Below are 51,870 nucleotides of genomic sequence, written 5' to 3'. Positions count from 1 at the left end.
CATGAATGAACAAACACTAACTTGCCGACAATTATTCAATTTAACACCAAAAACACTAGAGAAACGAATTACTGAATACTATTACCAAACTCAAAATAGCAGCCTAACGATCAAATACATCTTAACGTTACGCGTGCGTTTTCAACTCGGTGCGGAGGAGTTTGCCTTCATTCTGAAGGATCTTGTCCGTGAGATTTTTATGAATACCAAAGCCACTCGCACTATGAAGCGTTTCTTTTATTACTTTCAAGATTACTTCATGGCACCCGAATGGCGCTCATTAGCTGCAAGAGTATTTCCTGTCCGTAACTTTGGCGAAAAGGCCATCTCACTTGTCCGTTCTCTTATTGCAAAAGTTCGTCCCGCAGAAACTAACGAACCTTGATAAAAAAACTACCTACGCAGAAAAAAAAGAATGAAAGGAATGCAGAACAATGACCCATGATTTAGTCACGACCTTTACCAATGGTCTAGGCAAAGAACACGACTGGACCTATAAAAATGTGAATGCCGATTTGCCTGTTGAACAGATCAAAGAAGCGTGCGAACTACTGACTCAATTGGATATTTTTGAAAAAAATGGCGTAAAACTATTTGATACTGTCGTCACAGCAAAGTTCGTCACCACGTACGAAACCGATATTTTTGATGTGGCCAATGACTCGACCACTCCAAGTAAAGAACTGAAGGAGAAAAAAGTATCAATTAATAAACAAGAAAAAACAGCAGCTAAACAGACTTATAAAGAGGTGACAACGGCAGACTCTTTAATGAAGTCCAAGAAAAAGGAACCTGCGACTGCCGATTCAATAAAGCTGGAAACTCCGATTAACTCTGAAAAACCAGCACTAACAGCTTCTACTAGATCAACAAGAAGCTATGACTATTTGTACAATTCCTCAAGAAATGCGCTTGAAGAAGCATTGAAAGGACCCGCAGAAGCAAGAAGTAATCACCCTTCATTAATACTAAAAAATCAAACAAGTGGATTAAAGCACACAATCGATGATAATGACCCTTCTGTCAGTGTCCCTACACCTTCTGCAACAGAACAACCTGAGGAAACAGAACAACTAACCACACGAAAAAGGTTTCTTTCCTGGCTTCGGCGAAGGAAAAATCGAAACAAGGATGACCCAGATAGCCAGCCGCATAAGCTAGAATAGCTTAGTCAACTTCTGCCCTTTCACAATTGAATACTTTTTGCGTAAGTATTACCCGCTCATGTCTGTCGCCAGCCTCCACTTTTGAGAGGAGGTGATGCACCTTGAGCGAGCTGATTCGATATGTCCTCGCTCCGCTCTTTATGGGGCTGATCATCGCCCTCGTCAACCATTGGTTGAGTGGGCGCGCTCCATGACGACTGAAATTAAATACACCTGCGATTAAAATTCGCAGGTGTTGAAATCATTCCTATTTACAGTATCTTCTCAATCGATTTTTCTGGGATGAACCACATCAATAAAATCAAAACATTGACGATTAACACCGCAATAGGGGCAATCAATTTTCCTAGGATCAGTGCTACGATCGCTAAGCCAATTGATAAATAGGATTTAGGATAATGTCTAAATAATTGCCCAACCTGAGAATCTTTACCGTTTGCCCGCACCAGTGTTCGAACCAATAGATAATAGGCGAAATCGGTTCCTAATGTCACTAAGCCATATAATGCCTGCGGCGGCCAAGAAAAAGGGTAATCCCCAACCCAAGCAGTGACATATGGAAAGAGTGTCATCATTAATATTAGAAAATTATTAGCCCACAATACCCAGCCGTCTACTTTTCGTACTAGTTGAAAAAGATGATGATGGTTGTTCCAATAAATCGCTAAGCTGACAAAACTGATCAGATAAACAATAAATTTATGCTCCATATTTAAAAATGCCGTCCAGGTTGGAGCACCTGGTTCGTGTAACTCTAATACCAATAGAGTCATAATAATAGCGATCACCGCATCTGTAAAAGCTTCAATTCGTGACTTTGACATTTTTTCTTAACTCCATTCGTTGCTTACTAAAAAGTAGCTGTCTCGACTCTTATTAAACAAAAAAAGGCATAATTTGCCAATAAATACGTCTTAAGTTGGACGTAAGCGTGAAAATATTTTGCTAAACTATGTTTAAGTTAAAACAAATGGAAAGAAGGAATCTAAAATGATGAAAGAATATCCTATGGTTGTACGAATTTTAGCTGTTGTCGGCTTTTTCTTAGTTGCTAGTTTGATTTTAAGTATTGTTGGTCCAATCTTATCTGGTTTGATCGGCTTATTCTTTAGAATCGCGATTCCATTAGCAATTGCTTACTTCTTGGTCAACTGGTTGACCAAACGTCGCGGACGCACCTATTAAAAAAATCGTCGAAAGCTTTGCTTTCGGCGATTTTTCTTTATCCCAACGCAACATCGAGAATCATCATGATAATAAATCCTGACATTGCCCCAAATACCCCAAAATGATGTTTACTATCTGTCGTTGCTTGAGCCTCTGGAATCAATTCTTCTACCACTACATAGATCATAGCTCCAGCAGCAAAAGATAAGGCATACGGCAATAAGGGTTGTACACTCGTTACTAAGATCGCTCCTGCGACAGCAGCGATCGGCTCTACAAGTCCTGAAGCCTGTCCGTATAGAAAAGATTTCGTTCGGCTCAAGCCTTCCTGTCGCAATGGAATCGAAACAGCAGCACCCTCTGGAAAGTTTTGGATTCCGATCCCCAACGTGACGGAAATTGCTGCTAAAACTGCTGCTGTTGGATTCGCTGCTTCATTTGCCGCACCAAAAGCAACACCAACCGCCAAGCCTTCCGGAATATTATGCAGGGTAATCGAAAATACCAGCAAAATCGTCCGCTTCAAGTGGCTGGGCAGTCCTTCTTTTTCTTTGTTCGGTCCAAAGTGCATGTGAGGAATCGTTTTATCTGCTATATAAAGAAATAATCCACCTAAACCAAAACCGAGACTGACTACTAACCAAGGAATTGAACCGTTCTCTTCTGCAGCTGCAATCGCCGGATCCAATAATGACCAAAAGCTCGCCGCAATCATTACACCAGAGGCGAAACCTAACATTAGGTTCAATACATTACGATTGATATTTTTAAAAAAGAAAACCAATGCAGCACCTAAAGCAGTCATTCCCCAGGTGAACAATGTTCCCACCAACGCTTGCTGCCAAGCTGCTAAATCAAGTAGCCATCCAATCATAAGAGCCTCCTACTTTCTATTTTAAATATGTTTCTTTCTAAAAAAATTTGCTAGTACACCTTAAAATGATTGAAATTACTTTAAGGAACCCGCAAATTTGAACTGGTATCCTGAAAACGTTTATTTGCTATAACTTTATCATGTTTTAGGCATGCCTGTAAACTTCTTTTGGAGACACTTTCTTTGCTGGTTTTTTTAAGACGCGTTATACTTTTTAGGTAGGAAACTTACAAAAAGAAAGTGAGTGGAGAAGATGACAAAAATTAATGCAGGAGTTGCAATGGTCAACGTCTTAGAAGCTTGGGGAATCGATCATATTTATGGTATTCCCGGCGGTTCATTCAACTCAACAATGGATGCCTTATATCATGAACGCGAAGCTGTTAAATATATCCAAGTGCGCCACGAAGAGGCAGGCGCCTTGGCTGCTGCCGCAGATGCCAAACTGACTGGTAAGATTGGTGCTGTTTTTGGTTCAGCTGGTCCTGGTGCGAGTCATTTAATTAACGGGCTCTATGATGCTCAAATGGATCATGTGCCTGTTTTAGCTTTGTTGGGGCAAGTGGCTTCTACTGCAATGAACTATAATTCTTTTCAAGAGTTAAATGAAAATCCAATGTTTGCAGACGTCAGTGTGTATAACCGGACGGTAATGACACCTGAAAGTTTGCCTCATGTAATCGATGAAGCGATTAAAGCGGCTTATCAACAAAAAGGAGTAGCCGTTGTTACCATCCCTGTTGATTTGGGTTTTGCAGAAATTGAAGAAGCAGAGATCGCCACTGCGAAAAACCATAAAACTGGCGTAGTACTTCCAGATGAAGCTGATCTGAAGGCCGCATTGCCTCTAATTGAAGCAGCGAAACAACCGGTCCTTTATATTGGGCAAGGTGTCCGTGGCGGATTCGATGCTATTAAAGCCTTTGCTGAACATTTTTCAATGCCTGTCGCAGCTGCTGTCTTAGCTAAAGGAATTGTCCCTGATCTCTATGAAAACTTCTTAGGCTTCGCTGCTCGTGTGGCAACTAAGCCTGCGAATGAAGCATTGGCTGATGCTGATTTGATTGTGTTTGTCGGCAGCGACTTCCCATTTGGCCGATATTTCTTCAATCCAGAAGCAAAGTTCATCCAAGTCGATATTGATGCAGCAAAATTTGGTCGTCGCCACCATGTCGATCACTCTATTTTAGGGGATGGCGCAACAGCTCTTCGCCGCTGGGTCGAACTTGGAAAAGAACGACCTGCAGACGCATGGCTTGAAGCCAATCAGGAAAATATTCGTAATTGGCATGCTTGGCGTAAAAGCTTCTATAATGATGATTCAACGCCATTACGTGCAGAACCTGTCTTCAAAGAAATCAATCGGATCGCGGAACAAGATGCTGTTTACGTTGCCGATGTCGGGAATGTTACGCTGAACGCTATTCGTCATCTAGAAATGAATGGCGACCAGCAATTTACAACCTCTGGCTGGTTTGCAACAATGGGCAATGGTGTCCCTGGCGGTATTGCAGCACAATTGACTTATCCAGATAAACAAGTCTTTACATTCAGCGGAGACGGCGGTTTTGCCATGCAGATGCAAGATATCATTACTCAGGTAAAATACCATTTGCCAATTATCAACGTCGTCTTTTCAAATGATGCTTTTGGTTTTATTGAGGCTGAACAAGAAGATACAGAGCAACAAAAATTTGGTGTCTTTCTAGAGGGCGCAGACTTCGGTAAAGTTGGTGAGGCATTAGGTGCTGATGGCTTCACGATTACTGAATATAGTCAATTAGAGCCTGCCTTCACAGCAGCGAAAGCCAGCAAACGTCCAGTCGTAATCGACGTCAAAATCAAAGATGAACGACCTCTGCCCGTCGAAGCTCTAGAATTAGAACCAGAAAAATTTTCAACAGAGCAAATCAATGCCTTCAAAGAAAAATATAACGTTCACGATATGCCTACTTTACGTGAAATATTGAAATAAGGCAGCGGTTCTTATTAAAAGTGAAAGTGGTGGTGCCAAAGATATCTGGCATCACCACTTTTTTTACATTCTCCGAATTGTCTGTTTGGCTTCCACTTCTAATTGCTTTGTCAGCTCTTCTGCCGACAGTTCGCGATTTACCAAAGCCTGTAGAAGCATGGGTAAATTCACTCCTGTCACTAAAGACTGTCGCGAATCATTCATTACACAATAGCTGGCATAGCGAAATGGCGTACCACCAAACATATCCACCAGCCAGACTAGTTCATCAGCTTTCGTTAATAAGTCTTTGGCATATTTTTCAATTTTTTCCTGCAGACCTGTAGCTCCTGGCTGGATATTTAATGTTTCTACACAGCTTTGTTCACCCAGGATGGACTCCGCTGTTTTTAACAGACTGTCCGCTAAATGGTCGTGGGTCGCGATAATGATCCCGATCATACTGACACATCCCTTCAATTTCTCAGTCTATCTTATTTTTAATCCCAAGTAAATTCTTATAGGTTGACTTGAAACTTCAGATGTTCCCCGATATAATGCAGAGAGGCCTTACGCCAATACTGATAAAGCGAGGAAAATCATTGATTACAGTAAGTGACGTTAGTTTACAGTTCCCTGACCGTAAACTATTTGATGATGTAAATATTAAATTCACTCCCGGCAATTGTTACGGGTTGATTGGTGCGAATGGTGCCGGTAAATCAACCTTTCTAAAGATTTTAGCAGGCGATATCCAGCCTTCTACCGGCTCAGTTACTTTAGGCCCAAACGAACGAATGGCTGTGTTGAAGCAAAACCATTTTGACTTTGAAGAGTACACTGTTCTTGAGACAGTCATCATGGGACACGAACGATTATACCAAGTCATGCAAGAAAAAGACGCTGTTTATATGAAGGAAGATTTTTCTGACGAAGATGGTATTCGTGCAGCAGAGCTAGAAGGTGAATTTGCCGAACTCGATGGTTGGGAAGCTGAACCAGAAGCAGCGGTTCTATTGCAAGGGTTAAATATTCCCGAAGAACTTCATCAGCAAAAAATGAGTGAATTGACGGCTGGACAAAAAATCAAGGTCCTTTTAGCTCAATCGCTTTTTGGCAAACCAGATGTACTATTGCTAGATGAGCCAACGAATGGATTAGATATCCAATCGATCGACTGGTTAGAAGAATTCTTGATCAACTTTGATAATACCGTAATCGTCGTATCCCATGACCGCCACTTCTTAAACAAAGTGTGTACACACATGGCTGATTTAGACTTCGGAAAAATCAAATTATATGTCGGCAACTATGACTTCTGGTTAGAATCAAGTCAGTTAGCAACGAAATTGCAATCGCAGCAAAATGCTAAAAAAGAAGAACAAATCAAAGAATTACAAGATTTTATCGCTCGCTTCAGCGCCAATGCATCGAAATCAAAACAAGCGACTTCTCGTAAAAAAATGTTGGATAAGATTACATTAGATGATATCCAGCCTTCTTCACGTCGTTATCCATTCGTGCAGTTCAAACCAGAGCGAGAAATCGGTAATGATTTGCTGCAAGTCGATAACGTTAGTGTAACAATCGACGGCAAGAAAATTTTAGATAACATCTCTTTCACCTTGAATCGTGACGACAAAGTCGCTTTCATCGCTGAAAATGACTTAGTTACTACTACCCTATTTAAAGTGATTATGGGCGATCTTGAGCCCGATACAGGAACCGTTCGCTGGGGTGTAACGACAAGCCAAGCTTACTTGCCAAAAGATACGACGAAAGAATTCGACAGTGAACTGCCAATCCTTGATTGGCTACGTCAATATGCCAGTAAAGAAGAAGATGACAATACTTTCTTACGCAGTTTCTTAGGTCGTATGCTGTTTTCTGGCGACGAAGTAATGAAGCCAGTCAATGTTCTATCCGGTGGTGAAAAAGTTCGTTGTATGTTATCGAAATTAATGCTGTCAAAATCAAACGTCTTAGTCCTAGATGACCCAACCAATCACTTGGACTTAGAATCGATTTCAGCACTAAATGATGGTTTGATCGCCTATAAAGGTTCGCTTTTATTTGCTTCTCATGACCATCAGTTCATTCAAACAATTGCTAATCGAATCATTGCTATTTCTGAAAATGGCGTGGTTGACCGTGCAGAAACAACCTATGATGAATTTTTGGAAAACCCAGAAGTTCAAAAACAATTAAGCAAATTGTATTAAAAAAAAGCATTCGCGAGAAAAAATCGCGAATGCTTTTTCTATTAAATAAATTGTACGAGCTCCATCAAGATCGGAACGACAATCACAAATAATACAGTACTAGTTGTTACTAGATTCGTAGCATATTTAACGTCTCCGTGCGCTTCATTTGCTAAAATTGGCAAAACAGCCAACATTGGTGTCGCAGATTGTACGATCAAGGTTTGTTTCAATAATGGCGCAAGATTTGCTCCAAAAGCGTTTGATCCAAGAGCGATTAAAGCAATCAAAACAGCTGGCGCTAAGATAAAACGTCCTAGTAAAGCTACGACAGTATCACGATCAAAGCGGATGCTCTTTAACCCGGCATCATATAAGACGATCCCGATATAAAGTAAGGATAACGGTGTAACGATACTGCCGACGTAGCCAAGCGTTGCATTGATAAAGCTTGGTACTGGGATACCTACTAACAAGAAGATAATCGCTACGATAAAACCTAATAAAGGTGGTGGCAATAATTTCTTCCAATTCAGTTTGGCTTTGCTTTCACCTTTGACTTTGGTTGGATCATCATTCGATATCAGGAACACCCCAAAAGCCCAAGTAGAAACGGTATTCGTCACATAATAGACCAAGAAATAAGGCAATGATTTTTCACCGAACAAGGCGATATTTAAGGGCAGTCCGATAAAGATCGTGTTGGCATTAACGATCGCATTCATGAATATCCCACGGCGTCCTGGACGAATCTTCAAGATTTTAACTAGAGCATAGGCCAATATATAGGAGATAATCACTGCTCCAACCGGGTAAATCAAACTACCCGATAGCTGGAACAGGCTTTCCTTTGTCAAGTTCTTTAATACGGATACAAAGATGGAGGCTGGCAGCGCCACACGTGTAATCAATGATGAAATGCTTTTACCAAAGCTTTCATCAAACCAACCTTGACCTTTCAAGATATAACCTAAAGCAATCATAATAATGATGCTTAAAACACTTTGAATCGATTGAAAGAAAATCATCTTTTTTCCCTCCCCTTTTACTCAATTATTCATTATCAAGCGATTGATACTCTGGATACCATTTCATCTCTTCAACAGCTTGTTTGATGTCGTTAATTTCTTCTTTATTTAATTTTTGATCCACGACACTTTTTACAACTACTTCAGCAATTGTTTGAGAGAATTCCGTCAATTTTGATACAGGCGGCAGTACAGCTGCACCTGGTTTGCTTGTATCAACAATTCCGCCTAGTGCATGGCTTGCTCGTGATAGCATTTCACCATTAACACGGGTTGCAGTTGAAGCAATGATTCCGAGTCCTAAGCCAGGATACATTAAAGCATTGTTGGCTTGACCAATCTGGTAGGTAATACCGTTGTATTTTACATCTGCCGCAGGAATTCCCGTACCGATTAGAGCTTTCCCATCCGTCCATTTAATTAAATCTTCTGCGGTTGCTTCAGCCAATTTTGTTGGATTAGACAAGGGGAAGATAATTGGACGTTCTGTATTAGCCGCTATTTCTCGTACGATTTCTTCAGTAAAGGCTCCTGGTTGAGTTGACGTACCGATAATAATCGTAGGATGAATCGCTTTAACCGCCGCTGCTAAATCTGTCAATTCAGCAGCATTTGAAAACTCCTTGCGCTGACGGACAAATTCTTTTTGACCAGGCGTTAAGCCCTCTGTATCTTCAAACAACACTCCTTGTTTGTCTACCAAGTAGAAATGCTTTCTGGCTTCTTCTTCAGACAGTCCTTGACGCTTCATTTCATCCAGCAATTGGTTGGCAATACCAACACCAGCAGTGCCGGCACCAAAGGTCATCACTGTTTGTTTCGTCAAGTCTTCTTGTGAGATATTCAAAGCACCTAAGACACCTGCTAAAACAACAATTCCTGTTCCTTGAATGTCATCATTGAAGGTCGTGATTTTATCTTGATATTTCTCTAAGATAGTTGCAGCATTCGAACGTCCGAAGTCTTCCCAGTGCAGCAAAACCTCAGGAAACAATTCTTCAACAGCTTCAACAAATAGATCAATCACTTCGTAATATTTATCGCCATAGATCCGTTCATGCTTATTGCCCAAATACAATGGATCATCTAACAACTCTTGGTTATTCGTCCCAGCATCGATCGAAACAGGTAAAACTTGAGCTGGATTGATACCGGCTGCAGCAGTGTAAACCATCAATTTACCAATCGCTATATCTACTCCATTGACACCCCAGTCACCGATTCCTAGGATCCCTTCCGCATCTGTTACAACGATTAATCGAATATCACGGCCAGCTGCAGCATTTTTCAAACTTTCTTTGATGCTTTCTGGTTCATCGACTGAAATGAATGCGGCATTTTGTGATTCAACAAATAACTCATTATATTGTTCGATGGAATCTGCTACAGTTGGATCATAGACGATCGGCATAAATTCTACGACGTGTTGTCCCATTAATTTGTAAAACAGAGTACGATTCGTATTAAAGATTTCCATCAAAAACAGACGTTTTTCTAAGTTCGTTGCTTTACTTTGGTATTGACCATAGGTTTGTTCTGCCTGCTCTTCCAAAGTTTGCACTCTGGCTGGCAGCAAACCCGTCAAACTGTATTTCTTACGTTCTTCCTTTGTAAATGCAGTTCCTTTATTTAAAAATGGATTATTTAAAATTTCGATTCCTTTCATGTCGTTCTCCTCCTTATTGATTACAGTTAGGACAATACACGCTTGCACAGACTATAGTCAAAACAAAAGCTTAGAATAAATTTTATTTATATGATAATCTAATTTCACAAGAGGAGACGATTATGAACTTTAAAGACTTAGAATATTTCCAACGCTTAGTACGAGAAAAAAGTTTTACGAAGGTAGCAAACGCTTTTCATGTCAGTCAACCCACGATTACTTATGCCGTAAAACGGCTGGAAGATGAATTGGGGACAGAACTCGTATATCGTGATCAATCACATAAACAATTGGTCATCACACAATCTGGTTTGATCCTTTCACGTCACATCTCAAATATTTTGAAAGAGGTGACGATCGCTGTTACGGAAATCGACCGATTAAAAGAAGAAACCTTAGATTTTGGATTGCCCCCTATTATTGGAAATTTCTATTTTCCAAAACTTTCTTCTTATCTCTTTAAAAATAATTTGATGCGCCATATTCACTTAGTTGATGGTGGATCAAGAGATCTCTATGGTCTTTTACGTCGAGGAAAAATAGATCTTGCCTTGCTTGGTTCAACACAACCGATCCGCGATGATGATTTGACTAGTGAAATTCTAATCGAAAAAAACTTCATGATTGTTGTTAGTCAAAAGCATCCTCTGGCCAATCGCAAAGAGATCTCTTTTTCTGAATTAAAAGAAGAGCCGTTTGTTTTATTGAATGAACACTACGTTCATCCCACTGCTTTTAAAAAAATGGCGCAACAAGCTCATTTCGAACCACAAATCATTTATCAAAATAGTAATCTAAATATTTTGAAAGGCATGATACGTGAACAAATTGGCATTGGTTTTTTAGCAGAACTTGCGATCTCGCCTGAAGATAATTTGGTTATGATTCCTATCACCGATCAACCTCAGCCCACGTTCATTATTTCACTTGTTCAACGCGAGCAAGTGTTAGATTCAACGATTCGCGGTCAATTAATCGAGTTGATTCGGGGATTTAGCCAGCAAAAAGAGCACTAAAAAAACGAGGATAACAATAGTTATCCTCGTTTACTTATTAACTTCGTTTTTCACCGCGAGTGAAGACCGCAATACAACCCAAGCCAGTATGGCTAGCGATTGTTGTTCCTAATGGAAAAATTCGGATCTCTTTTGGTTGAATACTTTCTTCTAAATGACGCTTCACTTCTTCAGCACCTTCTTGATCAGCGCTAGTTGTGATAAAAATCGTTTGATTTTCAGGATCTGCTGTCGCTTCACTGATTTTATCAGCGACTAGCTGCAACGCTTTTTTACGTCCACGAACTTTTTCAACATTTTGCAGCTTGCCTTCAACATCGACAGTGATAATTGGTTTGATGTTCATCAAACCTCCAATTGCTGCACTCGTCTTAGAAATACGTCCACCACGTTGCAAATGATTCAAATCATCAACCGTTACCCAATGATGATACGTCAACTTATTTTCTTCCAGCCAATGATATAAATCCGTCAAAGACATCCCTGCCTGCTGTTTTTGAGCTGCTTCATAAACCATCAGCCCTTCACCGCCGCTGGCAGCTAGAGAATCCACCACATAGACTTCTGCCTCAGGTAAATCTTCTTTTAAAATTTCAACTGCCTGCATAGCACTTTGATAAGAGCCGCTCATTCCAGATGAGAAGCAGATATACAAAATCGGAATGTTTTTTTCTGCATAACCGCGGAAAAATTCAACATAACGACCAACATTGACCTGTGATGTCGTTGGCATCGCTCCATCTTTGATTTGTTGATAAAAATCAGCGATCTTAAAGCTGCGCCCCAAGTCATCAGCAAATTCTGCCCCATCGATCGTGACGTACATCGAAATAAAATCAACATTATTTTCATCTAATAATTCATAAGGCACATCGCAACATGAATCTGTCAGAATCTGATACATTTTTAAAATCCTCCAAACCCCCACTTAATAGTAAATCTATTTTACTAGATAATTGGTTGCTTGTCTCATAATATGTTAGATTTGAGCCCAAACACTCTCCATGATATTCGTTTGTGTCCGATCTGGGCCAACAGAAAATGTTGAGATTCGTACACCTACAAGTTCAGAAACACGACGAACATAATTCCGCGCATTTTCCGGCAAATCAGCTAAATCGCGGCAACCCGTGATGTCTTCGCTCCAGCCAGGTAATTCTTCATAAACCGGCTTGCAGCGATTCAATTCTTTCAAGCTTGCAGGATAATGATAAATCAATTCTCCATCCAATTCATATGCAGTACAAATTTTGACTGTATCTAATCCGCTCAATACATCGATTGAATTCAAAGAAAGATTGGTAATGCCTGAGACACGTTTTGAATGACGCATCACAACAGAGTCAAACCAGCCAACACGACGTGGACGACCCGTTGTAGTTCCATATTCGCGACCAACTTTGCGAATTTGATCTCCAACTTCATCAAATAATTCCGTTGGGAAAGGCCCGTCACCGACACGTGAAGTATAAGCTTTACATACCCCTACTACTTTATCAATTTTTGCTGGCCCAACACCACTACCGATAGTTACACCGCCAGCAACTGGATTCGATGACGTAACAAAAGGATACGTTCCCTGATCGATGTCCAGCATCACTCCTTGAGCACCTTCAAACAACACACGCTTGCCCTGATCAAGTGCATCATTTAAGATAACCGAAGTATCTGTCACGTACTGTTTAATCTGTTGGCCGTATTCGTAATACTCTTCAAAAATGTCATCAAAGTCCATTGCTTCGTCATCAAACATTTTCACAAATTGACGATTTTTTTCTTCCAAATTGATCTTTAAACGTTCTTCAAATATTTCTTTATCTAGCAAATCAGCTACGCGGATACCCACGCGAGCTGCTTTATCCATGTAAGCAGGTCCGATCCCTTTTATGGTTGTTCCAATTTTATTTTCACCTTTAGCATCTTCTTGCAATTGATCCAATTTAATATGATAAGGCAAAATTACATGGGCACGATCAGAAATTCGCAAGTTATCTGTTGTAATTCCGCGTTCATGTAAATAAGCCAATTCTGTAACTAATGATTTGGGATTTACTACTACACCGTTTCCAATGACACTCGTTTTTTCTTTGTAAAAAATCCCAGATGGAATCAAGTGTAATTTATATGTTTCATTGTCAAATTTGATTGTATGACCTGCATTATCTCCACCTTGGTAACGAGCAATGACTTCTGCATTTTCACTCAAAAAATCCGTGATCTTTCCTTTACCTTCATCGCCCCACTGCGTCCCTACAACTACTACAGATGACATCTGAACACCTCATTTATTTTTATTTAATCCTGAATCATTGTATCAAGAATAACGCTATACTTCAATGAAAATTCGAATATTAAAATATATAGATTATAAAAACAGAGTAAATCACGAACATTATTTTTAAAATGAGCGCTATTTGCAAAAAAAAAACGCAAGTCTTAAACTTGCGTCAAAATTCTTCTCTTGGTGATAAGGAAGAGAATTTATTGTATTGCTTAATAAAGAGCAGCTCAACAGTCCCTCGGGCTCCACTCCGGTTCTTTTCAATGATAACTTCGATCACATTCCGATTTGCTGCGGATTCTTCCTCTTCCTCACCTTCGCGGTCGTAATAATCGTCACGATACAAGAAAGCTACAATGTCCGCATCTTGCTCGATTGATCCAGACTCACGAATATCACTCAATACTGGCCGCTTATCCTGTCGTTGTTCTACACCACGTGAAAGCTGAGACAAAGCAATGATTGGTACCTTCAACTCTTTAGCCAGCTTCTTTAATTGTCGTGAAATTTCAGATACTTCTTGTTGTCGGTTTTCTCGACCAGTTCCTTCAATCAATTGTAAATAGTCGATTAATATCAAACCAAGATTTCCTTTTTCCTTTGCCAGCTTGTGGCATTTTGCCCGAATTTCAGAAACTTTGATACCTGGTGTATCATCAATAAATATATTTGCTCGAGACAAACTGCCCATTGCAACAATCAAGTTCTGCCATTCTTCCTCAGATAACTGACCTGTTCTCAAGTGACTCGCTTCGATTGAGCCCTCCGCACAAAGCATCCGGTTAACCAATGATTCTGCACCCATCTCCAAACTGAAGATAGCTACGGATTTGTCTGTCTTCGTTCCCACATTTTGGGCAATATTTAAAGCAAAGGCTGTCTTACCGACTGCAGGCCGTGCAGCTAAGATAATCAATTCCTCTGCCTGCAGACCAGCCGTCATTTTATCCAGAGCAGCATAACCTGTTGGCAATCCGGTAATCTCTTCATCATTTCGTGCCAATTGATCAATATTTTCAATCGCAGTATTTAGAACCTCACTGATGGTCAAAAAACCGCTCTTATTGCGACGTTCCGACACTTCCATAATATTCCGTTCAGCAGTGTCTAGAATCGTTTGTACGTCGTCTCCTTGCTCAAAACCTTGGGTCACGATGTTGGTGGCTGTCTGAATCAGGTTCCGCAACAAAGATTTCTCTTCTACGATTTTAGCATAATAGCCTACATTTGCTGCCGTCGGAACGCTTAAAGCAAGCTCAGATAAGTAACTTAATCCACCTGCATCTTCCAGCTGATTCTGTTGTTCCAATAATTCCTTGACCGTCACCACGTCGATCGCTTCGTTGCGATCATTTAATTGAATCATACCTCGGAAAATCAACTGATGCCCGCGGCGATAAAAGTCCTCTGGAACTATGTACTCCATGGCCGTGATCAAAGCATCCGTCTCCAAAAAAATAGAGCCTAAAGTTGCTTGTTCGGCTTCAATGCTTTGTGGTGGCACACGATCTTGTAACATTTCGCTCATGTCTTTTTACGCTCCTCTTTGTCCATCTATTTTACAAAATCTGCCCGTTAAATACAACAAAGAGTATGAGGAATTCTTTTAATTTCAAGAACTCTCATACTCTCTTGTAAATTGTTCGTTTAAATAAACTATTCTTCAATCACATGTACTTTTATGATTCCTTCAACTTCAGTATGGAGTTTAACTGGAACCTTTGTATAACCTAATGTGCGAATTGGATTTTCTAGTTCGATTTTTCGCTTATCGATCTTTAAATCGTATTGTTTTTTCAATCCTTCAGCAATTTGTTTCGATGGGATCGAACCAAACAAACGGCCATCTTCGCCGCCCTTCGCTTTGATCTCTACTACAGTTTCTTCTTTTGCTAAAAAATCCGCCAATTTTTTTGCTTCAGCCAAGACTTCAGCTGCTTTTTTATCTTGTGCTTTCTTTTGACCACTTAATTCAGAAATGCTGCTTTTTGTAGCTTCCTTCGCTAAGTTATTTTTTAATAAGTAATTTTGTGCATAACCTGTTGGGACTTCCTTGATATCTCCCTTTTTTCCTTTACCTTTAACATCTTGTAAAAAAATTACTTTCATTCTTCTGTCCCCTCCGTTAACTGTTTATTAATAGCATCGAGTAACTGTTTCTTTGCCTCTGTAATCGTACTATTCTTTATTTGAGTAGCAGCATTAGTAAAATGACCGCCGCCTCCCAAAACTTCCATTACAGTTTGGACGTTAATCGTCCCGGAACTACGTGCGCTGATAGCTATTACTCCATCAGTTCGTTTGATAATTACAAAAGCTGCATTGATGTCCACCATTGATAACAATGTGTCAGCTGTCTTAGCCGCCGTCACACTATCATACTCTTGATCATCCGTTCCAGTAGCAACAACGATATCATCTCTGACATAATCACTCTCGCCGACTAATTTACTGATTTCCAAATAAGATTGAATATCAGTACTCAATAGATATTGTACTAAAGAAGCATCGGCACCACAAGTCTTTAAATAACTAGCAACATCAAATGTTCTAGCAGTTGTCCTAACCGCAAAATTTTTCGTATCAACAGTAATTCCCGCGAGCAATAGTGTCGCTTCCATTTTGCTCATTCTTTGACGTTCGTTACTTTCAAATTGAATCAATTCAGTTACTAATTCGGATGCTGAAGATGCTGAAGATTCGATATAGGTCAATAAAGACTTCTCTGGAAACTCTTCACCTCTTCGATGATGATCAATAATTACAATATTTTCAAATTGTTCATATAATTCTTGATCCACGGATAAGGACGGTCGATGATAATCGACCATCACTAATAGATCCCCTGCTTTGCGTTGCTTTTTAGCAACATCCGGAGAAATCAAAAGATTTACTAGCTCGCCATTTTGATGAATCTCTTCTAAGCAGCGTTCCACATCAGGAATAGTCTCTTCTTCATTAATCACAATTCGAACTTTTTTATCATGGTATCGGGCTAAACAAGCAACACCAAAGGCTGAACCGATAGCATCCATATCGGGAAAACGGTGACCCATTACATATACGTTTCCAGTTTGGTTAAAAACATTTTTTAGTGCTGTAGACATTGCACGTGAACGTACCCTTGTTCGTTTAGCGGCACTCGCAGAATTGCCGCCATAAAAAACAGGCTTTTGGTCTTCCGCTGCATTTTTTACAACCACTTGATCACCACCACGAACTAACGCAATATCTAGATTATTTTGAGCCTCGTCGCCAATCACTTCTAAAGACTCATTGCCATAACTGATTCCCATACTGACAGTAATCAACATATCCTGCTTCTCAGCTGAAGCCCGTATATGTTCCAACAAATCAAAATGATTCTCTATCATTTTTTCTAAATCATCATAACGAGCAAAAATAAAAAAACGCTCCGCATTTACTCGTTTATAAAAGATATGATATGAGTCCATCCAATCAGAAATAATTGTTGTAATAAAAGAATTCAAATTAGATATTTCCTTGTCATCTCTCCGGTCAATCACGTCATCATAATTGTCGACTGAGAGAATTCCAACAACTGCTTGCTGCTGTTTTTCCTTATTTTCTAACGTATATTCTTTTGTAATATCAATTAAATAGGCAACGCGTTTCTCTTTATTTAAGTCAAAATGATAAAGTCTATTATCTATTTTATAAATATTTCTCCCTTTTTCTGCTCTTTGTAGCAACTCATTGACCATATCTTGTTGATCATCTTTTGTTAATAATTGAACACTTTCAGTTATTGCTGGATTCGTCCAAGTAAAAGTATTATTTTCATCCCAAGTAATAATTCCAACGGGCATGTCATCAGATACATAAGCTAAGGCTTCTTCAGCACGCTGAGAAGCATATTGGATTTTCTGCTGATTCGTTACCTCGATAGAATTACGTAAGACAATTAGATAAACCCATAATAAAAGATCAATTATTATAACAATTGCGGCAGTCAAGAAAGTAAATGGCAATAAGAATATTGCGGTTAATTGAATCCCTAATAAGCAGAGGAAGAAAAAGGCCCATTTTGTTCTAGGTTTCTTTTTCATCTGAAACCTCCTAATTGTTTTTGACTAACAATTTCTAAAATGTTCTGTTTGATTCTGAGAACAAATAGTCTAACAGTGCAATTTTATCACAATCTATCATAGCAAGCGACTTTCTTGAATGTTTCACGTGAAACAAAAAAGAGACTTCAAAAATTGAAGTCTCTTTAAAATAACAGATTATGCTTCTTCTGATACGAATGCTAATAACCCCATAATACGAGCGCGTTTGATAGCGATCGTTAATTTGCGTTGGTTTTTAGCACTTGTTCCAGTCACACGACGAGGTAAAATTTTACCACGTTCGCTGATGAAACGTTTTAGTAATTCGATATTTTTGTAATCGATGTACTCGATATGATTAGCAGCAATATAGTCTACCTTACGACGTTTGCGACCTCTTCTTTGTTGTGCCATTCCGTTTCCCTCCTATTCAATTGTTAGAATGGTAAATCATCATCTGAAATGTCGATTGAGGATCCACTAAATGGATCTGAATCTCTATCGAAGTCAGGCATAGTGTTCTTAGCTGACTGAGAGGATTGATTATTATTGTTGTTGTTAAAATTATTTCCTCCACCTTGGAAGTCATCATTAGAACTAGGGTTCTGTTGACGTTGTTCATTTGCAGAACGAGATTCCAGTAATTGGAAATTCTCAGCAACAACTTCAGTCACATAGACACGTTGTCCTTGCTGATTTTCATAATTTCTTGTTTGGATACGGCCAGTCACACCTAAAAGAGTTCCTTTGCGCGCATAATTAGCTAAAGTTTCTGCTGATTTTCGCCAAATCACACAATTGATAAAGTCTGCTTCGCGATTTCCGCTTTGATTCGTAAAATTACGATTCACCGCTAAAGTAAACGTTGCAACACCTGTCCCATTTGCAGTATAGCGTAAATCAGGATCCTTTGTTAAACGACCAACTAATACAACATTATTAATCAAAGTAAAGCCAGCTCCCTTCTCGTCAATTGTTTCACGTGAAACAATTATTCTTCAATCTTAACGATCATGTGACGAATGATATCGTCGTTGATTTTTGCAAGACGATCGAATTCGTTAACTGCACTAGCTGTTGTTGGCGCAGTTGCATTGACGATATGGTAGATGCCTTCACGGAATCCGTTCATTTCGTAAGCGAAACGGCGTTTTTCCCAATCTTTTGAATCGATAATTTCTGCTCCATTATCTTTCAAGATTGTATCGAAACGTTCTACTAAAGCAGTTTTTGCTTCTTCATCAATGTTCGGACGAATGATGTATGTGATTTCATACTTCGTATTTTGACTCATTGATTTTCACCTCCCTATGGACTATAAGGCTCTTAATTGTTTTAAGAGCAAGGAGAGCGATCTAAATTTTATCTAGACTACTCACAAATATTCATTATACATAATCGTCCTACAAAAATCAATTATTTCTTTACTTTAAGTTACGAAAAAAGACTGGGATTTCTCCCAGTCTTTGCTTTTTTTTATTCTTCAGTATCTTTTGGTGTTTCTGCGGACGTGTCAGTTGTATCGATTGTTTCCGTATCTTCAACTTCCTCGTCTTCTTTATCAACGATCGCCATTGTTACAACTTTCGTATTTTCTTCCATCTTCATCAGACGAACACCTAGCGTTGCACGACCTGTTTGTGAAACACCGCCAACATTGAAGCGGATGATCACACCTTTATCTGTAATTAACAGGATGTCTTCGTCACCATTAACAGTAGTTAATCCAGCTAGTGGCCCATTCTTATCTTTAACGTTAGCAGTCTTGATTCCTTTACCGCCACGTCCTTTGATTGGATATTCAGTAGCTTTTGTACGTTTGCCATAACCTTTTTCAGTAATGACTAAAACTTCTTGCTCTTCTTTTAATACATCCGAGCCGATCACGTAATCCTCATCTCGTAAACGAATACCACGAACCCCACTAGCTGTACGTCCCATATCACGAACAGCCTCTTCTTTAAACGTTACTGAATAACCGTTGTGGGTACCGATAATAATTGTTTCATCGCCTTCCGTTGACATTACATTTACCAATTCGTCTCCTTCACGTAGTCCAATCGCAATTAAACCATTCGCACGAATATTCGAAAAGGCAGTAACTGTCGTACGTTTAACAGTACCTCTCTTTGTAACAAAGAATAAGAAGTGACCATCTGCAGCTTGTCCATTCACTGAGATTACTGCTTGGATCGTTTCATTTGAATCTATTCCTAACAAGTTGATAATAGGAATTCCTTTAGCTGTCCGGCCGTATTCAGGAACTTCATATCCTTTTGCACGATAGACTCGACCACTGTTAGTAAAGAATAATAACGTATCGTGTGTCGAGCAAGAAATCAACGTCTTCACGAAATCATCATTGTGAATGCCCATTCCTTGGACCCCTCGTCCACCACGACGCTGTGCACGAAATTCAGTTGAAGCAATTCGCTTGATGTACCCATTGTTAGTTAAAGCGATAACGACATCTTCTTCTTCGATTAAATCTTCATCTTCAAGACTCAAGACTTCACCGATGAGCAATTCAGTCCGACGCGCATCTCCGAATTTCCCAGCAATTTCAGCTAGTTCGGTTCGGATGATTTCTTCCACACGCTCAGGACGCGCTAAAATGTCATCTAAGTCACTGATTGTCTTCAACAGCTCTTGGTACTCATTTTCGATTTTCTCACGTTCTAAGCCCGTTAAACGACGTAAACGCATATCTAGAATCGCTTGCGCTTGTCGATCAGATAATTCAAAGCGTTCGATCAAAGTATTTTTCGCAATTTCATCTGAAGCAGAACTGCGGATCGTTGCAATAATTTCATCTATATGATCCAATGCGATCCGTAAGCCTTCTAAAATATGTGCTCGTGCCTCGGCCTTTTTCTTATCGAAAATCGTCCGACGAGTAATAACGATCTTTTGATGTTCAATATAGTTTTCCAAAATCTGTTTCAAATTTAAGATTCGAGGAACACCATTTTCAATCGCCAACATATTAAAGCTAAACGATGTTTGCAATGAAGTCATCTTATACAGGTTATTCAAAATGACTGATGCACTTACATCGCGACGAACTTCGATAACAATCCGCATACCTTCACGAGAAGATTCATCTCGCAAATCAGTGATTCCCTCTATTCGTTTATCACGATGTAACTCAGAAATACGTTCGATCAATTTCGCTTTATTGACCATATATGGTAATTCAGTGACAATAATACGTTCTTTCCCATTCTTCTGTTCTTCGATTTCAATTTTTGCGCGTACTGTGATGGAGCCCTTACCAGTCTCATAAGCTCTACGAATACCGGATTTCCCCATGACTAAACCGCCAGTTGGGAAATCTGGTCCTGGAATACATTCCATTAATTCTTGAGTTGTTGCCTCAGGATTTTCCATTAATAATTCAATTCCAGCTGTAACTTCTCTTAAGTTATGTGGCGGAATATTAGTTGCCATCCCGACTGCGATTCCTGTTGCTCCATTAACTAATAAATTGGGAAAACGTGCTGGTAATACTACGGGTTCTTGTTCACTGTCATCATAATTTCCTTGAAAATCAACAGTATCTTTATTGATATCCCGCAACATTTCCATCGCGATCTTACTTAGACGAGCTTCTGTATAACGCATCGCCGCAGCTCCGTCTCCATCGACAGATCCAAAGTTTCCGTGACCGTCTACTAACATGTTACGATAGCTGAATGATTGAGCCATACGAACCATTGATTCGTAGATGGCGCTGTCCCCGTGAGGATGGTACTTACCCATTACATCTCCGACGATACGCGCAGATTTCTTATGCGGTTTATCTGGAGTAACGCCTAACTCATTCATTCCATATAAAATTCGACGATGTACAGGTTTCAATCCATCCCGTACATCTGGTAAAGCACGTGCCACAATAACGCTCATCGCATAATCAATGAAGGATTCTCGCATTTCACTAGTTAGATTGACGTCGTGTATATTCTCTCTTCGATCTTCCAAATTGATCCTCCTATCTCGTATTAATGTATTCATTTTTCAAAAACCGAAAAATGAGTCTGTTTCTCGCCACGTATATCATTTCTCTAAAAACGTAAACGAGTAAGAGAAACTGACATCCTCATTAGAAAGGCTTTGCGAGCTCGCTCAGCTTTTGAGCGATAAGACTAAAATTTTATTCAGTCGTTCCTCAGACTTAACAAAATTTTCGCTTATCGTCGAAAAAGCTTGCTCGTTAAGCCGGACATCGATAAATCAGCTACAAAAACTTTTTCTACTTGCAAAAACTTATACTTTCTTACTAGTTTAAATATCCAAATTCTTAACGTAATGCGCATTTTCTTCAATAAACGCGCGGCGTGGTTCCACTCGATCACCCATCAGCATCTCAAAGACTTGATCGGCTTCGATCGCATCATCAACACTGACCCGCAACATTAGACGATTTTCTGGATCCATTGTCGTTTCCCATAATTGATGATCATCCATTTCCCCTAAACCTTTGTACCGCTGTACGTTGGGTTTTGGAGTCGCGGGTAATTCTGACATTTTTTGCGCTAATTCTTCTTCCGCATTTTTACCTGGTTGAATGTAAGTAATATTCTTTCCTTGCTTAATTCCATACAATGGTGGTTGCGCAATATAAACATATCCTGCTTCCACAATTGGACGCATATAACGATAGAATAAAGTTAGCAGCAATGTTCGAATGTGTGCGCCATCTACATCGGCATCAGTCATGATAACTAATTTATGGTAACGAGCTTTTGATACATCAAAGTCTGCTCCAAAACCAGTTCCCATAGCCGTAAACAAGGAACGGATTTCTTCATTCGCTAAAATTTTATCCATCGATGCTTTTTCAACGTTCAAAATTTTTCCACGGATCGGTAAGATCGCTTGGAATTCTCGGCTACGGCCTTGCTTTGCTGAACCGCCGGCAGAATCTCCTTCGACGATGAATAATTCACATTTCTCTGGATCATTACTTGAACAATCGGCTAATTTACCAGGTAAATTACTGATTTCTAAAGCACCCTTACGTCGCGTCACTTCCCGAGCACGTTTAGCCGCTAAGCGTGCTTTAGCAGCCAGCATTCCTTTTTCAACGATACGACGACCGACAGACGGATTTTCCATCAAAAACTTTAGAAAATTTTCCGAAAACAGACGATCTGTAACTGTCCGAACTTCAGAATTTCCAAGTTTTGTTTTCGTTTGACCTTCAAACTGCGGCTCTGGATGTTTGATAGAAATTACTGCCGTCAATCCTTCCCGCACATCTTCACCGGAAAGATTTTCATCATTATCTTTCATTATTTTTTGCTTACGAGCATAATCATTAATAACGCGCGTTAAAGCTGTCTTAAACCCAAATTCATGAGTACCGCCTTCATAGGTATGGATATTATTAGCAAAACTCAATATATTGGTGTGATAACCATCTGTATACTGCATAGCTACTTCGACCGTGATATCCTGCTGTTCGCCATCTACAAAGACAGGTTCATCAAAAATAACCGCTTTGTTATGATTCAGGTGTTCCACATAACTTTTGATCCCACCTTCGTAGAAATACTCACGTAAAACGGGCTTTTCCTCTCGTTTGTCTTCAATCGAGATCTTTAGTCCACGATTCAAGAAAGCTAACTCACGAACACGGGTTGCCAATTTATCAAAATTGAAGACGGTAGATTCGGTAAAAATCTCAGGATCTGGAATAAAATGGACCGTTGTTCCGTGTTTTTCGGTCTCTCCAATCACTTTCAAATCATCCACGACAGCTCCGCGGCGATATTCTTGGAAATAGATTTTACCATTTTTAAAGACACGAACATCTAAGCTCACGGACAATGCGTTTACAACAGATGCCCCAACCCCGTGAAGCCCTCCAGATACCTTATATCCGCCACCACCGAATTTTCCTCCTGCGTGTAGGATTGTATAAACGGTTTCCACCGCAGGACGACCTGTTTTTGCTTGAATGTCGACTGGTATCCCACGACCATCATCGCTGACCGTGATGCTGTTGTCCTCTTCGATTACCACATGGATATGTGATGCAAAGCCTGCTAGAGCCTCATCAATAGAGTTGTCCACGATTTCCCATACAAGATGGTGCAAGCCCTCTGTACTGGTGGAACCGATATACATCCCTGGCCGTTTCCGGACGGCTTCTAGCCCTTCTAGCACCTGAATCTGACTGGCATCGTACTCTTGAGCACGTTCTAGTAAACTCTTTTCCTCTTCTGTCATCTACGCTTCTTTCCTTTCTATCTGTCCTTGATGGACATAAAAAATATCCGGATGAACCGTCATTTTTCCTTTAACATGATTCAATGTTGTCGTCGTCAAAAACGTCTGTACTTTGTTTTCGATTGTCTCCAATAAATGGATCTGGCGACTGTCATCGAGCTCACTCATAACGTCATCTAATAGTAAAATCGGATATTCTCCTGTTTCTTCTTTCATCAAATCAATTTCAGCTAATTTAACACTTAAAGCTGTGGTACGTTGCTGACCTTGTGACCCATAGGTTTGCACATTTTGCTGATTCACTTTAAATATCAAATCGTCTCGATGAGGGCCTAAAAATGTATTTCCTTTGAATATCTCCCGTTTACGATTTTTCTGCAGCTCACTTAGAAAAACTGTACGTATTTCTTCAGTCTCTTCGCTATCTAGCGAAATACTGGCATCATATTCAATTGTCAATTCTTCTTTCTGGTTCGTAATCTTACCATGAAGATCGTTGGACCAATATTCTAGTTTTTTGATAAATTTCAACCGATTGGCTAAAACTTTGCTGCCAAAATCTACTAGTTGCTCGGTCAAAATATCTAGGTATATCTCATCAGTCTGCTTCTTTTCAGATAATTGCTTCAAGTAAAGATTACGCTGCTTTAATGTTTGTTGATACTGGGCCAAATCGTAAAGATAGACAGGATTAATCTGACCTAATTCCATATCGATGAACCGTCGTCTGATTTGCGGGCTGCCCTTCACTAATGAAAGATCCTCTGGAGCAAATAAAATGACATTTAATTGACCTATATAACTACTCAATTTTTTTTGCTCGATATGATTGACTTTAGATTTACGACCTTTTTTAGTCAATAATAACTCTAACTCTAACTCACTTGTTCCTCGTTCGATTCGACCCCTAATCTGAGCAAAATCATCCTGCCAACCAATTAGTTCTTGTTCACTACTGGTTCGATGACTTCGGGTCAACGCCAAAACATAAATACTTTCCAAAAGATTGGTTTTCCCTTGAGCATTCTCTCCTAGAAAAATATTTAAGCGGTTAGGAAATTCCAAGACAAGCTCTCGATAATTTCTATAGTTCCTTAGCTCAAGCTTATTCAGCCGCATCTTGTTCTTCCTTATTTTTGACCATAAAAAAAGTTCCTACCTCAGGAATATCGATCATCATTCCTGGATAGAGCTTTCGGCCACGGCGATTTTCCAATTCACCATCTACAAATACTGTTTCCTCCGCTAGAAACCACTTGGCTTGTCCTCCGCTAGAAATTAAATTGATTTCTTTCAATAACTGACCAAGTGTCATGAAATCTGTTTCTAAAAAAATTTTTTGTTTCACATTCATCCCTCATTTTCATGCTAGAAACACCTCTTCATTATACCCTTTTTTTATCGATAAAACAAATGAACTCGTTGTATTTTTCGTTTTAAGAAGATCTAAGCATTTTTAATTAATTCACTCAAAAAAAAGTAAAAGGTCTTAAAATCGATTTTAAGACCTTTTACCGGAATTGAGTTTTTTACACAATCTTTTCATTTTTTTCAAAAAATCTGTGAAACTCACTAATTTTTTTAGTTTGTCCGTACTGGTGTAATCAATTGAATAAAGGAAACGTCCCCTTCGCTTGGTTCTAAAGTAAATGGACGAATTGCTGAAATAAATTGAATCTTGATACTCATATCGCCAAAAGCACGCAAAGCATCCTTCATATAATCAGGATTGAATGAAATCTCTAACGGATCACCGCTGACCTTTTCATAAACTAGCTCTTCTTCCACTTTACCAATTTCTGGTGAATTTCCATAAAGAATAACAGAGTTATCTGCAATTGCTAGACGAACAATGTTGTTGCGTCCTTCATGTGAAAGCAATGAAGCACGTTCGATTGCAGCTAAAAATGTAGGTACAGAGAAAGTAATTTCCGTGTTGAAGCTCGTTGGAATTAAACGATTGGTATCTGGATAATTCCCTTCCAGTAAGCGAGAATAGAAATACATCGTTGGCGTTTTGAATAAAACTTGATTTTCCATGATACTTATTTCAACTTCTGCTTCCTCGTCAGATAATGATCGTGAAAGCTCTACTAAACTTTTCCCTGGAATAACAATATCAAAGTCCTTATTAGCATTTTCTACAGGTACAATTCGTTGGCTCAATCGATGCGAATCAGTGGCAACAGCTAGTAGCTGGCCATTTGACATGGTCAGGTGAACCCCAGTTAAAATAGGGCGACTTTCATGTTGAGACACAGAAAAAACAGTCTCACCAATTAATTTTGTCAACATGTGGACAGGTAATTTTAATTGATTTTGTTCCTCTACAACAGGAAGATGTGGATAATTATCTGCATCCAAGCCATTAACTGTAAAATGAGCAGCACCTGATGTAATCAATACTTGATAGTTTTCTTGTACTTCCAATGTAAACGTTGTTTCTGGTAAACGACGAATAATTTCACTAAAGAAACGCGCTTGCAAAACAATTGTTCCTAATTCAGTAATCTGTAACTCTGCTTTTTCGTCATCAGCTGCTAAAAAAGTCTCAATTGAAATATCGGCATTACTTCCAGTTAAGTTCAAACCTTCGTTACTTAACTCGATCTTTACTCCTGTTAAAATCGGAATAGTTGTTTTAGTCGAAATAGCACGTTGAACAGTTTGTAATTCTTGAATGAAGCGGGCACGATTAATAGTAAATTTCATGATGGAACTCCTTTTTCATTTAATTTATTTATTTTCAAGCAATCTTATCATTAAGTATATATCCAACACGTAGTCAAAAAATTTTTTGTTCAAGAAGGCTGTCAGGTATTATTTTATTTATTTAAGATAATTAAGTAATAAAAGTAGTAGGGCCTGTTGATCATGTGGAAAACGAAAAGAAAACGTTGAAACAGCAGTTTTTCCACTTGTGGATAAGGTGTGGATAAACAAGCTTCTTTTCGTTAATGTTTCCACAAGCTATCCAAGCAGTAAATTTTTGATCTCAGCAATTTCTTGTTGGATATCACTATCGTTTTTCATTAACTGGCTGATTTTTTCATGTGCGTGAATAACAGTTGTATGATCTTTCCCACCAAATTCGGCACCAATTTTTGGTAAGGAGCTTTCTGTCATTTCACGAGCTAAATACATAGCGATTTGGCGTGGAACAACGATTGTTTTAACTCGCTTCTTCCCTTTCAAATCTTTTACTTGGATATGGTAGAATTTTGCGACTTCATATTGGATTTTGCTGATAGAAAGCTGTGCATTGCTAGTTCCTTTTAAACTTTTTAATGCATCTGCAGCGATACTGGTAGTAATATCGGCACTATTCATTGTAGCAAATGCTTGAACCCGTACCAAAGCCCCTTCGAGCTCACGAATATTAGAATCAATTTGTCCTGCAATATAACTCAATGTGTCATCTGGAATCTCAAGATTTTCTGCTTGCGCCTTTTTTCGTAAAATTGCTGTTCGAGTCTCTAAATCTGGTGGAGTTATATCGACGGATAATCCCCAAGCGAATCGAGAAACTAGGCGTTCTTGCAATTTAGGGATTTCGTTAGGAAGTCGATCACTAGTCAGTACGATTTGCTTATTATCATTATATAAGTTTTCAAAAGTATGGAAAAATTCCTCTTGAGTTGCTTCTTTATCTGCAAAAAATTGAATATCATCTACTAACAACAAGTCCACCTTACGATATTCTTGTCGAAACTCCTCCGATGTTTTGTTCTTAATCGAATTGATAAAATCATTAGCAAAAGTCTCGCTTGAAACATATTTTACTTTTGCTTTAGGATTTATCGCTAACATTTGATGTCCGATTGCGTGCATCAAATGTGTTTTCCCTAAACCAACTCCACCGTAGAAAAAAAGTGGATTATAAATAGATCCAGGTTCTTCCGCGACAACCAACGCAGCAGCGTGTGCCATTTGATTCCCCTTACCAATTACAAAAGTATCAAATGTATATTTAGGATTGAGCATTGCACGTTTGGTTGTATCTAATTTTGGCGTTTCTTCTTTTTCAACGATACTGACGGGAGGTGCTTCGTCTGGAGTAACAAAAACGGGCATTATTTCGTCTCCTGTCACTTTAAAACCGATTTCGACGATTTTCGCGGCTAGATGTTTTTCCCAATAGCGCTTATGTAAATCGCTTGTAACTTCAATTGTTAGTTGATTATTTGTTAAGGCTAAAGGTTTGGCAGTGCCTACCCAGGCATCGTAACTAGCAGGATTAAGGTCATTTTTATAGCTGTCCTTCAATTCCTGCCAGAAATTGTCCAATGAGGTCAAATAAGTCGCCTCCTATGTTAATAAAATTCAGATAGACTTACTTTATCATTTTTTTTAAAAGTTTTCCACAGCCGGAGATGAAATAGGACAAACTTTCTTGTTTTCCACAGAATGTATAAAAATACAAAAAAGAACTGACAACCATGTAAAAACATATACACAGCTTTTAGAAAAAATGTGGAAATTTCCTTTTTTCCACGGGGAAATACACAAATAAAGAAAAAGAGAAGCCTTGGTATATAAAAGCGAAAAACAGTTATACACATAACTTATCCACCATGTGGACAAGTTATCAAAAGGCAAAAGAATTGGGGAAAAAACATTTAGAAATTCTATACAAACTTTTTCCACAAAAATGTTATGCACAGATAAATCAAAATTATCCCCAGATTTTGTGGATAAAAAGTACGTCTATAATTCTTGAGTGGTAAAACATTTAGTTGTTTGGTTTCAGAAATTAGGTAAATTTAGATTGTCTTCCTAATTTCATTATTGACAAAGTAGGGGAAGAGTCGTTATAATATTCGGGTATGTCTATGTAATGTTAGCTATGGAGGTGTAATTTAATGAAAAGAACTTATCAACCAAATAAACGTAAACGTCAAAAAGTTCATGGATTTCGTAAACGCATGAGCACTAAAAACGGCCGTCGCGTATTAGCAAGCCGTCGTCGTAAAGGAAGAAAAGTACTTGCTGCTTAAGCCACTGCCGGTCAGTGGTTTTTTTTGTACCTAAAATGAGATTCTTAATGAATTTTTCTGACAAATAAGGATGATTCCTTATTTTGAAGTATGGTATTATTGTCAGGTATAGATTTAAAAGAAACGAAGGAAACTAGATGAAAAAAAAATATCGGGTAAAAAAAGAACGAGATTTTCAAAAAGTGTTTCAAGAAGGTATTTCTTTTGCTAATCGAAAGTTTGTAGTATATCGTCTAGAGCCTTCTGGTCAAGAACATTTTCGAGTAGGCTTGTCAGTCGGTAAGAAGGTTGGAAATGCAGTTGAACGGAATCAAGTAAAACGGCAAATTCGTGCGCTTTTACAAGAGTTAAAATTTGAATTACCACCAATAGACTTTATCGTTATTGCGCGACCAACTACCAAAGGCTTGTCTCATGATGAAATGCGTTCAAATCTTATACATGTTTTAAAATTAGCTAAAATATTAAGTTAGGAAGGAAACAGATTTAGGTGAAAAAATATAAAAAAATATTATTGATGACAGGTTTATTGAGCCTAGTTTTCATATTATCGGCCTGTGGAACAGGAGAAGTGAGTGCACACAGTACTGGTGTATGGGATCGTTACGTGGTTTATTACTTTGGTCAGGCCATCAAAGGACTAGCTTTTAGCAATGTCGGGATTGGAATTATTCTATTTACTATTATCATCCGAATTATTTTAATGCCGTTGATGCATTTTCAAACAAAAAGTATGCGTAAAACGCAAGAATTGCAACCGAAAATCAAAGCATTGCAAGAAAAATATAGCTCTCGTGACCAAGAGACACAACAAAAGCTGCAAGAGGAAACTAAAAAATTATATGCAGAAAATAATGTGAGCCCTTACGCAGGATGTTTGCCGCTTCTAGTTCAAATGCCTGTTATGATGGCTTTGTATCAAGCAATTTTACGAATTCCAGAGTTACGATCAGGTCATTTTTTATGGTTGAACTTAAGTCAATCCGATCCTTATTTCATTTTACCGATTCTTGCGGCAGTCTTTACTTTTGCAAGTAGTTATTTGTCAAGTATGAGTCAACTTGAGTCCAATGCTTCATTAAAAATCATGAATTTTGCAATGCCAGTTATGATTTTTGTCATGGCATTGAACTTAGCAAGCGGATTATCTTTATATTGGGTTGTTTCCAATGCTTTCCAAGTAGTTCAAACATTATTAATTAATAACCCATTTAAGATTCGTAGAGAAAGAGAAGAAGCTGCCCGACAAATTCGTGCAAGAGAACGAGCGTTGGAAAAGGCTAAGCATCCAAAGAAAAAACGTAAAAAATAAAGCGACTAGTGTTTCATTTTCATAAGATAAATACTTTACATTAATTATAATAAGGAGGTTTAGAAAATGCCTGTTTATGAAGGACCAACAATTGATGAAGCAATCTCTAAGGGTTTGCAAGCTTTAGGATTGAAGAAAGAAGTTGTTGATATTGAAATTTTGACCGATGCTAAAAGAGGTTTCTTAGGAATGGGGAAAAAGGACGCCCGTGTCTCAATTGAACCGATTAAGGCTGAAAAATCTGTAACTCCTGAGGATTCAGCAGAAAAAAAATTAGACGAACGTGCTCCTTCTAATGAGTCTGAATCTGAAGAGAAAGTACTAAAAGAGGATTTCTCGATCCGTTCAACTAGTCAGCTAAATGAATTAGATGAAGAAGAAGCGACTAAAGAATTGGCATTGTACTTAACTAACATTACTAACGACATGGGAGTACCGGCTTTAGTTAAGATTCAACATGAGACTAGTGGTCTAATTATTATGAATTTAGAAACTAGTAAGCAAGGTATGTTGATTGGTAAACACGGAAAAATATTAAATGCTTTGCAGTATTTGTCGCAGGTTTTTCTGCACCGTGTAGCAAAGGAAAAATTATCAGTAGTTGTGAATGTTGGCAATTATCGACAAAAACGTGAAGAAGTTTTAACGCGTTTGGCACAGCGAACTGCAGAGAAGGTAAAAGAAACAGGACGACCAGTCTTTTTGGAACCAATGCCAGCATTTGAACGGAAAATGATTCATTCAGCGTTGAGCAAAGACGAATACATTAAGACTCATTCTGAAGGTGAAGATCCATATCGCTATTTGGTCGTTGAACCAGCAAAAAAATATTTTTAAACTAGAATTTGAATGCTGTACCGAGCTAATGGGTACAGCTATTTCTTTATCAAAATTTGAGAAAATGACGCCATTTTAGCAGGTATGCTTGAATTGTCAAAAAAAATATGCTAATCTTACACCAGAATTTTGTAGAAAAAAGCAGTCAAAGTGCTCAATCTACTCCTTTATCAAGGGGTGGAGTAGGCACTTTTTTTATGTTCTTAATTAATGGGAGGGAATAAATTGGCAGAGATTACCTTAGAGTTTGATACGATTGCAGCTATTTCAACTCCGCCAGGTGAGGGTGCGATAAGCATTGTACGACTGAGCGGTGATCAGGCCGTAGCAATTGCGGACAAAGTATTTCATAGTGGGAAGAAAAGTTTGATGGATGTGCCTTCACATACGATTCATTACGGTCATATCATTGATCCAGCTGATCAACAAGTGGTCGACGAAGTGATGATTAGTGTGATGCGAGCACCGAAGACATTTACGCGTGAAGATATCGTCGAAATTAATTGTCATGGTGGGATTGTAGTTGTTAATCAATTATTGCAGCTCATTTTACGTTCAGGAGCGCGTTTAGCCGAACCAGGAGAATTTACTAAAAGAGCCTTTCTAAATGGTCGAGTAGACTTATCTCAAGCAGAAGCTGTAATGGATTTGATTCGAGCAAAAACGGATCGGGCAATGAGCGTCGCAATCAATCAATTAGATGGTAACTTATCCCATCTAATTCGCCAGTTGCGACAGGAAATTTTAGAAACATTGGCACAAGTAGAAGTGAATATTGACTACCCAGAATACGACGATGTAGAGGAGTTGACTACACAATTATTATTAGAAAAGGCGCAACAAGTAGGTCAGCAAATTGATGCACTGTTATTGAATGCAAAACAAGGAAAAATATTGCGTGAAGGGTTAAGTACAGCAATTATCGGTCGTCCTAATGTAGGGAAATCAAGCCTATTGAATTATCTTTTACATGAAGAAAAAGCAATTGTGACAGAGATTGCTGGGACGACACGTGATGTCATAGAAGAATATGTTAATGTTCGTGGTGTACCGTTGAAATTGATTGATACAGCAGGAATTAGAGAGACTGATGATATAGTAGAACGGATTGGCGTGGAACGCAGTCGTAAAGCGTTAAGCGAAGCAGATTTAATCTTATTGGTTTTGAATCAAAGTGAATCCTTGACCGCAGAAGATAAAGAATTATTAAAAGCAACGCAAGGTCTAAAACGAATCATATTATTGAATAAAACGGATTTACCAAACAAGCTATCACAACCAGAGCTCTTTGTGCATTTGAGCGATGATGAAGTCTTTTCCATTTCCGTTTTGGAAAAGGCTGGATTAGATCAATTAGAAGAAGTGATTGCCAAGCTTTTCTTTGGAGGTCAAACAGGCGAAAAAGATGCAACTTATGTATCAAATACTCGTCACATCGCATTGCTCGAAAAAGCTGTACAATCATTGGATGAAGTTCGCAATGGGATCTTGTCTGGTATGCCAGTGGATCTGGTTCAAATAGATATGACTCGTTGTTGGGATTATCTAGGTGAAATTGTTGGCGATAGTGTACAAGATGAATTAATTACACAATTATTTAGCCAATTTTGTTTAGGGAAATAAAGAAGGAGTTGCTACATGGAATATCAAGCAGGAAGTTATGATGTAATCGTCGTTGGGGCAGGGCATGCTGGTTCTGAGGCAGCCTTAGCAACAGCACGTATGGGTCAAAAAACTTTATTAATTACAATTAATTTAGACATGGTGGCATTTATGCCATGTAATCCGTCTATTGGAGGGCCTGCTAAAGGCGTTGTTGTGCGAGAAATTGATGCGCTTGGCGGTGAAATGGGACGAAATATTGATAAAACATATATTCAAATGCGGATGCTTAATACTGGTAAGGGACCTGCGGTAAGAGCCTTACGGGCGCAGGCAGACAAACATGCTTACGCAGAAGAAATGAAACATACGATTGAACGAGAAGAAAATTTAACGCTGAAACAAGGCGTTGTTGATCAGTTAGTTGTTGAAGAGGGGATATGTAAAGGTGTCGTGACCTCGACAGGGGCTGTTTATTCAGCTAAAGCAGTGATTATCACTGCTGGAACAGCATTACGTGGTGAGATTATTATCGGTGAACTAAAATATTCATCAGGTCCTAATAACTCACAGCCGTCAATCAAGTTAGCTGATCATTTACAAGAACTAGGATTAGAAATCCATCGTTTCAAAACTGGTACACCACCGCGAGTGAAGTCAGGTTCTATTGATTATAGTAAAACTGAAATTCAGCCTGGTGACGAAAAAGCAAATCATTTTAGCTATCAAACACCGGATAGTCAGTACTTGAAAGAACAAATTCCTTGTTGGTTAACGTATACGAATCCAAAAAGTCACGAGATTATTCAAAATAATTTACATCGGGCCCCGATGTTCACTGGTATCGTTGATGGAGTAGGGGCACGCTATTGTCCGTCGATTGAAGATAAAATCGTACGATTTGCTGACAAAGAGCGTCATCAATTGTTCCTAGAACCAGAAGGCCGACACACAGAGGAAGTCTACGTACAGGGATTATCAACATCGCTGCCAGAGGATGTACAAAATGATGTTTTGCATTCAATTGAAGGCTTGGAAAATGCTGAAATGATGCGAACAGGTTATGCGATCGAATACGATATGGTGGCTCCTCATCAATTGCGTCCTACGCTTGAAACAAAAGTCATTGAAAATCTTTATACAGCTGGACAAACGAATGGAACTAGCGGTTACGAAGAGGCGGCAGGACAAGGTTTGATGGCTGGAATCAATGCAGCGCTAAAGATTCAAGGCAAAGAACCATTCATCATGAAACGTAGTGATGGTTATATTGGTGTTATGATTGATGATTTGGTGACTAAAGGGACTAATGAACCTTATCGGTTATTGACATCAAGAGCAGAATATCGCTTGATATTACGTCATGATAATGCGGATTTACGTTTGACAGATATTGGATATAAGATTGGATTAGTAGAAGAGGAAGACTATCAAACCTATTTGATCAAAAAGGCTCATATCGCAGCGGAAATGGCTCGTTTGCAAACGATTCGTATAAAACCACATGAAGAAGTTCAAAGCTTTCTGCGGGCTAAAAATAGTGCAGAATTGAAGGATGGCGTTTTAGCAAGTGACTTTTTAAAGCGACCAGAGATATCTTATCAAGAATTGTTGCAATTCATTCCTATCAATGAAGAATTGACAGAAAAAGAAGTGGAACAAGTAGAAATTCAAATTAAGTATGAAGGCTATATAAAAAAGGCAATGGAGAAAGTAGAAAAATTAAAACGAATGGAAGAAAAACGTATTCCAAAGCGAATCGACTATGAAGCAATCAATGGTCTAGCTACAGAAGCCAAACAAAAACTACAAAAGATTCAACCAGAAACAATTGCTCAGGCTAGTCGCATTAGTGGTGTGAATCCCGCAGATATCAGTATTTTAATGGTATATATCGAACAAGGAAAGATAGCCAAGGTAGACAGTGAAACGGCTTAGTATAATAATCTTAAAAAGAGAGCAACCCTTATTGTGACATTAAAGGTTGCTCTCTTTTTTATAGAGGCTGATAATAAAATATCGATTTTATTTTATTATATTTAAAGTTTCTCAAAGAGTAATCTCAATTTCTCTGTAAAAATTGGGCTATTTGTAGAAATATTGTCCATATAAATTCATTTGCTTGTGTCAGTTTTGAAAACAACAGCGATTCTATTAGAACCCCATTTAGTTTAGTTTTAACGTTGTTAACATTTTACGTAATTCAGCAACGGGAACTTGTCCCGGCGCCGAAGCTGTTCCAGCGGAACCGAAAGTCGCTGCAGAACCAAAAACTTGACCAGAGATACGACTAACCATTCCTAGTGCTCCCATTGACATAGTAATCAAAGGAACATCGGCATAATACTCATACATTTCATGTGTTGCTTCTAATAATGTTAATACGTCTGCAGAAGATTTCGGCATTACTGCAATCTTGCAGATATCAGCACCCTTATTTTGCATGGTCCTTAGGCGAGTAATGATCTCATTTTTTTCTGGGGTTTTATCAAAATCATGATTGCACATAATAATTTTAATATTGTTTTTATGTGCTAGATCAATCACTTCTGCCACTTTATCCTCTGCCATGAATAATTCCACGTCCAATAAGTCTAAGCTTCCTTCCACTATGATGGCTTTATAAAGGTTAAAATACTCACAGTCTGAAAGTTCACAAACGCCGCCTTCTTTTTTTGTACGGAAAGTGATTAGTAATGGTTTTTCTAAAATAGCTTTTAGATTGTGCGAAAGTTCAGCAACAGATTGTGAGTCCTGAACGTGTTCAAAAAAATCTATTCGCCACTCCACTAGATCACAATCTAATGCATGGATAGCTTTTGCTTCCGACACCAACTCTTCTTTAGTTTGACCTACCATAGGCACGATAATTTTTGGCAGGCCTTCACCAATTGTAATTTGATCAACAGTTACTGTTTTCATGTTATTCCCCCTAAACTTTAAATAAAAGCTCTTTAATATAACTAACAGGCATATCTTCCCCAGTAAATAGTTTAAATGCAGCAGCACCTTGATAAAGCATCATACCGAGCCCATTAATAGCTTTTTTTGCCCCATGTTTTTTAGCAAATTTCAGCAATTTAGTTTCTCTAGGAGAATAAACGACATCAAATACAACCAAATCTGGCCGAATAAGGGTCGAGTCATTGATTAAACTGATATCTTCCAAAGGTTTCATACCAACACCGGTTGCATCAATGTAAATATTACTCTCTGAGATAGATTTTTTGAATGCCTTTTGATCAGCTAAATCTGTAACAGTTGCTTGACAAGCTGTATTTTCATTGATTTTACGGGCAGTTTCTTTGGCGTTGGAAAAGACAGTGTCGTCAATATTGAAAATTCGTAATTCTTTAGCACCGTCAAAGGCTGCTTGGATGGCGATGGCTGTGCCAGCACCGCCAGCACCTGTTAAGGTAATAATTTGGTCTTTTACTCCGATTCCCTCATCCTTTAACGCCTCCATTGCACCTATTCCATCTGTATTGTATCCAACGAGATGACCTTTGCCATCAATATTAGTAACGGTATTTACTGCACCAATCAGAGTAGCTTCGGGAGATACCTCATCTAAATAAGGAATGATTGCTTGTTTATTTGGCATCGAAACATTTGATCCACGAATACCTAAAGCGCGAATTCCTTGAATTGTATCTTTTAATTCTTCATTACCAACTTCAAATGCCAAATAAGCGTAATCAAGTCCTAGCTTAGCAAAAGCTTCGTTATGCATCGTAGGAGACATGCTGTGGCGAATAGGTGTTGCAATCAAGCTAATTAATAAGGTGTGTCCGGTAAGTCTTTCAGTCATGGTATATTCCTCTTTTCAAATTTATTTGTTCAAAGATTTTCAAACGGAGCCTTTTTATCCCTCTTTTTTTAGGAAATAAATCACAATGTTTTATCTCTATTTTAGGATGTATTTTGCTGGAAGACTAATACATTATATTGATGAAATCAATAAAGTGAATAAATAAAACGATTAGCTTAAGACTAATCGTTTTACTAATTTATTATAGCGATGAACGATGACTAGTGAAGCCATCAAACCAATAACATTCAAAAGAATGACGAACCAAAAAACATAGGTAATCCCTTGTTCACTAAGCATACCGGTAATATATGGTGTAACCATAATAGAAACAGAAGTAGCTAGTGAATAATAGCTGGTATATTTCCCTTTCTTTTTAGGAAATAATTCCAACATCAAAGCTAAACCTAGTTGCCAAATACCACCAGATGCAAAAATCCCGATACAGATAGCTGCTATAATAACAGTTGAAAAGCTCGGATAGAGTAGCATTAAAAGCAATGATATCCCTGATATTAAAAGACAAAAACTAATAAATTTAGGTATGTTGATTCCTCTTTTTACTATACCAGAAGTAAAAAATACTGAGATAAATGAACCTGTGCTATAAAGACTGACGAAAATTAAACTATTTTCATGAGAAACGATCTGCATACTTTCCGTATATTGAGGAATCCATAAAATAAAAATATTGAACAACGAAACGGAAACAAAAGAAAAAATCAATAAAGCGATTCCATCTATTTTGAATTTCCCCCGATTTTGCGGTGCATTAACTGTAGTAATCTCTGTCTCTTTTTTAATAATTGTTGCAGAATTCGGAAATCGGGCAAACAGTAGATAAAACATATTAATAAATAAACATAGAGCACATAGAATAAAAGGCCAACCAAAAAATAGATCGTGTTGTATTAAATAACGTGTAATAAAAGGAAGTAGAAACTGACCAAGAGAGATAAACGCTTTGTTTAGAACACTAAGTGAGCTATTTACTCGTTCATCAGGATAAGCTTCAACCAATGTCGGATAGGTGCTAGTATCTAGAAAAGCATTACTAACTCCACCAAACATCGCTAAAAAAAATGCTAACTGATAATTCGGACTCAAAAGCATTCCGCAAAAGAAGATAATATAAGAAGCAATAGCGATTAATACTGTCCTTTTTCGTCCAAACTTATCTGAGAAATAACCGGAAAAATATAAACTTAAAATTCTTCCTAGTCCAATAGCACTCATAACCAATGTAACTTGAGCAGTGGTGGCTTGCCATTGAATTTTTAAGTTCGTCATATTCTGAGATAAAATAATAGCAGCCATTCCTTGGAAAATATAATTGAAATATAAACTAGTAATTAATAGGCGATATTTTTCTTTTTTCATAAAAGACTCCTTTATTGTGATGTATTTCACTTGAAGTCACCCACATAATAACTCAATTTTATTATGAAAACTAATGATTTATATCAATAAAATTGATAAACTCTATTTATCAAATAAGCAGATAATTTTTAGTGAACGGGGTGAGGAAGTGAATTTGCGACAATTAGAATTTTTTGTAATACTAGCTCAAACAGAACACATGACGCAAGCAGCCAAAGAATCAAATACCTCCCAACCTAATATTAGTCATTCAATGACAATGTTAGAACAAGAGATTGGGGTAACTCTGTTTGAAAAAAAAGGACGAAATATCCAATTGACCCGCCATGGACGGATTTTTTATGGATATGTCGCCCCGGCACTGGCTGAGATCGAAAAAGGTCAACGAAAATTGCAAGAAATGATCGATCCTGATTCTGGTGAAATTCAATTTGGATTCATTTTTACGATGGGCGCAAATTTAGCACCCAAATTGACCCAATCCTTTCATCGGAAAGGGTATCAAAAAATTAATTTTGAATTTCAACAAGGAAACTCCAATCAGATCATACAAATGCTGCTTGATGATCGCATAGATATTGGGATTTGCTCAAAAGTGAGTAATGATTCTGAATTAATTTATCAAATTTTAACACAAGAAGAGATGGTTGTGGTAGTCCCTTCTGAGCATCCCTTGGCAAAATATGACAAAATTTCTTTGAAAGATACCACTAAATACCCTTACGTTTATTACAGTAAGCAAAGTGGGCTACGACCATACCTAGATCAACAAGTCCAAAATTTAAAAATAGATTTGGATATTGTCTGTGAATTAGAAGAAGATCATAGTATTTTAGGCTTTGTTGGACAAAATTACGGAATAGCAATTATGCCTAATATACCATCAATCAACTCTTTCCCTGTGAAGAAACTGACCATTATGGATGACTTGGAGGATCGAAATATTTATTTAGCAGTGAAGAAAAATAATTTAGAAATTCCGGTTTTGAAAAAATTTTATGATTTTTGTTTAGAAAATACGAATAAAAAATGGGATTAAAGCTTTATTAATCTCTGTGTGAAACATAGGTAAACCATTGCATGTAAAGCAATAATGCGTTAAAGTAGAGAATAGTCTGTGAAACATTTTGCTGTTTCACGAAAATGAAAGGATTTCTTATGACACCAGAAGAATTTCAAATGGAATTAGGCAAACAAGGAATCGAACTATCAACAAGACAGATGGATCAATTCTCGACTTATTTTCGCTTATTAGTTGATTGGAATCAAAAGATGAATCTCACGGCGATCACGGAGCACAGGGATGTCTATTTAAAGCATTTTTATGATTCTATTACCTTAGCCTTTTCAACTACATTTAAATCAAAGGGGAAGCTATGTGATGTAGGATCAGGTGCTGGTTTTCCTAGCTTACCATTAAAGATCGTTTTTCCAGAATTAGAAGTGACAATTGTAGATTCATTAAATAAACGAATTAATTTTTTAACAACATTGGTAAATGATTTACAGTTGGATGGTGTTCATCTTTATCATGATAGAGCGGAAAGCTTTGGGCAAAATTCTGAATTTCGTGAGTCATTCGATTTTGTGACCGCCCGTGCTGTAGCTCGGTTGAATGTTTTGGCAGAACTTTGTTTACCATTGGTTAAAAAGAACGGTTATTTCTTTTCTTTAAAAGCAGCCAAAAGTGAAGAAGAGTTAGCTGAAGCAAAACAAGCGATTGCTTTATTAGGTGGTAAGCTGATTGATGCTGAGGATGTTTCATTACCAAATGGCGATATACGCCATATCATTACAGTGCAAAAAAAGAAAGAGACCCCCAAAAAATATCCACGCAAACCGGGTTTACCAAATAAGCAACCTTTAAAATAATTAAATGAGTATAACAACTTATTTTTCCTTAGAAAAATAAATTTTTTAGTAGAAACTAGGAGGAAATTAGATGGCACGGATCATATCTGTTGCAAACCAAAAAGGTGGTGTCGGTAAAACGACTACGACTGTTAATTTGGGTGCGTGCTTAGCGTATGATGGTAAGAAAGTCTTGTTGATTGATAGCGATGCACAGGGGAATGCCACAAGCGGTTTAGGCGTGCGTAAACCTGATGTGAAGCAAGACATTTACGATGTTCTAGTCAACGAGGTTCCAATCAAAGAGACAATTATTAAAACTTCACGGGAAAATTTATCAATCGTTCCAGCTACTTTACAATTAGCGGGTGCGGAAATTGAATTAACATCTATGATGGCTCGAGAATCACGATTAAAAAGTGCTTTGGCAGAGGTCAGTGATGATTACGACTTCATTTTGGTGGACTGCCCGCCATCATTAGGGCACTTGACAATTAACGCATTCACAGCTAGTGATGCGATTTTGATTCCAGTTCAATGCGAATATTATGCATTGGAAGGATTGAGTCAGTTGTTAAACACCGTTCGTTTAGTACAAAAACATTTCAATCCTGGTCTAGAGATTGAAGGTGTATTATTAACGATGTATGATGCTCGCACAAATCTTGGTGCCGAAGTGGTAGAAGAGGTTCGTCGTTATTTTCAAGAGAAGGTCTATGACACGATTATTCCGAGAAATGTCCGTTTATCTGAAGCACCTAGTCACGGAAAACCAATCATTGATTATGATCCACGTTCAAAAGGCGCTGAAGTTTATCAAGCTCTAGCAAAGGAAGTGTTAGTTCGTGAGCAAAAATAAAGGATTAGGCCGTGGAATCGATGCCTTATTTCAAGATCTTTCTGAGATTGAAGAAGTTGATATGAAGAAGGATCAAGTAGTCGAGATTCCATTAAGCGATCTACGCCCCAACCCTTATCAACCACGGAAATCATTTGATGAGACAACTTTACAGGAGTTAGCTAATTCCATCGAACAATCTGGGGTTTTTCAACCGATTATTGTAAGAAAATCCGCCGTCAAAGGTTATGAGTTAATTGCCGGTGAACGTCGTTTCCGTGCCTCCAAATTGGCAGGCAAAGAGACAATTCCTGCAATCATTCGTGAATTCGACGAGGAAGCCATGATGCAAATTGCAGTATTGGAAAACTTACAACGAGAAGATTTGAATCCATTGGAAGAAGCCGAAGCTTATGAGATGTTGATGAAAAACTTAAAGCTAACACAAGCTGATGTAGCCAATCGTTTAGGCAAAAGTCGTCCTTATATCGCTAATTATTTACGTTTGTTGACATTACCTAAATTAGTTAAGGAAATGGTGCAGGATGAGCGTTTGTCAATGGGACAAGCACGTACTTTGTTAGGTTTAAAGAAAAAAGATCAGATCTTGAAATTAGCAAATCGTGCGGTAAAAGAGAGCTTGACGGTTCGTCAATTAGAACAGATTGTTAATGAATACAATGAAGGTAAAGCAAAGGATAAGAAAAACGGTCCGCGTTTGACCAAGGAAAAACCTTATTATTTACGAGAAAGCGAAGATCGCTTGATGGATAAATTCGGAACAGGTGTCGAGATTGTTGAAAAAGATGGTAAAGGAAAGATTTCGATTGAGTATCTATCACCATCGGACCTTACTCGCATTTTAGATATTTTAAATATACATTTTGATGAGTCGTAAATGGTTAATCCTTAAAAACGATGAATACGAACATGGAGGTTTGCCAGATGTATGATTTAGGTGATATCGTTGAGATGAAGAAACCGCATGCCTGCCAGACTAATCGCTGGGAGATCATTCGTATGGGGGCGGATATCAAAATAAAATGTGTCAACTGTGGACATATTGTTATGATGACACGCCGTGACTTTGAAAAAAAAATGAAAAAAATCCTTGAGAAGAAAAGCATTTCAACTCAAGAATAATTCCTTAGTAGAGAAAGAGTGAAGTAAACCATGGCCTTAACAGCCGGAATCGTAGGATTGCCCAATGTTGGTAAATCTACATTATTTAATGCAATTACTAAAGCAGGTGCAGAGGCTGCTAACTATCCTTTTGCGACAATTGATCCAAATGTTGGAATGGTAGAGGTACCTGATTGGCGTTTAGAACGTCTAACTGAGTTGGTTCACCCGAAAAAAACGGTCCCGACAACTTTTGAATTTACTGATATTGCTGGTATTGTAAAAGGAGCTAGTAAGGGGGAAGGTTTAGGAAATCAATTTTTAAGCCATATTCGCCAAGTTGATGCGATTTGTCATGTGGTACGATGTTTTGACAACGAAAATATCACCCATGTTGAGGGCAGGGTCGATCCATTAGAGGATATAGAAACAATTAATTTGGAATTAGTATTAGCTGACCTTGATTCGATTAATAAACGTTATGCTCGTGTAGCAAAAGTCGCGAAAACAAAAGAAAAGACCGCAGTAGCAGAATTAGCTGTATTGGATAAATTGAAACCTGTTTTAGAAGAAGGATATTCTGCCAGAACAATCGAATTTACGGAAGAAGAACAAAAAATCGTAAAAGGCTTATTCTTGTTAACGAGTAAACCAGTTCTTTATGTAGCAAATGTTGATGAAGATACAGTTGCTAGTCCATCTGATAATGAATATGTACAGACTGTACGTAATTTTGCGGCTAGCGAACATTCTGAAGTAATTGTTGTTTGTGCTGAGGCGGAAGAAGAAATTGCAGAGTTGGAAGAGGAAGACAAAGCTGAATTTTTAGAAGCAATGGGGATTGAAGAATCTGGGCTAGATCAACTTATTCGAACGGCATATGATTTATTAGGATTAGCAACTTACTTTACTGCGGGCGAACAAGAAGTTCGTGCATGGACATTCCGAAAAGGAACGAAAGCTCCCCAAGCGGCCGGAATCATCCACACCGATTTTGAACGTGGTTTTATTCGTGCTGAGACAGTATCTTTTGAAGATTTAAATAAATACGGCAGTATGCACGCGGCGAAAGAGGCTGGACGTGTCAGATTAGAAGGAAAAGATTATATCGTACAAGACGGCGATGTAATGTTGTTCCGTTTCAACGTTTAGGGAGGAAAGAAACAATGGAACCAGAAAAGTTACAAACGTTGCAAGCAGAAAATGTTCAACTTGAAGAGAAGCTGACTAAGCGTAACGAGCAATACATTTTTGATCTAAAAAAAGCTTTAAAAGCAGCGAACTTGACGGATGAACAAACTATCGCAGCCTTGAATGAGATGTTGCCAACTTTAGTCGAAGAACAAAAATCCGGAAAAACAGCGCGACAATTATTTGGAACTGTTTCAGAACGATTGGATGCGATTGTCAATAAACCGGTTGAGCAGAAAAAATCAACTACAGCTTCCTTGATGTGGTTAGATAATTTCTTATTGTTATTTGGTCTATTAGGTATTGTTGCCGGAATCATGGGATTGTTTGTTTCACGTGGAACACAAACAGTTACTTATGGTTTAACAACACTAATTGTGGCTTCTGCTGTTGGTGGATTAGTATTTTATATGATGTATTTATTTGTTTACCAGTTTGAGCAACCTGGGGCAGATAAGTCGAAAAAGCCAAAAACGTGGAAAACAGTTCTTATGCTAGCCTCGGTTACTATTGTGTGGTTCTTAGTTTTCAATGGTGCAGCGTTGCTTCCACCAGCTCTTAATCCTGTTCTTGAACCTATGATAATGGTTGTTTTATCGGCTCTTGCTCTGGCGTTACGCTATTACTTGAAAAAACGTTTCGGGATCATCAGTAGTCTAGCCACTGCTCCACGTAGATAAAAAGAAGCGGTGATCTAAAAATCACCCTATAGGATAAAGACAGTCAGAAAATCCATTTTTTTGTAGGCAGTACAAATTCTAGGTACTTTTATCTATTTTTTCTACATGGGCACATCTCATCTTTTTTTGAACCATTTAGAAAGTTGTATAAACGATTAGAGAGTAATACTTTGGGCTCTCAGTGATTAAGAGAGTTGAATGATTCAACTCTTTTAATCTTTAGGAAAATAATAGACATCAAATTCATTTATAAAGAATTTGATGTCTATTATTGTTTTATTGATACCTCTTAATTAGTTACTTTAGTAATTAATTTTGCGATTACTTGTCGGTGATATTCTTTCATAGCTTCTTGCACTATTTTTTTCTGTGCTACTTGATCCATTGTAGGATCTTGAATCATAGCATTTTTAACTTTTTCTTGGATAAAGCTTTTAGATTCTTTTTGCATTGAGGATTCATTTTCAGCTATTAATTTTGTTAAATTTTTCGCTTGATCAGTACTTAGTATTAACCAATCTTTTGAAACATTGAACGTATTTTTTTCTTTGATTAGTTGATGATTTTTACTTGAAAGTCCAAACCAGAATCTTGCGGTATCATTTTTGTAAACCCAATATGTTTTATCTGTTCGTAATTGTGTCTGTGATTGATTCTTTTTTAAGGTATTTTCTACATGATTTATTCCAGTTGTTCTCGGTTTCTTTTGAGATTCATTGGTTTTATATAAATAGATTTTCTCTGTTCCATTACCAAGTGGTTGATACAGCAACAGGTTTATGTCTTTATTATTAGTAGCAGATATCAAAGTCTGAGTAGTTGTTTCAGTAGTTTTCTTCATAGCATAGTGATAGCGATCATTTGCTGTAATAAAGATTAAACTGATCAGGAAAATTATTGCGAAGATCATTGAAAGTAATTTTTGCCAGGTCTTTTTGGCAAAAATATTTGTTAAAGCAAAAGCCAATACACTGATAATTGTTATAGCAAAAATCATTTTGTCATACCTCCTTCAACCTTTTTATTGTTCTTTAAGAAGAAGGTAATGATAAAACCGACAACACTAAATATTACAGCAACATAAAAAGCCGCATGATAACCAGAGAGAGTAGCACTGATTGCTTGATTTTTGTAAAATAACGGTAACGTTTTTAATAGGTGGGCTGCTGGTAAATTATCTTTTGTAACATTGGTCAATACACTAATCAATATAGCTGTTCCGATTGAGCTTGCTACTTGACGGAAAGTATTGTTTACGGCTGTTCCATGACTGATTAAGTTCATAGGTAAAGCGTTCATCCCAGAAGTAGTGACTGGCATCATGACCATAGAGATACCGAACATTCTGATTGCATATAAAATTACAATCATAGCAATGGGGGTTTCGGAGGTCAAAAATGCAAATGGTAAAGTAGCAGCCGTTAGAATTAGCATCCCACTGATTGCTAAACGTTTTGCCCCATGTTTGTCAAAGATTGCCCCAGTAATAGGCATCATTAATCCCATAATCAAAGCTCCAGGCAACAACATTAAACCAGAGTGAAAAGCTGACTCTCCACGGATATTTTGAATATATAAAGGAAGAACCATTTCTGCGCCAACCATTGCCATATTAACCACACCACTTAAAATAGCTGCAATTGTAAAGGTTGAGGACTTAAATACACGTAGTTCTAAAAAAGGCTGTTCTAGTCGTAGTTGTCGCCATACAAATAAACTGATGACTACTATTCCTGCGATTAAAAAAACAATAACTTTTGCATTGCTCCAGCCGTTATTACCAACAGAAGAAAAACCATATAGCAAACTTCCGAACCCAATCGTCGACAGTAAGGCCGATAATATATCAATATTTGGATTAGATAATCGAATAACACTTTTCATTAAAAAGGTAGCTAGTACTAGTACTAAAATAACAATAGGAATTACCATACCGAAAAGATCACGCCAAGTGTAGTGGTCAATGATCCAACCAGAAAGGGTAGGTCCTAAAGCGGGAGCAAGCCCAATCACGATACCAGCCATTCCCATAGCTGAACCACGTTTTTCAGGGGGAAATATTGACAACATAATATTTTGCAGTAATGGCATTGAAATTCCCACCCCTGCAGCTTGTATAAGTCGCCCAATCAATAGAATAGAAAAATTTGGTGCCATGAAACAAGTAACTGTGCCAATTAAAAAAATGGTCATTGCAGCTAAATACAATTTTTTCGAACTAAATTTATTAATAAGCCATGCACTGATTGGAATCATAATCCCATTAACTAGCAAGAAGCCCGTAGTTAGCCATTGAACACTAGAAGCAGAGATATCGAAAGCTTTCATCAGTGTTGGAAAAGCTGTTGTTAACAATGTTTGGTTTAACACCGTACAAAATGTACCAATTAATAGTACTACGACTAGTAAGGTGCGGTTGTAGGGTTTCCCATAAATATCGATCGTTTGATTATTACCCACGATCTAACGCCTTCTTTCTTTTTTTGAAAATTTTCAGAAATAATAAATATTCGTTTGTTACTTTACTGCTATCGTTTATTTTTGTCAACTTACTTGACACGAATGTTAGAGGAAGTATAATCGGGATGTAAAGTGAGGGATGCGTAGTGAAGAATAATACAGTTAAACAGCTCCTTGAAAGTGATGACTTATTAATAGGAATCAGTGAATTAAGTAAAATGACAAATGTTTCGCCTCGTCAAATTCGTTATTGGGAACAAAGAAAATATATTGAATCAACGGGGGAGAAAAGTGGAAATAGGAAATTTAGGCTTCCTATGGTAATCAAAGTGGAAATTATTAAACATTATTTAGATGAAGGATATACACTTACTGCAGCCGTCGAAAAGGCGCAAGAGCGGCAAGAAAATATTCATCAGGCCAAAATGTTACTGAAAGACGTGCTCAAAGGTATCCAAAAAATTGGAGATCGTTATACTGTGATTCATCTAGATGATTTTTCAAATAAGGAAGGGTTCTATTTGGTTAGGGATATAGAAACCAATCAAGCCACTTATCAAATTATTGGAAAAGATATCGAAGTAACAAAGGATCGAATAGAAGAGTGGTTTGATTTTGTAGAAAAATAAAGGTTAGATGAGGATTTCGACACAAGTTATTGACTTCACTCGCTCATTCTGTTAGTTTTTTTATTAAAAATAATTCTGGGGAGTGGTAACGAACAATGTCTAATTGGGAAACGAAATTTGCAAAAAAAGGTCTGACATTTGATGATGTTTTGTTGGTTCCGGCGGAGAGTCATGTATTACCAAATGAAGTTGATATGAGTGTACATTTGGCGAAAAATATTAAATTAAATATTCCGTTAATGAGTGCAAGTATGGATACTGTGACAGATAGTAAAATGGCAATTGCTATGGCTCGACAAGGTGGACTTGGAGTCATCCATAAAAATATGAGTGTTGCTGCCCAAGCAGATGAGGTTCGTAAAGTAAAACGTTCAGAAAGCGGAGTAATCATTGATCCGTTTTTCTTGACACCAGAACACAAAGTTCAGGATGCCGAAGATTTAATGAGTCGCTATCGTATTAGCGGTGTGCCAATTGTAGAAACTTTGGAAAATCGAAAATTAGTCGGTATCATTACGAATAGGGATATGCGGTTTGTAACAAATTATGATATCCCGATTCATGAAGTTATGACTAAAGAAGGTCTAGTAACAGCACCTGTGGGAACTAAACTGCAAGATGCTGAAAAAATATTGCAAAAGCACAAAATCGAAAAGTTACCTATCGTTGACGAAAAAGGTTGGCTAAGTGGTCTGATTACAATTAAAGATATTGAAAAAGTTATTGAATTTCCTAATGCTGCTAAAGATGAACATGGCCGTTTGTTGGTTGCAGCAGCAGTAGGGGTCACTAGTGATACTTTTGAACGTGCTGAAGCATTGCTGAAAGCAGGGGCGGATGGTATTGTAATTGATACAGCTCATGGGCACAGCGCAGGCGTTTTGCGTAAAATTAGTGAAATCCGTAAAACATTTCCAGATGCAACTTTGATTGCTGGTAATATTGCAACAGCTGAAGGGGCAAAAGCTCTATATGATGCTGGCGTCGATGTTGTAAAAGTAGGTATTGGACCTGGTTCCATCTGTACAACACGGGTTGTTGCTGGTGTAGGAGTACCTCAATTAACAGCAATTTATGATGCTGCCTCAGTTGCACGTCAGTATGGCAAGGCTATTATCGCTGATGGCGGAATCAAATATTCTGGAGATATCGTAAAAGCATTAGCAGCAGGAGGACATGCAGTTATGCTTGGTTCAATGCTTGCTGGGACAGACGAATCTCCTGGAGAATTTGAAATTTATCAAGGTCGTCGTTTTAAAACATATCGTGGAATGGGTTCTTTGGGGGCGATGGAAAAAGGTTCAAGTGATCGTTATTTCCAAAGCGGTGTTAATGAGGCAAATAAGTTGGTTCCTGAGGGTATTGAAGGTCGTGTTGCTTACAAAGGAACTGCAGCAGACATCATTTTTCAAATGATTGGTGGTCTAAAAGCAGGAATGGGTTATGTTGGTGCCGGGAATTTAGAGCATTTACGTGAAAATGCTCAATTTGTTCAAATGAGCGGCAATGGACTAAAAGAATCACACCCTCATGACGTTCAAATTACCAAAGAGGCACCGAATTATTCAGTTGAGCAATAGAAAAGAAATTGTTTCTCATCAAAATAGCACTTTCGCATATGCGAAAGTGCTATTTTTATAAATTACTTCTCTTTCTTGATGACTTTGATGTTCCCCATATAAGGGACTAAGACTTCTGGAATTGTAACTGAACCGTCTTCGTTTTGATAATTTTCTAGGATAGCCGTTACAGTTCGACCAACGGCTAGCCCAGAACCATTTAAGGTATGAGCATACTGGACTTTGCCCTCGTGGTTGCGATAACGTATCATTGCTCGACGTGCTTGAAAATCTTCGCAATTTGAACAAGAACTAATTTCACGGTAAGTATTTTGGGCGGGTACCCAAACCTCCAAATCGTAAGTTTTAGCCGCTGAGAAGCCCATATCTCCTGTGCATAAGGTGATGACACGATATGGCAAGTTTAATTTTTGTAAGAGAATCTCAGCATTTTGAGTCATTTTTTCTAATTCATCATAAGAAGATTCTTTATCACTGAACTTCACCATTTCTACTTTGTGGAATTGGTGTAAACGAATTAATCCACGTGTATCACGTCCAGCGCTACCTGCTTCAGAACGAAAAGAAGGAGATAAAGCTGTGAAGTAGATCGGTAAATCTTCACCATCTAAAATTTCATCAGCATAATAGTTTGTTAGAGGTACTTCTGCAGTTGGTATCAACGTTAAGTCACGATCTTCAATTTGAAAGACATCCTCTTTAAATTTTGGAAATTGTCCTGTACCAAACATTGATTTGCTATTTACTAAATAGGGTGTAATCATCTCTGTGTAGCCTTGTTCATAAACATGTTCGTCTAACATAAAGTTGTAAACCGCACGTTCCAATCGTGCGCCTAAACCCTTGTAATAAACAAAACGGCTACCTGATACTTTTGCACCACGCTCAAAATCTAAGATATCCAAGTTTTCTGCGACTTCCCAATGTGGTTTTGGTTCAAAAGAGAACTCCCGAGGAGAGCTCCAACGGTGAACCTCTACATTATCATCTTCATCTTCGCCGATTGGTACAGAATCATGAGGCAAGTTTGGTAGAGTTGTTGCGATCTCAGTTAATTGTGTATCAATCTCTGATACTTGAGCATCAAAGTCTTTAATTTTTACACCTACCGTTTTCATTTCCTCAATTTTTTTTGATGCATCAATTTTTTCACGCTTCAGTTTTGCAATTTCACTTGAAACGTCATTACGATATTTTTTTAATTCTTCTGTTTTTACCAGTAATTGCCGGCGTTGTTCATCTAAATCTAAGAAATGCTCCAATACATCTTTTTTTACACCTCGAGTCGCTAATTTTTCGTTTACTTCCGGAAAGTTATTGCGAATCATTTTAACATCTAGCATTGTTTTTCCTCCTTTAAAATAAAAAACACCGTTTCATCCCTAAAACAGGGACGAAACGGTGTTGAATTTCGCGGTACCACCCAAATTCAGCATAAGCTGCACTTGATCGACACTTATCGGCGTCACCCGGTTTTTTTTTCAAAAAACGCAGAATATGAAACTGGATTTCCCTAAGTAGTTTTGTTGATTTTCACCAGCCATCAACTCTCTAAAAAAACAAACTTACGTACTTGGTTTCCTGCATATCTTATTGAGATTAGTATAAGCAATCAAAATTTTAAAGTCAATGATTATCTGGGGTGGGCTTCATTTGATTTTTATAAAGTGGTAAGTGAATAATAAAAGAAGTCCAGTCATCATTTGATTGAGCGTAAATATATCCACCATGAAGATTAACTATATTTTGGGCAATAGCCAAACCTAATCCAGTTCCACTGATTTCCTGTGAACGGGATCCATCAACACGATAAAAGCGATCGAATAATTGATCTAGAGCCTCTCTAGGAATTGGTGACCCATTATTTTTAACAGTGACAACTGCTTCATTTTTTGCTTTTTCGATCACAATAGCAATTTTATTAGCTTTTGTTCCGTATTTTAGCGCATTTGTAATTAGATTATTGAAGACACGAACAAGTTTTTCCGTATCACCATCCATTACCAATTGAGCTTCTTTCGTTTCAATTTGTATTTGAACATTTTTCTTCTTGGCTTCCAATTCGAAGTCAGCGGCCAATTGCTCTAATAGCTGTACCATATCAAAAGAAACATTATTAATAGGAACAGAAGGTTGGCGGACCTTGGAATATTCAAATAGATCTTCAACAAGGGATTTCATTTGTTTGGCTTTTTTGTATGCAATACTTGTATATTTAAGAATCTCCTCATTACTTTGGTATTGGCCATCTTCAATCAACCCAAGATAACCAATGATAGAGGTCAGCGGTGTGCGAATGTCGTGACTAACATTTGTAATCAATTCATCCTTCGATTTTTCAATTTCTCGTTCATCTTCTATAGCTGCAACAGTACTATCTACCAAGCCATTTATACTATCGACAACCTTGCTGAGATCACCACGTAGTTCAAACGGAATTCGGTAATCGTAATTCCCGTTTGCAATATAATGCAATTCATTAATAATATGTCGTAATTGCATCTGTCGATAACGTCTGATTAGTCGCCAAAATACAATAAGTACATCAATGATAATGAAAAAAGGAATAACAAAGTTACGACCACTCCAAAAGATATCACTACCGAGGTTACTAGCAAAAATATCTTTTGAACGATAGATTGCATCGGTTAAATCAGGCGAATTATTTAGCATCTGAGTAAAAAGTACCATAATCGCCACATTTAATAGAAGCAACAAAATGACTGTAACTATTCCTTCAGCTATTAGCTCACTGACTTCTTTTGAGGTAAGACTAACACGTTTTTTCTTTTCTACTTTATTTTGCATCTATTTTATAACCAACACCCCACACGGTTTGAATCACTTTTTCACCATCAGTGGCTTCTTCGATCTTATCACGTAAGTGGCTGACATGAACCATGACCGTTTTTGCGGAGACTATACTTTCTTGTTTCCACACTCGTTCAAAAATTTCATCCGCACTGAAAACACGATTCGGATGACTTGCTAATAAGTATAAAATGCCAAATTCTAAGGCAGTCAATTGAATTTCCTTTCCATCCACAGTTTTTACTTCATGAGAATCTTTGTTAATGATCAATGATTGAATTTCAAGGATATCTGGCTGATCTTCAGCGACATGCATCTTTGTTCGGCGCAATAAGGACTTAACTCTTGCCATAACTTCTAATGGATTGAATGGTTTGGTTACATAATCATCTGCACCCGCCACTAATCCTTTTATTTTATCCATATCAGTAGTTTTTGCTGTTAGCATAATAATTGGAATCTGTGATTCCTTTCGTAATTCTTTTACAACTTGCATGCCATCCATAACAGGCATCATAATATCTAATAGTAGTAAATCGATATTATTTGTAGTTCGAAGTTTACTCAAGGCTTCTTTACCATCGTATGCTTTTACGACTTCATAGCCCTCATTATGCAAATAAATACTCAAGAGTTCTACAATCTCTTTATCGTCATCCGCAACTAGTACTTTCATTTATTGTTCCTCCGTTCATATAAAAATAAATACATTACTATTTTACCAGAGAAATCAAAGGAAGGCGAAAGACAGCACTATGAGTTAAGGAAAAATCAAAAATAGAATAACGAAAATTAATTTTTTATACTAATAGAAACAAGCATTTTGAATGTTAAAAAGCGAACGAAAATACTTTATTTATATCTATTCATCGGATTTAGAAAAAAGTGAATCAAATGATTTTTTTTCGTTGACCAAACCTTATAAAACTGCTATATTATCTTATGTTCTGAAATGGTGAGAAATCTTTTGGAATGATTAAGAGATAGTATTGACAGAAAACTAACTTTCAGTTATTCTATCTAGGTTGCGTTAATCAATAACAAGAAAATCTCAAAAAAGTTATTGACATTCACTCGGCAACCTGTTAAGATGTAAAAGTTGCTGAAACAAA

The 51,870-nt window shown here is 37.9% G+C and carries 48 protein-coding genes and 1 other annotated feature; of the genes, 21 read left to right on the top strand and 27 right to left on the bottom strand.

The features are described 5' to 3' along the window. The first annotated feature begins 1 nt into the window (after nucleotide 1). Complete coding sequence (locus tag JZO85_RS17275; RefSeq protein WP_207109761.1) at nucleotides 2-385, top strand: hypothetical protein; 384 nt, start codon at nucleotides 2-4, stop codon at nucleotides 383-385. A gap of 49 nt (nucleotides 386-434) precedes the next feature. Continuing rightward, nucleotides 435-1,166 carry a DUF2922 family protein gene (locus JZO85_RS23170; protein WP_242550414.1) on the top strand — a complete coding sequence of 244 codons (732 nt, stop codon included), beginning with the start codon at nucleotides 435-437 and terminating at the stop codon, nucleotides 1,164-1,166. A 251-nt stretch (nucleotides 1,167-1,417) separates the two neighbouring features. Here the strand turns inward: JZO85_RS23170 and JZO85_RS17265 are convergent, their stop codons facing one another. Then, nucleotides 1,418-1,990 carry a TMEM175 family protein gene (locus JZO85_RS17265; RefSeq protein ID WP_207109760.1) on the bottom strand — a complete coding sequence of 191 codons (573 nt, stop codon included), beginning with the start codon at nucleotides 1,988-1,990 and terminating at the stop codon, nucleotides 1,418-1,420. Nucleotides 1,991-2,156: 166 nt separating this feature from the next. On the opposite strand from JZO85_RS17265, the gene JZO85_RS17260 reads away from it, so the two are divergent. Further along, nucleotides 2,157-2,351: a hypothetical protein gene (locus tag JZO85_RS17260; protein ID WP_010747399.1), complete on the top strand. Its 195-nt coding sequence runs from the start codon at nucleotides 2,157-2,159 to the stop codon at nucleotides 2,349-2,351. Between the two features lie 37 nt (nucleotides 2,352-2,388). On the opposite strand, the gene JZO85_RS17255 is transcribed toward JZO85_RS17260, so the two are convergent. After that, nucleotides 2,389-3,207 (bottom strand): ZIP family metal transporter, encoded by an 819-nt coding sequence (locus JZO85_RS17255; protein ID WP_207109759.1) that lies wholly within the window; start codon nucleotides 3,205-3,207, stop codon nucleotides 2,389-2,391. Nucleotides 3,208-3,460: 253 nt separating this feature from the next. On the opposite strand from JZO85_RS17255, the gene spxB reads away from it, so the two are divergent. After that, nucleotides 3,461-5,182: a pyruvate oxidase gene (spxB, locus tag JZO85_RS17250; RefSeq protein ID WP_207109758.1), complete on the top strand. Its 1,722-nt coding sequence runs from the start codon at nucleotides 3,461-3,463 to the stop codon at nucleotides 5,180-5,182. Nucleotides 5,183-5,245: 63 nt separating this feature from the next. On the opposite strand, the gene JZO85_RS17245 is transcribed toward spxB, so the two are convergent. Then, nucleotides 5,246-5,623 carry a PTS sugar transporter subunit IIA gene (locus tag JZO85_RS17245; protein WP_242550413.1) on the bottom strand — a complete coding sequence of 126 codons (378 nt, stop codon included), beginning with the start codon at nucleotides 5,621-5,623 and terminating at the stop codon, nucleotides 5,246-5,248. 140 nt (nucleotides 5,624-5,763) lie between these two features. Here JZO85_RS17245 and JZO85_RS17240 point away from each other — a divergent pair, with 140 nt between their 5' ends. Next, nucleotides 5,764-7,383 carry an ABC-F family ATP-binding cassette domain-containing protein gene (locus tag JZO85_RS17240; protein WP_207109756.1) on the top strand — a complete coding sequence of 540 codons (1,620 nt, stop codon included), beginning with the start codon at nucleotides 5,764-5,766 and terminating at the stop codon, nucleotides 7,381-7,383. 41 nt (nucleotides 7,384-7,424) lie between these two features. On the opposite strand, the gene JZO85_RS17235 is transcribed toward JZO85_RS17240, so the two are convergent. Beyond that, entirely contained in the window at nucleotides 7,425-8,390 is a 966-nt protein-coding gene (locus JZO85_RS17235; protein WP_207109755.1) for an AEC family transporter, read from the bottom strand. A 25-nt stretch (nucleotides 8,391-8,415) separates the two neighbouring features. Then, on the bottom strand, nucleotides 8,416-10,056 hold the full coding sequence (locus JZO85_RS17230) for a malolactic enzyme (protein WP_207109754.1): 1,641 nt from the start codon (nucleotides 10,054-10,056) through the stop codon (nucleotides 8,416-8,418). A gap of 122 nt (nucleotides 10,057-10,178) precedes the next feature. Here JZO85_RS17230 and JZO85_RS17225 point away from each other — a divergent pair, with 122 nt between their 5' ends. Then, on the top strand, nucleotides 10,179-11,072 hold the full coding sequence (locus tag JZO85_RS17225; protein ID WP_207109753.1) for a LysR family transcriptional regulator: 894 nt from the start codon (nucleotides 10,179-10,181) through the stop codon (nucleotides 11,070-11,072). 37 nt (nucleotides 11,073-11,109) lie between these two features. Here JZO85_RS17225 and JZO85_RS17220 read toward each other — a convergent pair whose 3' ends face one another. The 14 genes from JZO85_RS17220 to dnaA all read right to left on the bottom strand — a co-directional run bounded on the left by JZO85_RS17220 (nucleotide 11,110) and on the right by dnaA (nucleotide 27,953). After that, nucleotides 11,110-11,976, bottom strand: coding sequence for a DegV family protein (locus JZO85_RS17220; RefSeq protein ID WP_207109752.1), 867 nt, complete (start codon nucleotides 11,974-11,976; stop codon nucleotides 11,110-11,112). 75 nt (nucleotides 11,977-12,051) lie between these two features. Beyond that, complete coding sequence (locus JZO85_RS17215) at nucleotides 12,052-13,344, bottom strand: adenylosuccinate synthase (RefSeq protein ID WP_207109751.1); 1,293 nt, start codon at nucleotides 13,342-13,344, stop codon at nucleotides 12,052-12,054. A gap of 175 nt (nucleotides 13,345-13,519) precedes the next feature. Continuing rightward, on the bottom strand, nucleotides 13,520-14,881 hold the full coding sequence (gene dnaB / locus JZO85_RS17210; RefSeq protein ID WP_207109750.1) for a replicative DNA helicase: 1,362 nt from the start codon (nucleotides 14,879-14,881) through the stop codon (nucleotides 13,520-13,522). 128 nt (nucleotides 14,882-15,009) lie between these two features. Continuing rightward, nucleotides 15,010-15,462 carry a 50S ribosomal protein L9 gene (gene rplI, locus JZO85_RS17205; RefSeq protein WP_207109749.1) on the bottom strand — a complete coding sequence of 151 codons (453 nt, stop codon included), beginning with the start codon at nucleotides 15,460-15,462 and terminating at the stop codon, nucleotides 15,010-15,012. After that, the gene (locus JZO85_RS17200) at nucleotides 15,459-17,423 is read right to left on the bottom strand and encodes a DHH family phosphoesterase (RefSeq protein WP_207109748.1); all 1,965 of its coding nucleotides are present in this window, start codon (nucleotides 17,421-17,423) and stop codon (nucleotides 15,459-15,461) included. The genes rplI and JZO85_RS17200 overlap by 4 nt, the downstream gene beginning before the upstream one ends. A gap of 177 nt (nucleotides 17,424-17,600) precedes the next feature. Further along, nucleotides 17,601-17,837 (bottom strand): 30S ribosomal protein S18, encoded by a 237-nt coding sequence (gene rpsR / locus JZO85_RS17195; protein ID WP_071863071.1) that lies wholly within the window; start codon nucleotides 17,835-17,837, stop codon nucleotides 17,601-17,603. 23 nt (nucleotides 17,838-17,860) lie between these two features. Further along, nucleotides 17,861-18,370 carry a single-stranded DNA-binding protein gene (ssb, locus tag JZO85_RS17190; protein ID WP_207109747.1) on the bottom strand — a complete coding sequence of 170 codons (510 nt, stop codon included), beginning with the start codon at nucleotides 18,368-18,370 and terminating at the stop codon, nucleotides 17,861-17,863. Between the two features lie 44 nt (nucleotides 18,371-18,414). Beyond that, nucleotides 18,415-18,717, bottom strand: coding sequence for a 30S ribosomal protein S6 (gene rpsF, locus JZO85_RS17185; RefSeq protein ID WP_010742561.1), 303 nt, complete (start codon nucleotides 18,715-18,717; stop codon nucleotides 18,415-18,417). 182 nt (nucleotides 18,718-18,899) lie between these two features. Further along, nucleotides 18,900-21,437, bottom strand: a complete 2,538-nt coding sequence (gene gyrA, locus JZO85_RS17180) for a DNA gyrase subunit A (protein WP_207109746.1) — start codon at nucleotides 21,435-21,437, stop codon at nucleotides 18,900-18,902. Between the two features lie 270 nt (nucleotides 21,438-21,707). Continuing rightward, nucleotides 21,708-23,657, bottom strand: a complete 1,950-nt coding sequence (gyrB, locus tag JZO85_RS17175; RefSeq protein WP_207109745.1) for a DNA topoisomerase (ATP-hydrolyzing) subunit B — start codon at nucleotides 23,655-23,657, stop codon at nucleotides 21,708-21,710. Beyond that, a complete protein-coding gene (gene recF, locus JZO85_RS17170) occupies nucleotides 23,658-24,776 on the bottom strand; it encodes a DNA replication/repair protein RecF (protein ID WP_207109744.1) in 1,119 nt (372 codons plus the stop codon). It abuts the gene before it with no gap. After that, nucleotides 24,763-25,005, bottom strand: a complete 243-nt coding sequence (gene yaaA / locus JZO85_RS17165) for a S4 domain-containing protein YaaA (RefSeq protein WP_207109743.1) — start codon at nucleotides 25,003-25,005, stop codon at nucleotides 24,763-24,765. The genes recF and yaaA overlap by 14 nt, the downstream gene beginning before the upstream one ends. Before the next feature lie 233 nt (nucleotides 25,006-25,238). Next, complete coding sequence (dnaN, locus tag JZO85_RS17160) at nucleotides 25,239-26,369, bottom strand: DNA polymerase III subunit beta (protein WP_207109742.1); 1,131 nt, start codon at nucleotides 26,367-26,369, stop codon at nucleotides 25,239-25,241. A gap of 258 nt (nucleotides 26,370-26,627) precedes the next feature. Further along, nucleotides 26,628-27,953, bottom strand: a complete 1,326-nt coding sequence (dnaA, locus tag JZO85_RS17155) for a chromosomal replication initiator protein DnaA (protein ID WP_207109741.1) — start codon at nucleotides 27,951-27,953, stop codon at nucleotides 26,628-26,630. 566 nt (nucleotides 27,954-28,519) lie between these two features. Between dnaA and rpmH the strand changes: the two genes are divergently transcribed. From rpmH to mnmG, 6 genes are all read left to right on the top strand, one after another. Further along, nucleotides 28,520-28,654, top strand: coding sequence for a 50S ribosomal protein L34 (gene rpmH, locus JZO85_RS17150; protein WP_006703104.1), 135 nt, complete (start codon nucleotides 28,520-28,522; stop codon nucleotides 28,652-28,654). A 137-nt stretch (nucleotides 28,655-28,791) separates the two neighbouring features. Beyond that, nucleotides 28,792-29,127, top strand: a complete 336-nt coding sequence (gene rnpA / locus JZO85_RS17145) for a ribonuclease P protein component (RefSeq protein WP_207109740.1) — start codon at nucleotides 28,792-28,794, stop codon at nucleotides 29,125-29,127. Nucleotides 29,128-29,144: 17 nt separating this feature from the next. Continuing rightward, nucleotides 29,145-29,966 carry a membrane protein insertase YidC gene (locus JZO85_RS17140; RefSeq protein ID WP_207109739.1) on the top strand — a complete coding sequence of 274 codons (822 nt, stop codon included), beginning with the start codon at nucleotides 29,145-29,147 and terminating at the stop codon, nucleotides 29,964-29,966. Between the two features lie 66 nt (nucleotides 29,967-30,032). Further along, complete coding sequence (jag, locus tag JZO85_RS17135; protein ID WP_207109738.1) at nucleotides 30,033-30,803, top strand: RNA-binding cell elongation regulator Jag/EloR; 771 nt, start codon at nucleotides 30,033-30,035, stop codon at nucleotides 30,801-30,803. Between the two features lie 225 nt (nucleotides 30,804-31,028). Further along, the gene (mnmE, locus tag JZO85_RS17130) at nucleotides 31,029-32,426 is read left to right on the top strand and encodes a tRNA uridine-5-carboxymethylaminomethyl(34) synthesis GTPase MnmE (protein WP_207109737.1); all 1,398 of its coding nucleotides are present in this window, start codon (nucleotides 31,029-31,031) and stop codon (nucleotides 32,424-32,426) included. Between the two features lie 15 nt (nucleotides 32,427-32,441). Then, a complete protein-coding gene (mnmG, locus tag JZO85_RS17125; RefSeq protein WP_207109736.1) occupies nucleotides 32,442-34,343 on the top strand; it encodes a tRNA uridine-5-carboxymethylaminomethyl(34) synthesis enzyme MnmG in 1,902 nt (633 codons plus the stop codon). Between the two features lie 228 nt (nucleotides 34,344-34,571). Here the strand turns inward: mnmG and aroD are convergent, their stop codons facing one another. The 3 genes from aroD to JZO85_RS17110 all read right to left on the bottom strand — a co-directional run bounded on the left by aroD (nucleotide 34,572) and on the right by JZO85_RS17110 (nucleotide 37,596). After that, complete coding sequence (aroD, locus tag JZO85_RS17120) at nucleotides 34,572-35,327, bottom strand: type I 3-dehydroquinate dehydratase (protein WP_207109735.1); 756 nt, start codon at nucleotides 35,325-35,327, stop codon at nucleotides 34,572-34,574. 10 nt (nucleotides 35,328-35,337) lie between these two features. Continuing rightward, nucleotides 35,338-36,216, bottom strand: coding sequence for a shikimate dehydrogenase (locus tag JZO85_RS17115; RefSeq protein WP_207109734.1), 879 nt, complete (start codon nucleotides 36,214-36,216; stop codon nucleotides 35,338-35,340). 171 nt (nucleotides 36,217-36,387) lie between these two features. Further along, on the bottom strand, nucleotides 36,388-37,596 hold the full coding sequence (locus tag JZO85_RS17110; protein ID WP_207109733.1) for an MFS transporter: 1,209 nt from the start codon (nucleotides 37,594-37,596) through the stop codon (nucleotides 36,388-36,390). 148 nt (nucleotides 37,597-37,744) lie between these two features. Between JZO85_RS17110 and JZO85_RS17105 the strand changes: the two genes are divergently transcribed. The 7 genes from JZO85_RS17105 (at nucleotide 37,745) to JZO85_RS17075 (ending at nucleotide 43,278) form a co-directional block, all read left to right on the top strand. Continuing rightward, on the top strand, nucleotides 37,745-38,635 hold the full coding sequence (locus JZO85_RS17105; RefSeq protein WP_207109732.1) for a LysR substrate-binding domain-containing protein: 891 nt from the start codon (nucleotides 37,745-37,747) through the stop codon (nucleotides 38,633-38,635). 119 nt (nucleotides 38,636-38,754) lie between these two features. Continuing rightward, on the top strand, nucleotides 38,755-39,468 hold the full coding sequence (gene rsmG / locus JZO85_RS17100; RefSeq protein ID WP_207109731.1) for a 16S rRNA (guanine(527)-N(7))-methyltransferase RsmG: 714 nt from the start codon (nucleotides 38,755-38,757) through the stop codon (nucleotides 39,466-39,468). A 70-nt stretch (nucleotides 39,469-39,538) separates the two neighbouring features. Then, the gene (locus tag JZO85_RS17095; protein ID WP_010742543.1) at nucleotides 39,539-40,306 is read left to right on the top strand and encodes a ParA family protein; all 768 of its coding nucleotides are present in this window, start codon (nucleotides 39,539-39,541) and stop codon (nucleotides 40,304-40,306) included. Then, a complete protein-coding gene (locus JZO85_RS17090) occupies nucleotides 40,293-41,183 on the top strand; it encodes a ParB/RepB/Spo0J family partition protein (protein ID WP_088933986.1) in 891 nt (296 codons plus the stop codon). Before JZO85_RS17095 ends, JZO85_RS17090 begins: the two co-directional genes overlap by 14 nt. Nucleotides 41,184-41,230: 47 nt before the next feature. Continuing rightward, complete coding sequence (locus JZO85_RS17085) at nucleotides 41,231-41,428, top strand: DUF951 domain-containing protein (protein WP_207109730.1); 198 nt, start codon at nucleotides 41,231-41,233, stop codon at nucleotides 41,426-41,428. Between the two features lie 30 nt (nucleotides 41,429-41,458). After that, on the top strand, nucleotides 41,459-42,559 hold the full coding sequence (gene ychF / locus JZO85_RS17080; protein WP_207109729.1) for a redox-regulated ATPase YchF: 1,101 nt from the start codon (nucleotides 41,459-41,461) through the stop codon (nucleotides 42,557-42,559). Between the two features lie 14 nt (nucleotides 42,560-42,573). Beyond that, nucleotides 42,574-43,278: a DUF1129 domain-containing protein gene (locus JZO85_RS17075; protein ID WP_207109728.1), complete on the top strand. Its 705-nt coding sequence runs from the start codon at nucleotides 42,574-42,576 to the stop codon at nucleotides 43,276-43,278. Nucleotides 43,279-43,567: 289 nt separating this feature from the next. Here JZO85_RS17075 and JZO85_RS17070 read toward each other — a convergent pair whose 3' ends face one another. Both JZO85_RS17070 and JZO85_RS17065 read right to left on the bottom strand, forming a co-directional pair. Then, complete coding sequence (locus JZO85_RS17070; RefSeq protein ID WP_207109727.1) at nucleotides 43,568-44,275, bottom strand: DUF4811 domain-containing protein; 708 nt, start codon at nucleotides 44,273-44,275, stop codon at nucleotides 43,568-43,570. Further along, nucleotides 44,272-45,738, bottom strand: a complete 1,467-nt coding sequence (locus JZO85_RS17065; RefSeq protein WP_207109726.1) for a DHA2 family efflux MFS transporter permease subunit — start codon at nucleotides 45,736-45,738, stop codon at nucleotides 44,272-44,274. Before JZO85_RS17065 ends, JZO85_RS17070 begins: the two co-directional genes overlap by 4 nt. A 146-nt stretch (nucleotides 45,739-45,884) precedes the next feature. On the opposite strand from JZO85_RS17065, the gene JZO85_RS17060 reads away from it, so the two are divergent. Together JZO85_RS17060 and guaB are read left to right on the top strand one after the other, a co-directional pair. After that, on the top strand, nucleotides 45,885-46,367 hold the full coding sequence (locus JZO85_RS17060) for a MerR family transcriptional regulator (RefSeq protein WP_207109725.1): 483 nt from the start codon (nucleotides 45,885-45,887) through the stop codon (nucleotides 46,365-46,367). Nucleotides 46,368-46,462: 95 nt separating this feature from the next. Beyond that, nucleotides 46,463-47,947, top strand: coding sequence for an IMP dehydrogenase (gene guaB, locus JZO85_RS17055; protein WP_207109724.1), 1,485 nt, complete (start codon nucleotides 46,463-46,465; stop codon nucleotides 47,945-47,947). 62 nt (nucleotides 47,948-48,009) lie between these two features. Here guaB and serS read toward each other — a convergent pair whose 3' ends face one another. The 3 genes from serS to croR form a co-directional block, all read right to left on the bottom strand. Then, nucleotides 48,010-49,290, bottom strand: a complete 1,281-nt coding sequence (gene serS / locus JZO85_RS17050) for a serine--tRNA ligase (protein ID WP_207109723.1) — start codon at nucleotides 49,288-49,290, stop codon at nucleotides 48,010-48,012. A 43-nt stretch (nucleotides 49,291-49,333) separates the two neighbouring features. Continuing rightward, nucleotides 49,334-49,543 (bottom strand) — a binding site (T-box leader). Nucleotides 49,544-49,573: 30 nt separating this feature from the next. Beyond that, entirely contained in the window at nucleotides 49,574-50,755 is a 1,182-nt protein-coding gene (locus JZO85_RS17045) for a sensor histidine kinase (protein ID WP_207109722.1), read from the bottom strand. After that, entirely contained in the window at nucleotides 50,745-51,434 is a 690-nt protein-coding gene (gene croR / locus JZO85_RS17040) for a response regulator transcription factor CroR (protein WP_207109721.1), read from the bottom strand. The genes JZO85_RS17045 and croR overlap by 11 nt, the downstream gene beginning before the upstream one ends. Nucleotides 51,435-51,870: the final 436 nt, after the last annotated feature.

It is taken from the genome of Candidatus Enterococcus murrayae (genome assembly GCF_017315985.1).
Lineage (GTDB): Bacteria > Bacillota > Bacilli > Lactobacillales > Enterococcaceae > Enterococcus_A > Enterococcus_A murrayae.
The sequence above is the reverse complement of the archived record's forward strand: the minus strand, read 5'-3'. Positions and strand labels throughout refer to the sequence as shown.

Coding starts and splice junctions, on each gene's coding strand:
- JZO85_RS17275 (WP_207109761.1), top strand. CDS start 2: ATGAATGAACAAACACTAACTTGCCGACAATTATTCAATTTAACACCA.
- JZO85_RS23170 (WP_242550414.1), top strand. CDS start 435: ATGACCCATGATTTAGTCACGACCTTTACCAATGGTCTAGGCAAAGAA.
- JZO85_RS17265 (WP_207109760.1), bottom strand. CDS start 1,990: ATGTCAAAGTCACGAATTGAAGCTTTTACAGATGCGGTGATCGCTATT.
- JZO85_RS17260 (WP_010747399.1), top strand. CDS start 2,157: ATGATGAAAGAATATCCTATGGTTGTACGAATTTTAGCTGTTGTCGGC.
- JZO85_RS17255 (WP_207109759.1), bottom strand. CDS start 3,207: ATGATTGGATGGCTACTTGATTTAGCAGCTTGGCAGCAAGCGTTGGTG.
- spxB (WP_207109758.1), top strand. CDS start 3,461: ATGACAAAAATTAATGCAGGAGTTGCAATGGTCAACGTCTTAGAAGCT.
- JZO85_RS17245 (WP_242550413.1), bottom strand. CDS start 5,623: ATGATCGGGATCATTATCGCGACCCACGACCATTTAGCGGACAGTCTG.
- JZO85_RS17235 (WP_207109755.1), bottom strand. CDS start 8,390: ATGATTTTCTTTCAATCGATTCAAAGTGTTTTAAGCATCATTATTATG.
- JZO85_RS17230 (WP_207109754.1), bottom strand. CDS start 10,056: ATGAAAGGAATCGAAATTTTAAATAATCCATTTTTAAATAAAGGAACT.
- JZO85_RS17225 (WP_207109753.1), top strand. CDS start 10,179: ATGAACTTTAAAGACTTAGAATATTTCCAACGCTTAGTACGAGAAAAA.
- JZO85_RS17220 (WP_207109752.1), bottom strand. CDS start 11,976: ATGTATCAGATTCTGACAGATTCATGTTGCGATGTGCCTTATGAATTA.
- JZO85_RS17215 (WP_207109751.1), bottom strand. CDS start 13,344: ATGTCATCTGTAGTAGTTGTAGGGACGCAGTGGGGCGATGAAGGTAAA.
- dnaB (WP_207109750.1), bottom strand. CDS start 14,881: ATGAGCGAAATGTTACAAGATCGTGTGCCACCACAAAGCATTGAAGCC.
- rplI (WP_207109749.1), bottom strand. CDS start 15,462: ATGAAAGTAATTTTTTTACAAGATGTTAAAGGTAAAGGAAAAAAGGGA.
- JZO85_RS17200 (WP_207109748.1), bottom strand. CDS start 17,423: ATGAAAAAGAAACCTAGAACAAAATGGGCCTTTTTCTTCCTCTGCTTA.
- rpsR (WP_071863071.1), bottom strand. CDS start 17,837: ATGGCACAACAAAGAAGAGGTCGCAAACGTCGTAAGGTAGACTATATT.
- rpsF (WP_010742561.1), bottom strand. CDS start 18,717: ATGAGTCAAAATACGAAGTATGAAATCACATACATCATTCGTCCGAAC.
- gyrA (WP_207109746.1), bottom strand. CDS start 21,437: ATGAATACATTAATACGAGATAGGAGGATCAATTTGGAAGATCGAAGA.
- gyrB (WP_207109745.1), bottom strand. CDS start 23,657: ATGACAGAAGAGGAAAAGAGTTTACTAGAACGTGCTCAAGAGTACGAT.
- recF (WP_207109744.1), bottom strand. CDS start 24,776: ATGCGGCTGAATAAGCTTGAGCTAAGGAACTATAGAAATTATCGAGAG.
- dnaN (WP_207109742.1), bottom strand. CDS start 26,369: ATGAAATTTACTATTAATCGTGCCCGCTTCATTCAAGAATTACAAACT.
- rpmH (WP_006703104.1), top strand. CDS start 28,520: ATGAAAAGAACTTATCAACCAAATAAACGTAAACGTCAAAAAGTTCAT.
- rnpA (WP_207109740.1), top strand. CDS start 28,792: ATGAAAAAAAAATATCGGGTAAAAAAAGAACGAGATTTTCAAAAAGTG.
- jag (WP_207109738.1), top strand. CDS start 30,033: ATGCCTGTTTATGAAGGACCAACAATTGATGAAGCAATCTCTAAGGGT.
- mnmG (WP_207109736.1), top strand. CDS start 32,442: ATGGAATATCAAGCAGGAAGTTATGATGTAATCGTCGTTGGGGCAGGG.
- aroD (WP_207109735.1), bottom strand. CDS start 35,327: ATGAAAACAGTAACTGTTGATCAAATTACAATTGGTGAAGGCCTGCCA.
- JZO85_RS17115 (WP_207109734.1), bottom strand. CDS start 36,216: ATGACTGAAAGACTTACCGGACACACCTTATTAATTAGCTTGATTGCA.
- JZO85_RS17110 (WP_207109733.1), bottom strand. CDS start 37,596: ATGAAAAAAGAAAAATATCGCCTATTAATTACTAGTTTATATTTCAAT.
- rsmG (WP_207109731.1), top strand. CDS start 38,755: ATGACACCAGAAGAATTTCAAATGGAATTAGGCAAACAAGGAATCGAA.
- JZO85_RS17095 (WP_010742543.1), top strand. CDS start 39,539: ATGGCACGGATCATATCTGTTGCAAACCAAAAAGGTGGTGTCGGTAAA.
- JZO85_RS17085 (WP_207109730.1), top strand. CDS start 41,231: ATGTATGATTTAGGTGATATCGTTGAGATGAAGAAACCGCATGCCTGC.
- ychF (WP_207109729.1), top strand. CDS start 41,459: ATGGCCTTAACAGCCGGAATCGTAGGATTGCCCAATGTTGGTAAATCT.
- JZO85_RS17075 (WP_207109728.1), top strand. CDS start 42,574: ATGGAACCAGAAAAGTTACAAACGTTGCAAGCAGAAAATGTTCAACTT.
- JZO85_RS17070 (WP_207109727.1), bottom strand. CDS start 44,275: ATGATTTTTGCTATAACAATTATCAGTGTATTGGCTTTTGCTTTAACA.
- guaB (WP_207109724.1), top strand. CDS start 46,463: ATGTCTAATTGGGAAACGAAATTTGCAAAAAAAGGTCTGACATTTGAT.
- serS (WP_207109723.1), bottom strand. CDS start 49,290: ATGCTAGATGTTAAAATGATTCGCAATAACTTTCCGGAAGTAAACGAA.
- JZO85_RS17045 (WP_207109722.1), bottom strand. CDS start 50,755: ATGCAAAATAAAGTAGAAAAGAAAAAACGTGTTAGTCTTACCTCAAAA.
- croR (WP_207109721.1), bottom strand. CDS start 51,434: ATGAAAGTACTAGTTGCGGATGACGATAAAGAGATTGTAGAACTCTTG.